Origin of the sequence: Sphingomonas sp. (assembly GCF_035944535.1) — a bacterium.
In the GTDB taxonomy this organism is placed as follows: domain Bacteria; phylum Pseudomonadota; class Alphaproteobacteria; order Sphingomonadales; family Sphingomonadaceae; genus Sphingomonas_B.
Genome location: NZ_DASZBC010000002.1, coordinates 219,459 through 263,987, shown reverse-complemented (window position 1 = coordinate 263,987; position 44,529 = coordinate 219,459). Strand labels below are relative to the sequence as shown.

General features: G+C 66.3%; 44 protein-coding genes, 2 tRNA genes and 1 rRNA gene (1 of these 47 cut by a window edge). 28 read left to right on the top strand and 19 right to left on the bottom strand.

Features of this window, described 5'->3' with window-relative positions:
- The 3 genes from rrf to VGT77_RS01870 form a co-directional block, all read left to right on the top strand.
- A 5S ribosomal RNA gene (gene rrf, locus VGT77_RS01880) occupies nt 1-109 on the top strand; the annotation flags it as partial.
- Nucleotides 110-174: 65 nt separating this feature from the next.
- Nucleotides 175-251: transfer RNA gene (locus tag VGT77_RS01875), tRNA-Met, on the top strand.
- 177 nt (nt 252-428) lie between these two features.
- The gene (locus VGT77_RS01870) at nt 429-1,289 is read left to right on the top strand and encodes an SMP-30/gluconolactonase/LRE family protein (RefSeq protein WP_327458992.1); all 861 of its coding nucleotides are present in this window, start codon (nt 429-431) and stop codon (nt 1,287-1,289) included.
- A gap of 179 nt (nt 1,290-1,468) precedes the next feature.
- On the opposite strand, the gene VGT77_RS01865 is transcribed toward VGT77_RS01870, so the two are convergent.
- Nucleotides 1,469-1,630: a hypothetical protein gene (locus VGT77_RS01865; RefSeq protein WP_327458990.1), complete on the bottom strand. Its 162-nt coding sequence runs from the start codon at nt 1,628-1,630 to the stop codon at nt 1,469-1,471.
- Between the two features lie 147 nt (nt 1,631-1,777).
- Here VGT77_RS01865 and VGT77_RS01860 point away from each other — a divergent pair, with 147 nt between their 5' ends.
- Nucleotides 1,778-2,083, top strand: coding sequence for a glycine zipper 2TM domain-containing protein (locus VGT77_RS01860; protein ID WP_327458988.1), 306 nt, complete (start codon nt 1,778-1,780; stop codon nt 2,081-2,083).
- 130 nt (nt 2,084-2,213) lie between these two features.
- Here the strand turns inward: VGT77_RS01860 and VGT77_RS01855 are convergent, their stop codons facing one another.
- Nucleotides 2,214-2,510: a DNA primase gene (locus tag VGT77_RS01855; RefSeq protein ID WP_327458986.1), complete on the bottom strand. Its 297-nt coding sequence runs from the start codon at nt 2,508-2,510 to the stop codon at nt 2,214-2,216.
- Between the two features lie 54 nt (nt 2,511-2,564).
- Nucleotides 2,565-3,782 carry a multidrug effflux MFS transporter gene (locus tag VGT77_RS01850; protein ID WP_327458984.1) on the bottom strand — a complete coding sequence of 406 codons (1,218 nt, stop codon included), beginning with the start codon at nt 3,780-3,782 and terminating at the stop codon, nt 2,565-2,567.
- 114 nt (nt 3,783-3,896) lie between these two features.
- Here VGT77_RS01850 and VGT77_RS01845 point away from each other — a divergent pair, with 114 nt between their 5' ends.
- From VGT77_RS01845 to VGT77_RS01830, 4 genes are all read left to right on the top strand, one after another.
- The gene (locus tag VGT77_RS01845) at nt 3,897-4,865 is read left to right on the top strand and encodes an isopenicillin N synthase family dioxygenase (RefSeq protein ID WP_327458982.1); all 969 of its coding nucleotides are present in this window, start codon (nt 3,897-3,899) and stop codon (nt 4,863-4,865) included.
- Between the two features lie 44 nt (nt 4,866-4,909).
- Nucleotides 4,910-4,983, top strand: a tRNA-Gln gene (locus VGT77_RS01840).
- Between the two features lie 140 nt (nt 4,984-5,123).
- Entirely contained in the window at nt 5,124-6,287 is a 1,164-nt protein-coding gene (locus VGT77_RS01835; protein WP_327458980.1) for an OmpA family protein, read from the top strand.
- A 57-nt stretch (nt 6,288-6,344) separates the two neighbouring features.
- A complete protein-coding gene (locus tag VGT77_RS01830; RefSeq protein ID WP_327458978.1) occupies nt 6,345-6,713 on the top strand; it encodes a hypothetical protein in 369 nt (122 codons plus the stop codon).
- A gap of 6 nt (nt 6,714-6,719) precedes the next feature.
- Here VGT77_RS01830 and VGT77_RS01825 read toward each other — a convergent pair whose 3' ends face one another.
- Complete coding sequence (locus VGT77_RS01825; protein ID WP_327458977.1) at nt 6,720-7,409, bottom strand: hypothetical protein; 690 nt, start codon at nt 7,407-7,409, stop codon at nt 6,720-6,722.
- A 77-nt stretch (nt 7,410-7,486) separates the two neighbouring features.
- Nucleotides 7,487-8,677, bottom strand: coding sequence for a toxic anion resistance protein (locus tag VGT77_RS01820; RefSeq protein WP_327458975.1), 1,191 nt, complete (start codon nt 8,675-8,677; stop codon nt 7,487-7,489).
- A gap of 118 nt (nt 8,678-8,795) precedes the next feature.
- Here VGT77_RS01820 and VGT77_RS01815 point away from each other — a divergent pair, with 118 nt between their 5' ends.
- From VGT77_RS01815 to VGT77_RS01805, 3 genes are all read left to right on the top strand, one after another.
- The gene (locus VGT77_RS01815; protein ID WP_327458973.1) at nt 8,796-9,410 is read left to right on the top strand and encodes a hypothetical protein; all 615 of its coding nucleotides are present in this window, start codon (nt 8,796-8,798) and stop codon (nt 9,408-9,410) included.
- A gap of 231 nt (nt 9,411-9,641) precedes the next feature.
- On the top strand, nt 9,642-9,944 hold the full coding sequence (locus VGT77_RS01810) for a hypothetical protein (protein ID WP_327458971.1): 303 nt from the start codon (nt 9,642-9,644) through the stop codon (nt 9,942-9,944).
- A 29-nt stretch (nt 9,945-9,973) separates the two neighbouring features.
- Entirely contained in the window at nt 9,974-10,564 is a 591-nt protein-coding gene (locus VGT77_RS01805; RefSeq protein WP_327458969.1) for a hypothetical protein, read from the top strand.
- A gap of 3 nt (nt 10,565-10,567) precedes the next feature.
- On the opposite strand, the gene VGT77_RS01800 is transcribed toward VGT77_RS01805, so the two are convergent.
- Together VGT77_RS01800 and VGT77_RS01795 are read right to left on the bottom strand one after the other, a co-directional pair.
- Nucleotides 10,568-10,921 (bottom strand): hypothetical protein, encoded by a 354-nt coding sequence (locus VGT77_RS01800; RefSeq protein ID WP_327458967.1) that lies wholly within the window; start codon nt 10,919-10,921, stop codon nt 10,568-10,570.
- Nucleotides 10,922-10,958: 37 nt separating this feature from the next.
- A complete protein-coding gene (locus VGT77_RS01795; RefSeq protein WP_327458965.1) occupies nt 10,959-11,162 on the bottom strand; it encodes a hypothetical protein in 204 nt (67 codons plus the stop codon).
- A gap of 191 nt (nt 11,163-11,353) precedes the next feature.
- Between VGT77_RS01795 and VGT77_RS01790 the strand changes: the two genes are divergently transcribed.
- Both VGT77_RS01790 and VGT77_RS01785 read left to right on the top strand, forming a co-directional pair.
- Nucleotides 11,354-12,214, top strand: coding sequence for a DMT family transporter (locus VGT77_RS01790; protein WP_327458963.1), 861 nt, complete (start codon nt 11,354-11,356; stop codon nt 12,212-12,214).
- A gap of 8 nt (nt 12,215-12,222) precedes the next feature.
- Nucleotides 12,223-13,011, top strand: a complete 789-nt coding sequence (locus VGT77_RS01785) for an agmatinase family protein (RefSeq protein WP_327458961.1) — start codon at nt 12,223-12,225, stop codon at nt 13,009-13,011.
- Here VGT77_RS01785 and VGT77_RS01780 read toward each other — a convergent pair.
- From VGT77_RS01780 to VGT77_RS01770, 3 genes are all read right to left on the bottom strand, one after another.
- Nucleotides 13,008-13,979, bottom strand: coding sequence for a Gfo/Idh/MocA family oxidoreductase (locus tag VGT77_RS01780; RefSeq protein ID WP_327458959.1), 972 nt, complete (start codon nt 13,977-13,979; stop codon nt 13,008-13,010). The genes VGT77_RS01785 and VGT77_RS01780 overlap by 4 nt on opposite strands.
- Nucleotides 13,979-14,932 (bottom strand): MDR/zinc-dependent alcohol dehydrogenase-like family protein, encoded by a 954-nt coding sequence (locus tag VGT77_RS01775; RefSeq protein ID WP_327458958.1) that lies wholly within the window; start codon nt 14,930-14,932, stop codon nt 13,979-13,981. Before VGT77_RS01775 ends, VGT77_RS01780 begins: the two co-directional genes overlap by 1 nt.
- An 85-nt stretch (nt 14,933-15,017) precedes the next feature.
- Nucleotides 15,018-18,017 (bottom strand): PAS domain-containing protein, encoded by a 3,000-nt coding sequence (locus VGT77_RS01770; protein WP_327458956.1) that lies wholly within the window; start codon nt 18,015-18,017, stop codon nt 15,018-15,020.
- 45 nt (nt 18,018-18,062) lie between these two features.
- Here VGT77_RS01770 and polA point away from each other — a divergent pair, with 45 nt between their 5' ends.
- From polA to VGT77_RS01755, 3 genes are all read left to right on the top strand, one after another.
- Nucleotides 18,063-20,807, top strand: a complete 2,745-nt coding sequence (gene polA, locus VGT77_RS01765; RefSeq protein WP_327458954.1) for a DNA polymerase I — start codon at nt 18,063-18,065, stop codon at nt 20,805-20,807.
- Nucleotides 20,808-20,956: 149 nt separating this feature from the next.
- Complete coding sequence (locus tag VGT77_RS01760; RefSeq protein WP_327458952.1) at nt 20,957-22,243, top strand: cation:proton antiporter; 1,287 nt, start codon at nt 20,957-20,959, stop codon at nt 22,241-22,243.
- Nucleotides 22,244-22,252: 9 nt separating this feature from the next.
- Nucleotides 22,253-23,776, top strand: a complete 1,524-nt coding sequence (locus VGT77_RS01755; protein ID WP_327458950.1) for a lipopolysaccharide biosynthesis protein — start codon at nt 22,253-22,255, stop codon at nt 23,774-23,776.
- A 78-nt stretch (nt 23,777-23,854) separates the two neighbouring features.
- On the opposite strand, the gene purH is transcribed toward VGT77_RS01755, so the two are convergent.
- The 4 genes from purH to VGT77_RS01735 form a co-directional block, all read right to left on the bottom strand.
- Nucleotides 23,855-25,426: a bifunctional phosphoribosylaminoimidazolecarboxamide formyltransferase/IMP cyclohydrolase gene (gene purH, locus VGT77_RS01750; RefSeq protein WP_327459016.1), complete on the bottom strand. Its 1,572-nt coding sequence runs from the start codon at nt 25,424-25,426 to the stop codon at nt 23,855-23,857.
- Nucleotides 25,427-25,574: 148 nt separating this feature from the next.
- Complete coding sequence (locus VGT77_RS01745) at nt 25,575-27,302, bottom strand: heparinase II/III family protein (RefSeq protein ID WP_327458949.1); 1,728 nt, start codon at nt 27,300-27,302, stop codon at nt 25,575-25,577.
- Entirely contained in the window at nt 27,302-27,961 is a 660-nt protein-coding gene (gene rpe / locus VGT77_RS01740; protein ID WP_327458947.1) for a ribulose-phosphate 3-epimerase, read from the bottom strand. Before rpe ends, VGT77_RS01745 begins: the two co-directional genes overlap by 1 nt.
- Before the next feature lie 64 nt (nt 27,962-28,025).
- Complete coding sequence (locus VGT77_RS01735; RefSeq protein WP_327458945.1) at nt 28,026-29,279, bottom strand: RsmB/NOP family class I SAM-dependent RNA methyltransferase; 1,254 nt, start codon at nt 29,277-29,279, stop codon at nt 28,026-28,028.
- A 55-nt stretch (nt 29,280-29,334) separates the two neighbouring features.
- On the opposite strand from VGT77_RS01735, the gene VGT77_RS01730 reads away from it, so the two are divergent.
- Nucleotides 29,335-29,493, top strand: coding sequence for a DUF1674 domain-containing protein (locus VGT77_RS01730; RefSeq protein ID WP_327458943.1), 159 nt, complete (start codon nt 29,335-29,337; stop codon nt 29,491-29,493).
- Nucleotides 29,494-29,585: 92 nt separating this feature from the next.
- Here VGT77_RS01730 and VGT77_RS01725 read toward each other — a convergent pair whose 3' ends face one another.
- Entirely contained in the window at nt 29,586-30,557 is a 972-nt protein-coding gene (locus VGT77_RS01725; RefSeq protein ID WP_327458941.1) for an NAD(P)H-dependent glycerol-3-phosphate dehydrogenase, read from the bottom strand.
- Nucleotides 30,554-31,636 (bottom strand): tRNA (adenosine(37)-N6)-threonylcarbamoyltransferase complex transferase subunit TsaD, encoded by a 1,083-nt coding sequence (gene tsaD / locus VGT77_RS01720; RefSeq protein ID WP_327458939.1) that lies wholly within the window; start codon nt 31,634-31,636, stop codon nt 30,554-30,556. The genes VGT77_RS01725 and tsaD overlap by 4 nt, the downstream gene beginning before the upstream one ends.
- A 47-nt stretch (nt 31,637-31,683) precedes the next feature.
- Here tsaD and hemC point away from each other — a divergent pair, with 47 nt between their 5' ends.
- The 5 genes from hemC (at nt 31,684) to VGT77_RS01695 (ending at nt 35,372) form a co-directional block, all read left to right on the top strand.
- Nucleotides 31,684-32,592, top strand: coding sequence for a hydroxymethylbilane synthase (hemC, locus tag VGT77_RS01715; protein ID WP_327458937.1), 909 nt, complete (start codon nt 31,684-31,686; stop codon nt 32,590-32,592).
- The gene (locus tag VGT77_RS01710) at nt 32,589-33,242 is read left to right on the top strand and encodes a uroporphyrinogen-III synthase (RefSeq protein WP_327458935.1); all 654 of its coding nucleotides are present in this window, start codon (nt 32,589-32,591) and stop codon (nt 33,240-33,242) included. The genes hemC and VGT77_RS01710 overlap by 4 nt, the downstream gene beginning before the upstream one ends.
- Nucleotides 33,243-33,252: 10 nt before the next feature.
- On the top strand, nt 33,253-34,128 hold the full coding sequence (locus tag VGT77_RS01705; protein WP_327458933.1) for a hypothetical protein: 876 nt from the start codon (nt 33,253-33,255) through the stop codon (nt 34,126-34,128).
- Between the two features lie 10 nt (nt 34,129-34,138).
- Complete coding sequence (gene queE, locus VGT77_RS01700; protein WP_327458931.1) at nt 34,139-34,771, top strand: 7-carboxy-7-deazaguanine synthase; 633 nt, start codon at nt 34,139-34,141, stop codon at nt 34,769-34,771.
- Between the two features lie 301 nt (nt 34,772-35,072).
- Nucleotides 35,073-35,372 (top strand): GIY-YIG nuclease family protein, encoded by a 300-nt coding sequence (locus VGT77_RS01695; protein ID WP_327458929.1) that lies wholly within the window; start codon nt 35,073-35,075, stop codon nt 35,370-35,372.
- A 107-nt stretch (nt 35,373-35,479) separates the two neighbouring features.
- Here VGT77_RS01695 and VGT77_RS01690 read toward each other — a convergent pair whose 3' ends face one another.
- Both VGT77_RS01690 and VGT77_RS01685 read right to left on the bottom strand, forming a co-directional pair.
- Nucleotides 35,480-36,265, bottom strand: a complete 786-nt coding sequence (locus VGT77_RS01690; RefSeq protein WP_327458927.1) for a crotonase/enoyl-CoA hydratase family protein — start codon at nt 36,263-36,265, stop codon at nt 35,480-35,482.
- Nucleotides 36,266-36,358: 93 nt separating this feature from the next.
- Entirely contained in the window at nt 36,359-37,891 is a 1,533-nt protein-coding gene (locus VGT77_RS01685; protein ID WP_327458925.1) for an acyl-CoA synthetase, read from the bottom strand.
- A 50-nt stretch (nt 37,892-37,941) separates the two neighbouring features.
- On the opposite strand from VGT77_RS01685, the gene VGT77_RS01680 reads away from it, so the two are divergent.
- Together VGT77_RS01680 and VGT77_RS01675 are read left to right on the top strand one after the other, a co-directional pair.
- Nucleotides 37,942-38,373: a PaaI family thioesterase gene (locus VGT77_RS01680; protein WP_327458924.1), complete on the top strand. Its 432-nt coding sequence runs from the start codon at nt 37,942-37,944 to the stop codon at nt 38,371-38,373.
- A complete protein-coding gene (locus VGT77_RS01675) occupies nt 38,370-38,753 on the top strand; it encodes a PaaI family thioesterase (RefSeq protein ID WP_327458922.1) in 384 nt (127 codons plus the stop codon). Before VGT77_RS01680 ends, VGT77_RS01675 begins: the two co-directional genes overlap by 4 nt.
- 64 nt (nt 38,754-38,817) lie before the next feature.
- Here VGT77_RS01675 and VGT77_RS01670 read toward each other — a convergent pair whose 3' ends face one another.
- Nucleotides 38,818-39,606 carry an SDR family oxidoreductase gene (locus tag VGT77_RS01670; protein WP_327458920.1) on the bottom strand — a complete coding sequence of 263 codons (789 nt, stop codon included), beginning with the start codon at nt 39,604-39,606 and terminating at the stop codon, nt 38,818-38,820.
- 93 nt (nt 39,607-39,699) lie between these two features.
- Between VGT77_RS01670 and VGT77_RS01665 the strand changes: the two genes are divergently transcribed.
- From VGT77_RS01665 to VGT77_RS01650, 4 genes are all read left to right on the top strand, one after another.
- Nucleotides 39,700-41,028, top strand: a complete 1,329-nt coding sequence (locus VGT77_RS01665) for an MFS transporter (RefSeq protein WP_327458918.1) — start codon at nt 39,700-39,702, stop codon at nt 41,026-41,028.
- A 10-nt stretch (nt 41,029-41,038) separates the two neighbouring features.
- Nucleotides 41,039-41,875: an SDR family NAD(P)-dependent oxidoreductase gene (locus tag VGT77_RS01660; protein WP_327458916.1), complete on the top strand. Its 837-nt coding sequence runs from the start codon at nt 41,039-41,041 to the stop codon at nt 41,873-41,875.
- Between the two features lie 70 nt (nt 41,876-41,945).
- Entirely contained in the window at nt 41,946-43,379 is a 1,434-nt protein-coding gene (locus tag VGT77_RS01655) for an MFS transporter (protein WP_327458914.1), read from the top strand.
- A gap of 68 nt (nt 43,380-43,447) precedes the next feature.
- Nucleotides 43,448-44,529, top strand: partial view of an acyl-CoA dehydrogenase family protein gene (locus VGT77_RS01650; protein ID WP_327458912.1) — the 5' portion only. The gene runs 196 nt beyond the window's last position; the window shows 1,082 of its 1,278 coding nt (coding positions 1-1,082); it begins with the start codon at nt 43,448-43,450; the stop codon falls past the right edge of the window.

Here is a 44,529-nt window from a genome sequence, read left to right as displayed (position 1 = left end):
GGCCATAGCGTCTGTGACCCACCCGATCCCATCCCGAACTCGGACGTGAAACCAGACAGCGCCAATGGTACTACTGCCTAAGCAGTGGAAGAGTAGGTCGCCGCCAGGCTTTGAAGCCAGCACAAACAAAACCCATTCACATGTCAGCGGGCCTCGCGCCCGCGACGGTCTCGGCGCGGGGTGGAGCAGCCCGGTAGCTCGTCAGGCTCATAACCTGAAGGTCGTAGGTTCAAATCCTACCCCCGCAACCACCGCCGTAGAACTGGCGGAGACCGTCGCTCAAGATCAAGAGAGCGGACCACCCTGAAAAGAGCGTGCCCAGAGCCACGGTTGTCGCGCGAAACGACGTGCTATGCTGCAAGGAGTGGAGCGTTATCGAGGCTGGCGCCGACCGTCGGCGTTCCACGGCATAGCCATTGAGGTGACGGGTGACTGATTGTCGCATCATCGAGCGCGGGGACACCCGGGATATCCTCGGCGAAGGATTGCTATGGTCCGCGAGAGAAGGCGCGGTCTATTGGACCGACATCCTGGCTCCTGCTCTCAACCGGCTGGTGCTGGCGACAGGCGAGGTCACTCGCTGGCCCATGCCGGAGATGATCGGCTGGGTCATAGAGCGGCGGCACCGGCCAGGCTTTATCGCGGGGTTCAAAAGCGGGTTCGCCGAGCTGACGCTCGATCCGGTCGAGGTCAGGCACATCGACTGCCCCGAACCTCATGAGCCTGGGAACAGGCTCAACGACGCCAAGGCAGATCGCTGGGGACGCATCTGGGCCGGCACCATGCCGATTGCGGCCGACCGGCCGTCGGGAGGACTTTACCGCCTCGATCCCGATCACCGCATCCATACCGCCGACACCGGATACACGGTCGCGAACGGCCCCGCGATCAGCCCGGACGATCGCTGGCTCTACCACACCGATACGGCTGCCGGCCTGATCTATCGCTTCCCGCTGTCCGAAGAGGGCCTTGGAGCCCGCGAAGAGTTCATCCGCTTCGAGAATGACTGGGGTTCGCCCGATGGCATGACCGTGGACGCTGCAGGAGGGCTGTGGGTGGCCCATTGGGGCGGCTCACGGGTGACGCGGTTCACGCCCGAAGGCGAAATCGACAGGGCTATCCGACTTCCTGCGTCACAGATCACCAATGTCTGCTTTGCGGGTGCCGGACACGACCGGATGTTTGTAACCTCCGCCGCGCTCGACAGGCTCGACGAGCCGTTCGCCGGCGCCTTGTTCGAAGTCGATGCCGGCGTGCGCGGCCTCGCGCCAGAGCAGTTTGCAGGCTAAAGGGATGGGGTTGGCCGTTGCATCTACGGCGGGAGGAAAGCAGACCGGGCCGCCGCAAAACGCTATTGGCAGTGCGATTGCCCGATGGGTAGACCCGCCTGAGTTTTCCTTACGCCACCCCGCCCATTCTGCTCAAGCGGCGCAGCTGATTTCCTGTGCCGCAATCCGCTTCGTCTGCCTCAGGCGAGCTCGTCTTCGCGCACCCGGCCGCTCAATCGCGCCGCGGCGCCTTCCCAATCGCCGCGGCGCACGGCGCGGCGGCGCGCGATTAGCGTGATGAGACACAGTGCGCCGGCCGCCTGCATCAGGCTCATCGGATCGGGAAGGGGAAGAGTGAACATTCGGCGCTCCTTGCGGCTTTCCTGCCACAGCAGGGTAAAGCGCGGCTTAGCGGCGAGGGTTAACGCTTGTTGTTTTCTGTTCATGAAACCGGGTCCGAACAGGGCGCGTTTCAGGCCGGGATCGCAACGAACCGAAAGGATGTTCCCGTGCGCAAGATCATGTTCGCGCTCAGCGCCGCGGCACTGGCCGTGCCCGCCGCCACCATTCCGACCGACAGCGCCGAAGCGCAATACCGCACCTGGCGCGGTAAGGACGGCCGGACCTACTGCAAGCGCCCCAATGGCACCACGGGCCTGATCGTCGGTGGCGCAGTCGGCGCGCTCGCCGGCCGTGCGATCGACGGCGGCAACAACCGCACGCTTGGCACTGTTGCCGGCGCGGCCGCCGGCGCCTTGCTCGGGCGCGAGGTGCAGCGGAGCAGCGCCCGCCAGCGTTGCGTGCGCTACCGCTAAGTCACCGGATCACGCGTCGCCGTCGGGACCGTCCTCGGTCTCGGCGGCGTCGTCAGTGTCGGCGTCTCGGCCTGCACCCGCCGGCCCCTGATCGCCATAACCCGGAGCAGTCGGCGCCGGGCTCTTCTCCTCAGATCTCGTCGTTGAGGTCATCGCCAAGCTCCGCGTCCACATCGCCGTCGAGCATATCGTCGCCGAGATCTTCAGGCGACAGGATCGTCATCCCCAGCGCATCCACTTCTTCGGGCAATATTTCGGACGGGCGGTCATCCTCGACGAAATCCTCGCCGCGGTCGCGCGCCATGTCGGTCAGCAACAGCCCGTCGGTCGGGCCTCCGCCTTCATATTCGTGCAGCTCGGCACGCTGGGATTCGTCCAGCCCTTCAAGATCGCCGTCGGTCGCTCTCGGTTCAACCCGCCCTTCCATCGCATCCTCCATTCAACTGATGGGGAAACGGTTGCCGGGGATCGTCGGTTCCTGTCAGCGTCGGCCGAACAGGCGGCCGCGCTCCGCAAAAGCGACGGCTAGGACCGCGCCCAGGCCGCACAGGGTGAAGCCGGTATAGAGCGGAACCGTGGTGCCATCGAAGGCATAGCCGATCACGGTGCCGATCATCGTGCCGACCACCGTCTGCAGAAAGGCCTGAACGCTGGACGCGGTACCGGCCAGATGCCCCATCTCCTCCATGGCAATCGCCCCGAAATTGGCGCCTGCCAGGCTGAAGCAGCACATCATCGCTGCCTGGAGGACAACGAAGCTGGCCAGTGTCTCCCAGCCCACCAGCGCCACGCCGAGATGCAGGCCGGCAATCGCGACATAGGCTATGATCGCGCGGTGCGAGACGGCGCGGGTGCCGAGCCGCACGACCATGCGCGAGTTGAACAGGGAGGCGATCGCCATCGGCCCCGCCATTGCCGCAAAGACGAGACCGAACAGATGAGCGGCGCGAAACTCGACCTCTAGGATTTGCTGAATCGACAGGAGAAAGCCCATCAATCCGCCCTGGAGCAGTGTGGAGGCCGCTGTGTAGCCGATGGACAGGCGGTGGGTGAGCACGAAGCGAAAGCTTTCCGCGATTCGCCGGAAGCTGAGCGGCAGCCGCTTGGCAGGATCGAGCGTTTCCGGAAGCCTGGTGCCCGCCCAGATGAGCAGCAACAGGCCCGCGGCGGCCAGCATGCCGAAAATCCAGCGCCATGGCGCCATCCAGAGGATCAGCTGGCCAAGATTGGGCGCCAGTATCGGCACCACCATGAACACGATGGAGATGAGGCTCATCGTCCGCGCCATCTGGTCACCCGAGACCCGATCGCGCACGATGGAGGTGGTAAGAACGCGCGAAGAGGCGGTCGCCAGGCCGGCCGCGATCCGAGCGGCGATCAGCAATGTGTAGGTGGGGGATAGCGCGGCGAGCAGGTTCAGCGCCACGCCGATGCCAAGGCTCGTCAGCAGCACGGGGCGGCGTCCAAACCGGTCGGCCAGAGGTCCGTGGATCAACTGCCCGGCACCGAAGCCGAGCATGAAGGCGGCAATGACCCATTGCCAATCGCTCGAGCGAGCGACGCCGAGATCGGTGCCGATCGCCGGCAGGGCAGGCAGCATCGCATCGATCGACAGCGCTGTCATCGCCATCAGCCCGGCCATCAGCGCGACGAACTCGCGAAAGCCGAGCTTTGGCTTCGATGTCAGGGGAGCATGCACCGGGGCCAAATGGCGCTCCGCTTGGTCCGACGAAAGGGCCGGACACGCCTTTTTCTGGAACGTCAGCGAAAACACGGGCTTGGGCGGCCCGCCCGCCTGATCTAGAGCGGGGACATGCTCGACACTCCAACTCCCACGCTCGACGCCCTTTCGCTCGAGATGCAATCCGGCGATCCCGATAGCTTCGCGCAGGCTTTCGGCACGTCCTTCCAGCGCTATGGCTTTGGCGTCATCAAGGACCATGGCATCGATGCCGCGCTGATCGACCGTGCCTGGTCGCTGACCAAGGCCTTTTTCGACCTCCCCGTGGAGGTGAAGAAGAAATATCACCTTGCCGGCAAGGCGGGTGCACGCGGCTACACGCCGTTCGGTATCGAGACTGCCAAGGGCGCGACCGAGAACGACCTAAAGGAGTTCTGGCATGTCGGTCGCGAGCTGCCGGAAGGGCATCCTTATAGCGACGTCATGCCGCCCAATCTATGGCCGGCGGAAGTGCCGGACTTCCGCGAGACCTTCCTTGCACTCTATGCCGAGTTCGACCGGGTCGGCGCGAAGCTCCTGTCGGCGATTGCACGCTATCTGAAGCTGGAGCCCGACTGGTTCGTCGGTCCGGTCCGCGACGGCAACAGCGTGATGCGGCTGCTCCATTACCCGCCGGTCTCTCCCGAAGCGCCGGGCGTGCGTGCGGGCGCGCATGAAGACATCAACCTGATCACCTTGTTGCTGGGCGCCGAAGAGGCGGGGCTGCAGTTGCTGGACCGCGACGGGCGCTGGCTTGCTGTGTCGCCGCCTGAAGGCGCGCTGGTCGTCAATGTCGGCGATATGCTGCAGCGGCTCACCAACCACGTGCTGCCGTCGACCACCCACCGCGTGGTCAACCCGCCGCCCGAACGCCGCGGCCTTTCGCGCTATTCGATGCCCTTCTTCCTGCATCCCGCGCCCGATTTCGTTATCGAGACGCTGCCCGGCTGCATCGGCGCGGACAATCCGAACCGCTATCCCGAGCCGCTGTCGAGCCAGGAATATCTGAACCGAAGGCTGCGCACATTGGGCCTGCTGAACGACGGCGGCCCCGCCGGCTAAATTTGACAGGGCGATCCCGAAAACCTAGATCGCCCGCCTCTCGGTGCCCCGTCGTCTAAAGGTAAGACTACGGACTCTGACTCCGTCAATCGAGGTTCGAATCCTCGCGGGGCATCCAGCCTTATCATTGCCGACCGCAAGCCAGCAGCGTATCTGGTCAGGCATGGGGGGCGATATCAAACACGTCTGAAGTGCCATCTGGCAGTCATTTTCTGCTTGGCAACGGTCGGGCCTGCAAATGCCCGCATCATCGGTGGAATGATCACCTTCGTGTCGGGTCCCATCGGCGCTTCTTATCGGCCCGGACGGTTGGTAACTCAAGATCAAGTCTTTCGGCTGGGGCCGACTGACAAGATAACCTTCCTGACCGACAACGGCACGCGTCACATTGTTGGACCCCGAGTGTTCCGACTGAGCGATCCGAGCATGCGCGCCAAGGACACTGTTCCGGACCCTAGACCGACAGGGAGTCAGATGGTGCCTGCCGCGGTCACCGGAGCCGATCGTAGCCAAGAGATTATCTGCGAACTCACAGGCGATTGCGATGCACCCGTCATGGTTGCCGAAGCTGATCTGGTAGATCTGGCTACAGCAGGCTTCAGCTTCACACGACCCGGAGCGCCTCAGCCTTCTCGAACCGGGCGACCTGCCGCTGTTGCTTCGCGCTCACGAGCCGCAGCAGCAAGCCCATCATTGCGGCGCCCCGACAAAGCTATTCAGCGCATAGCTTCTGAGATGCGTGTCACATTTGCGCTCGGCTCGGCCGAAATCATTCCGAGCAGCCGTAACGAGATTCAAGCTTTCGTGAAGGCGCTCCAATCACTGTCGCTGATCGGCAAACGCTTCCGTGTCGAAGGACATACTGACGGTACCGGCAGTCCTGAAGCCAACAAGCGCCTCTCGCAAGCTCGCGCCGAAGCGGTTGCGGCGATGCTGAAGGCCGAGGGTGTTTCGGCCGACCGCATCGAGGTTAAGGGCTATGGCTCCGATAACTCGCTTCCTGGGGTGCCCGCCAACGACCCTGAAAATAGGCGCGTGGAGCTTGTGCCGGTCGATCCACCGCCAGCAAGAATGAGTCAGCTGAACGAGGGCGACCTGGGGGCTTCCGGTCCGTTCTGCGATGCCGGAACCGGCACCGTGTGGTTGCGCTATGACAGCTCTTCAGCCCTCAACCTGCGCTTGAGGGACGGAAGCGGCGAGGTGAGTCATGTTCTGGCGCCGGGAAGCGGTGTCTTCTCCTGGAAGGTTCAGCCCAGAGCTGACGGAACAGGCGAGGTGATCGTCTCGGATGCGAACGGCATGCGGCCGCCGCTAAAGGTGTTCTCGATGAGCTCGTCCGTCCAGAACATGGCAGAACTGATGGCGCAGATGAAAAAGCTCGGCTGCAAAGTGGGCGAATTTGGAGACGTCCCGACCCCGTGAGGCGGCTTCCCTTGTGCTGACGCAAAGCTATGCTCTTGCGGTTAAATGGGGGAGCATATGGCGACGGCGTTTTTTTCGGCATTGGCCAAGGTGCCATGGGCGCAGGTGATCGAGCTGGCGCCGGGGCTGGTCGACAAGGCGCAAAAGCTAGCGCGGGATGTGCGCGGCGGCAGCACGACCCTGCTCATTCCGGCGCAGCCCGACCCGCTGGTTTCCCTCAAATCGGAAGTGTCGCGGCTGACGGAAGAATCCTCCGATCTGCGCCGCGATCTGGGCGGGGCGAGCGAGCTGCTGACCGACCTCGCTCGCACCAACCAGCTGCTCGTTGCCAAGCTGACCCAGTGGCAGCAATGGTTTTGGGGACTGGCGGCGGCGAGCGGCGTTTCGCTGCTGATCGCCGTGGCGGCAATCGCCCGGACCTTCTAGCTTGAGTCAGGCGCCTTCGGGGTCGCCCCTGTACTTCAGCTCCAGATATTTGCCCTGGGTGGCGAGTTGGTCGAGGTGGCCGCTGGCGAGCTGCTCGGTCATGCGGCCGAGTTCGCTTTCAACCAGGCGCAGGCCGTCGAGCAGCTGTGAATCGGGGCCCTGGCGGCGGAGCTGTTGCGGCACGCGTTGATAGCCGCGGACAAGCTCAGGCAGTTCCTCGCCGATAAGGCGGCGGACTTCGGCCGCGGCGGGCTCGCGCTCGTCGAGATGCTGCACGCAGGGCGCCAGGCCTTCCAAGCGGACGCCGATCTGGTCGATCAGCCGGTTGGCGGGCGCGGGCAGCGCCAAGCGCTGGCTTTCGAGCCATTGCTCGGTGCGGGCGGGCAGTGCCTTCAGCGGCACTTGCGGCAGTTCTTCGGCCTTGGCGGCGGGTTCGGCGGTGAACAGAATGACGCCCACCCAGGCGAGCATGACGGCCAGGGCGACCGCCATCACGCCGCTCGCGCCGATCGGGCTGATCATGCCCCAGACGATCGCTCCGACCAGGATCGCGAGCGTCGCAAAGAACATGCGCCGCATCATGCGCACCGCACGGGCGCGGCGCCTTTCGCGCCGCCGGCGGGCAGCGGCGCGGCCCTCGGGCGAGGCGCGGCGCATCAGCTCTTCGGCCTTCGAAATGATCAGGTCGGAGTCCATAAGCCCAGTCTTACCCGTTCGCTTCGAGCGAAGTCGAGAAGCGCATCTCGACTTCGCTCGATACGAACGGCGTGGATTCAGGCATCCAAAGGCTGGAGCGGCGAGCTTTGGCCCTGCTCGGCACCTTCTGCCCGCGCGATATAGCCGCGCGATTTCTCCACCTCGGTGGAGAGCGCGTTGACCGTGGTCTTCATCGAGGCGAGCGCCTTCACCTTGAACGTGTCGATCGAGTCCATCGTGTCATAGACATTCTGGAAGGCGCGGCTGAGCACCTCCAGCGGGATGGTCGAGGACGCCGCCTGCTCGTGAATCTGCGCCGTCTGCGTCTTCAGCAGCTTGCCGGTCGAATCGATGATGTTGGCGGTGGTCGTGTTCAGCGCGGTGATCTGCTCCAGCACCAGTTTCTGGTTGGTCAGCGCCTGCGCGACAGTCACCGCGGTGCGCAGCGCCGAAACTGTGGTTGTGGAGGCGCGATCGACGCCCTTGATCAGCTCGACATTATTCTTCTTGACCAGGTCGAGGGCGAGATAGCCCTGCACCGTCACGGCCATCTGGGTCAGCAAATCCTGGGTGCGCTGGCGGACATAGAAGAGCGCCGTTTCCCGGATCGCCTTGGCCTTGGCGGGGTCGGTCGCGTCCAGCTCGTTGGCCTTTTCCTCCAGCCGCGCATCGAGCTGCTTCGACATATGGATCATCTGCTCGAGCCGGCCCATTGCGGCCCAAAGCTTCTGCCGCTCGACCGTGATCGCGGCATTGTCCATCAGCAGCTCGTCCTTCCCCTTGGCGAGACGGCTGAGGATCGCGGCGATATGGCCTTGCGCAGAGCTGTAGCTGTCGAAATAATTGCGCAGCTTGTTGCCGAACGGGATGATGCCGAACAGCTTGCGCTTGGTGAACAGGTCGCCGCGGCTGGACGGATCGAGATCCTCGATCGTGCGGCGCAGCTCGGCCAGGTCGGAACCCACGCCGGATTCCTGATCCATCGCGCGCACCGGGCGGTCGAGGAAGCGGTTGCTCTCTCCGGCCGCCGCGCGGATCTCGCGCTGGCCCAGGGCAGTGATCGAGTCCACGCGCTTGCCGAACTCGGGTGAGTTCACGTCCTGCGCGATCAGCTCGTCGACGAAGCTGTCGACGCGCTTTTCGAGCTCCGTCTTCTGCTTTTCCTCGAGCGGGACGAGACCAGCCGCCTTTTCCGGAGCGACGACGGGGACGGGGTCTGGCGGCGTGAGGACGAGGCCGCTCTCTTCAACCGTGGCTGTACTTGCCATGTGCTTCTTCTCCTGCCCCTTGCGCGCTTGAGATTAGAGGCGCGGGGCCGGGGTTCAAGCGGCATTCGCGGGAAGCGCCTCTTGCCAAGGTGGCGCGGACAGGGGATCGGAACGGCCGATGAAGGTTTTTGCAGCAGCGATGCGCGCCCTGCTCCTCCTGTTCCTCTTGGCTTTGCTGGTGGCGCCCGGCCATGCGCAGGCACCGCCCACGGTGGCGGACTACCGCGCCTGGCTGGCGCAGCCGGCGCGGCGGGCGCAGGTCGCCTCGTTCGAGAGCTTTCTGCGGCGCTTCGGCGTGCTCGGCGTGATCCCGACCCAGCAACTGCTGCGTACGGCGAGCGCCTGGCGCGCCTGCGGCGTGCCGTTCGAGGTGCCGCCGCCCGGCCAATGGGGGCGGATCATACCCAGCCTCCGCTTCATCCGCGACGAAGTGAAGCCGCGCATCGGTCCGGTCGAGGCGGTCTCCGGCTATCGCAACCCCCGCCTCAACCGCTGCGCCGCGGGCGCGCCGCGCAGCGCGCATGTCGGCTTCTGGGGGCTGGATCTGGTGCCGAAGAGCAACATCTCGCAGCAGCAGCTCTTCGCCCGGCTCTGCGCATTGCACGCCAGCCCGATCGGCCGCTCGGCGCGCTTCGGCCTCGGCTTCTATGGTGGGCTGCGCTTCCACGTCGACACCAAGTCGCACCGCCTCTGGGGCAGCAACAACCGTAGCGGCACCTCGCCCTGTTTGTGACCTCACATCTTCTCCGAAACGGAGTCATCTCGCGTTGGTCTGAGCTCCAGCCCTGATATCCTGCCGCTGACGATAGGGGGTGACATGCGGCGGCTACTGCTCACGGCTCTGACGTTGCTCGTGCTGAGCTCGGAAGCGCATGCGCAACCGACCTGCTTTGCAGGCCAGCCCTGGCGCGCTTGAGCGGACGCCGATCCCCAGCGGCTTTACATCAACGGCGATGAAGAGAGCATGCTTCTGGAATATATCGGTCCGATCGCGGAGGACGAGAACGGCAGGCCTGTGCCACCCGAGACCGTGTCATTCTTCAAGCGGATCGCTGTGCCGCCGGGCCGCTATCGCCTGCTCGGCAACGTGAGTGCCGGCAACAGCAATGATGGCTGGCAGCTGCTTGTCGAGACCGGGCAAGCCGGGCGTTCACCGCTCGTGTTCGGAACCGTTCCTCCACATTCCGATCGAAAGTTGAATGACATCGTCGTTGTCCGGACCGGAATGGTTCCGAGCGTGAAGCTGCGCGCCGTCACGCACAACTAGAGCTGGGCGATCGTGTCGCGGGTGCGGCTGTGCAGAAACTGATCTTCATCGCCTGGCTGTGGGGACCGGCAGCCGCACTGGCGCAGGTGCCAAGCGCCGCCGACTACCAGTCATGGCTGGCGATCCATGGGGCCGAAGTGGCCGAGTTCGATGCCTTTCTCGTGCAGCAGTCGGCCGCGCAGATTCTCCCCACGGAGCAGGTCCTGCGGACGGCGACGAGCTGGCGGACGTGCACGCCGAAAACGCCGTTTGAGGTTCCGCCGAAGGCATATTGGCCCCGGGCGGTCGCCACATTGCGGGTGATACGCGATGAGGTTGTTCCTCGGATTGGCCAGGTCGAAGCGGTTTCAGGCTACCGCAATGACATACTGAACCCTTGTGTGAGCAAAGCGAAGCAGAGCGCCCATCGTGGCTTTTGGGGCTTCGACTTGATCCCCCTGACGAGCATCAAGAAGACGCAGGTAGAGCGCCGGCTTTGCGATCTTCACCGAACGAAAGGCGAGCAGCTGCAGCTTGGCCTCGGCTTCTACACCGGTGAGCGCTTTCACGTGGACACCAAGGGCTTTCGCCGCTGGGGTGCAAACGGCAAATCTGCGACGTCGCCCTGCACCAAATACTGACGCTCAGCGGGTTTCCGTCTTGGGCGGTGGGTTGCCCTTTTCGGCGCCGTGCGGGACGGCTTGCCTGGAGGGCGGAGTAGCGCCGGGCGCCGGAGCCGCGCCGGCGGCATTGGTCGCTTGGGCCTCGCCGGCCTTTTCCACCGCTTGCTGGACCGAGGAGCCGGGCTGGCCGGGCGCGCCAGAGGTGCCATTGTCGCGCATCGCGTCCGCCTGCTGCTCGAGCACTTCGGCGGCTTCGGGCGTGCTCTGCTCGGCTGCGTTTTCGAGTTGGTCGGCTTGGGCATCCGCCTGGTCGGACGCGCCTCCCGAACATGCGGCGAGCGACAGGGCGGCGGCGAGGGCGAGGGCGTGTTTCATGCCCTTTGAACGCCGTTGGACGCGGCGGGTTGCTTTTTTAGAGAAAGGTCTCGCCGCCGATCGTGCGATAGGCGACGAAACCGGTCAGCAGCAGCGACAGGGTCAGGGAGAAGGCCATCAGGCACCAGCCGAACATCGTCAGGATGCGCGGATTGGCACGCTCAGCGCGCGTGTTGTTGCTGATGCTGGCGAGCACGAAGCTGGCGAGCACGCCGTAGGTGAAAGCTGCGAATTCGAACATCTGGGATCCGTCCCCCCGGACTGAAGCGCCTTTCGCTTTGACGAAGCCCCGCAGCGCCCGCAAGCGCCCGGAGTCGCCAAATGCGACGAGTCGAGTTGATCTAGGGAACTAAAGTAAATCTTGTCTTGCAATCAGTTACGGTGGCGTAATCAGCTGGTGCCCGCTATCCCAGCCCGGATGGTGGTGCGTCCATGAGTCCCGAACTGCTGGCGGTGCTGCTGGGCCTGTTCTCGGCAGTGACGCTGGCCTCGGCAAATCTCGCGGTGAAGATGGGCGCCGACATTCTGGTCGGCCGCGCCGTCCTGTCCTGCTCGGCCGCGCTGCTGATCGCGCCCGCGGCGCTGTTCGTGCCGCTGCCCGACCGGCCGACATTGGAGGCACTGGCGCTCGCCGTCCCTGCCCACTTCTTCTACCAGATGTGCCTGGTACAGGCGATGAGCCGGGGTGAGCTGTCGCTGGTGTTCCCGGTGATGCGGGGCCTAGCCCCGTTACTAACGGCTGTAACGGCCTGGCTGCTGCTCGGCCAGAAGCTCAGCGGTGTCGAATGGCTGGCGCTCGCCGTCGCGACGGGCGCGATCATCGCCTTTGCGCTCCCACCCAAGGGGTCGGCGCTTCGAGACCATCCGGACGCGGCCGCGCTCGGCTGGGCGGTGCTGACGGCCGTCGGCGTGTCGCTCTACAATGCGACGGACGCGCGGGGCGTCCGAATTGCCCCCGATCCGCTGACCTTCATCGTCTGGCTGTTCCTGGTCGACTGGATCTGCGTGACGGGCGCGGCGCTGCTGCTCCGGCGCGGGCAGCTGATCGCGGCGGTGCTGCCGCAATGGCGCAGCGCAGTCACTGCCGGTGCCCTGTCGATCCTTTCCTTCGGCGCTTCGCTCTACGCCATGTCGCTGATCGATGCCGCGAAGGTGTCCGCCTTGCGCGAGACATCGGTGGTCGTGGCGGCGATCTTGGGGGCGGTGTTCCTGAAGGAAGGTTTCGGGCTGCGCCGGATCGGGGCTGCTGCAGTGCTGGCGATCGCACTCGCCGCGCTCCAGTTCGCCGGCTAGGGAGAGCCATGCCCAAAGTGCGACTGATCGGCTTGCCGACCGACACCAACTCCAGCTTTCTGCGCGGCCCGGCCAAGGCGCCTGCCGCGATCCGCGCCGCGCTCTTTTCCGACATGGGCAATCTGGCGACTGAGCGCGGACCGGAGCTGGTCGGCGACATTCCGATCGAAGATGCCGGCGACCTGCCGCTGGACGAAACGCCTGCAGATGATGAGCGCATCGAAACCGCCGTCGCGCAGGCCTGCCGCGAGGGCGCCGTGCCGATCCTGCTGGGCGGCGACCATGCGGTGACCTATCCGGTGCTGCGCGGCATTGCCGCGGTGCATGGGCCGGTCAACATCCTCCACTTCGACGCGCATCCGGACCTGTATGACGAGCTTGGCGGCAATCGCCGCTCCCACGCCTCGCCTTTCGCCCGGATTATGGAAGAGGGGCTCGCCACGCGGCTGGTTCAGGTCGGCATCCGGACGCTGAACCTGCACCAGCGCGAACAGGCGACGCGGTTCGGCGTCGAGATCGTGCCGATGCGCGACTTCAGCCCCGCGTCAGTTCCGATCCCGCCCCGCCCGCTCTATATCTCGATCGACCTGGACGGGCTCGACCCGGCTTATGCGCCGGGCGTGTCGCACCACGAGCCGGGTGGGCTCAGCGTGCGCCAGTTGCTCGATGTGCTAGCTCGGGTGCAAGGTCCGATCGTCGGTGGTGATGTGGTCGAACTCAATCCCGATCGCGACATCAACGGCATGACCGCGGGCGTCGCCGCCAAGCTGGTCAAGGAGCTGTGCGGCCTCGCCTAGCGGCCATAGATTCGGTCGAGCACGTCGGCGACATCGACGAAGCGCTCCGCCTCCGGCGAGTAGCGTTGCCCCGCGGCCAGACGTGTCGCCCAATCGGCAGCCGCTCGCCCGCCCCAATCGTCGGGCGGCTCTGAAAGCGTCTCGGCCGACGTGCCGCGATAGCGTTCCGCGACGAAGTCGAAGAAGGACCCGTTCACATTGCGCAACGCCGCGCCCTGCCCTTCGCCGTAGAAGCTCGCGCCTATGATCGCGTCGCGTCCGGCGGGCAGGTTCCAGGAACAGGCGAGGCTGATCACCCGCCCGTCACCTAGGGTGATCGTCGCCACCGCGTAGTCCTCGCACTGGCTAGCGCCGAGCGGCTGACCCTTGGCGAGCAGCCGGGCCTGTACCTCCGCCACTTGCGGGAAATCCAGCGCCCAGAGCGCCAGATCGACCAGATGCACACCCAAGTCGATGACGCAGCCGCCGCCGGACTGGGCGGGATCGAAGAACCAGCTTTTCCCCGGCCCATAGGCATTGTGGAAGACGAGATCGATGGCGCTCACCCGGCCCAGTTCGCCGGCCCGGATCAGCTCGCGGATGCGAGGCATGCCTTCGGTGTGGCGGTAGGATAGGTCGAGCCCGAGCAGCCGGTCGGCCCTGCGCGCTGCCTCGACGACAGTGCGGACCTCGCCGGCGGTACGGCCGAGCGGCTTTTGACAAAAGACGGCGACGCCCGCTTCGAGCGCGCGGATCGATTGGTCGGCATGAAGCGCGCTAGGCGTGGCGATGACGACTCCGTCGATGCCAAGTTCGAGCAGTTCGTCCAGGCCGCCCACGCGGGTCGCGGCCGGCGCGAGTTGCGCAGCCTCGGCGGCCATGTCGTCGGATGGGTCGGCATAGGCGGCGGCTTCGATCGCGCCCGTCTCGATCATCGCGGCCATGCGGTGCCGGCCGATCCATCCCGTGCCCAGAAACCCGACCCGCATCAAAAGGTCACCAGCGCCTTGATGAAGTTGCCGGGCCGGTCGCGGGTGGCGTCCAGCGCCTCGCCGAGCCGGTCGAGCGGGTAGCGATGCGTGTAAAGGCTCGATGGGTCCAGCTTGCCCGCAGCGACCGCGTTTACCGCCTCGCGGATGCCGGCAATATAGGCTTGCGGATCGCGCTCATGCGCGTTGATCACGTCGATGCCGCGCCAGTTCCACAGCCACATGTTCACTTGGCGTGGCCCGTCCTGGTGATAGCCGGCGACGATCAGCTTGCCGCGTTCGCCGGTAAGTTCGGCGGCAAGGTCGAGCGGCCATTGCTTGCCGACCGCTTCGATCACACGCTCGCAGAAGCGGCCGCCGGTCAGGTCCTTCACCCGCTCGATGATACGGTTGTGATCGTCCATCGGCACGGTTACCGCCGCGCCCATGTCGCGCGCGACCTGAAGCGACTCCTCGCGGCGGGAAATGGCGATGACGCGCGCGCCCGCGTCAGTGGCAAGGCGCGTGAGCAAAGCGCCGAGAAAGCCGATGCCGACAATCGCGACCGTGTGGCCCTCCCGTATGTCGGCACGGCGGAAGATGTTGAACGCGCAGCCGAGCGGCTCGCCCGGAAACGGCGCCTGCGCGAGTTCGGGCGGCAGCTTCACCACCGCGTCCGCATCTGCGACGTCATATTCGGCATAGGATTTGTACGAGAGCGCTGCCACCCGGTCGCCCAGGTGCAGGCCGCTCACGCCATCGCCGATCGCGTCGATGATCCCCCAGCCTTCATGGCCGAGATCGCCGGCCTTGGTTGGAAACTCCATCCATTCAGGGCCTGACCAAGGCGTCAGGTTGGAGGCGCAGACCCCGCAGCCTTCGAGCCGGACACGCACCTGGTTGGGGCCAGGCTCCGGCAGCGGCACATGGTCGATCTCGATCCGCCCCGGTCCGGTCAGGACCGCGGCGCGCATGGTCGGTGGCGACAAGAAAAACTCCCGCTTGATCTTCTACCAGGCAGAAGCATCGGCGGGCGAATACGTTCCGTAGCCGATATGGTCAGGCGTTCTCATGAACCAAGGCCGCGAGCGCTGAGCCCAGCTCGTCGCGGCTGAACGGCTTGGCCAGACGCGGCATGTTGCCGGCCTGGTCCGCCGAGCCGAGGAATCCGGTGATCAGCAGAACCGGAAGGCTCGGCGCCATAGCCTTGACCTCGCGCGCCAGCTGTATGCCGTCCATGCCGGGCATCATGAAGTCGGTGATCAGCGCGTCGTAACGGCCGGCGGCGAGCCGCTCCAGGGCCGCGCGGCCGCTTGCCGCCTCGTCCACCTGATGACCCAGATCGCGAAGCATCTCGGCAGTGCCGGAGCGGACCAGCTCCTCATCGTCGACCAGCAACAGGTTGAGCGGCCGGGCAAGCTGCGGCGGCGCACTCTGATGCTTCACCTTGGGCCTGGGCGCGACGGTGGCGGCCGGCAGCCAGAGATCGATGCGCGTGCCCCGGCCGGGAGCGCTGTCGATGAACAGCGCGCCGCCAAGCTGTCCGGCCAACCCGTGGACCATCGAGAGGCCAAGGCCGGTGCCGCGCTCCTTCGGCTTGGTCGAGAAAAACGGCTCGATCGCCAGCCGCATCGTCTCAGCGTCCATGCCGATTCCAGTGTCCTCCACCGACATTCGGACATAGTCGCCCGGGGCCAAGCCCTCAGGGTCTCGGGCAGACCCGATGCGGATGGTCAGCGTTCCGCCATCCGGCATAGCGTCGCGCGCATTCACGCACAGGTTCAGGATCGCAAGTTCCAGTTGATTGGGATCGGCGGAGGCGGCCGGCAGGTCCGCCGCCGCTTCGACGAGCAGGCCCACCCCGCGGCCGATCGAGCTCGCAATCAGGTCGCTCATTCCGGCGATCAGAGCAGCGACGTCGACCGGCTCCGGCTGAAGCGGTTGGCGGCGCGCGAAGCTCAGCAGCCGCTGCACCAGCACGCGCGCGCGATCGGCCGATTGCAGCGCGCCCTCGATCAGCTTGGCGGTGCGCGCATCTTCGCCGGCGAAGCGATGCCGCAGCAGGTCGAGCGCGCCGGTAATCGGGGTGAGCAGATTGTTGAAGTCGTGGGCAATGCCGCCGGTCAGCTGGCCGATCGTCTCCAGCTTCTGCGCCTGGTGAAGCTGGGCAAGCGCCGTCTCGCGCTCGGCAACAGCAACGGCGATGTCCTGCGCGAGCGTGCGGTTGGTCTCGCGCAACGCATTCTCTGCACGGATGCGCTCGATTGCTTCCCAGGTGCGCGCGGCGACCTCTTCGACCAGCTGCACTTCGGCGTCGCTCCAATCCCGGGGCTCGGCGGAATGGAGGAACAGCACGGCGCCGATCACGCCGCTGCGCATCATCGGCACATGAATGGCCGCCGATGCGCCAGTCCTCGCCTTGATATGATCGGCATGGTCGCGCGTCCGCGGATCGCTCGCCGCATCGGCCAGGCGGAAGGTGCGGCCATGGGCGAGGTCTCGAACGGATGCGCCGCGCAGCGGTCCCCGCTCCGGCCCGATTTCCAGCGTCATCGAGTCCGGGCGCTGCCTGGTCGTGTAGCCGGACAGCACCGTCGCTTCCATGCGCTCGGCGTTAATCTGGACAAAGCCGGCCGTATCGACGTCCAGCTCACGTGCCAGCATCTCGGCCACATCGCTGGTTGCCGCCTGCACGTCCTGCGCGCCGCGCAGCCGGTCGGATACGCGCAGCAGGAAAGCCTGCCGCAGTTCCGCCTCCTTGCGCTCGGTGATGTCGATGACGACGCCGATAGACCTCCGCCGGTCGGCGGGGCCGATGAACTGACCGAAAGTGTTCAGCCACCGGACCTTTCTCGTGCCCTGGTCGATCACCCGATGTTCGAGTTGCCAGGGGCCGCCCCGCTGGGCGGCGTCATTGTGTGCGGCCGTTACGGCCTCCCGGTCTTCCGGATGAAGGCATTGGGCCCACATCTCGACGCTTGCGCGTCCGCTCGAGTTCGGAGGAAGCCCAAGCATTGCGAAGGCTGTCTCCGACCAGACCCCCTCGCCGGTCGTCATGTCGAGATCGTAGCTGCCAAGGCCGGTGCCGGCGATGGCGAGCCGCATCCGTTCTTCGCTCTGCCGCAGCGCCGCTTCCGCCCGGGCGCGGTCGACCGCGTCCGCGGTACGCTGGGCGGTAATTCGGGCGATTGTCAGGTCATGCTCGGACCAGCGCCGCGGCCGGTCATGGTGGATGCCGAGAATGGCGATCAGCTTGCCGTCGCGCACCAGCGGCAGGTCGATCCCGGATCGCGCGCCGAACCGCTCCGCCGCTTCCTCGAGACGGGGAAGTGACGCAAGCAGCTCTATGTCTTCGGTGACGATCGGCTGCCCCGACCGGAACCAGTCGACGATGGCTGGGCCGAAGTCCGCCAGACGATAGCGCCCGGCGCGGCTGGGCATCCGGCCCGCCGACCAGTCAGCCCAGATCTCGACCCAGCTCTCCGTCTCGTCGACCTCGCCGAACCCGGTCTGCCCGACTTCCAGGAAGCGCCCGAGATGCTCGCAGGCCGCACGCATCGCATCGCGGGCGTCGCTCGCCTGGCGCAGTGCGTCGGACAATCCGGCCATGTAGCGGCTGCGCAGCTCGCCCAGCTTGCGGTCGGTGATGTCGGTCTGCGCCGACACCATCCTTACCGGCCTTCCGTCGGCGTCACCGACAACCTGACCGCGATTGTAGAGCCAGCGGACTTCGCCGGTGTCGGGGCGGACAATGCGATACTCGCGCGCGAACTCACACGGTCGCGCCATGTCTTCTCGTGCCCAGGCCTGCACTTGGTCACGGTCTTCCGGGTGCACGCGTTCGAGCCAATGGTCGCTGAATATGCCTGTCAGCGGACTGTCCGGCGGCAATCCATGAAGTTCAAGGTATTCCGGCGACCGGAAGATTTGCCCGGTCCGCATGTCCCAGTCGAAGCTGCCGATGTGCGCCGCCGCCTGGATCAGCCGCAGCCGCTCCTCGCTTTCCCGAAGCGCAGCGGATAGGTCGCTCGGTTCAGGACTGCTCTCAGCGCCGCTCACCTGTCCAGCCTAGCCTAGCCCGCACGGCCCCGCTATCCCCCGCCCATGCCCCATCTCTATCTCGTCGACGGGTCCGGCTATATCTTTCGCGCCTATCACCGGCTGCCGCCGCTAACGAACCGGCATGGCGAGCCGGTCGGCGCCGTCTATGGCTATACGACCATGCTGTGGAAGCTCGCCGACGAGCTGAACAAGGCCGAAGGTCCCACGCATATGGCCGTGATCTTCGACGCCTCGGCCAAGTCGTTCCGCAACGACATGTACACCGAATACAAGGCGCACCGTCCTCCTCCGCCCGAGGATCTGAAACCGCAATTCCCGATGATCCGGGATGCGACCCGCGCCTTTTCGCTGCCCTGCCTGGAAGAGGAGGGGGTGGAGGCGGACGATCTGATCGCCTCTTACACTAAGGCCGCGCTGGCGCAGGGCTGGCAGGTGACGATCGTCAGTTCGGACAAGGATTTGATGCAGCTGATCGAGCCGGGCCTCGATCTCTACGACACGATGAACAATCGCCGGCTTGGGCCTGAGCATGTGGTCGAGAAATTCGGCGTGCCGCCCAGCCAGCTCGGCGAAGTGCTCGCGCTGATGGGCGACAGCGTCGACAATGTGCCGGGCGTGCCGGGGGTCGGCCCGAAGACCGCGTCCAAGCTGATCCTGGAGCATGGCGATCTGGAAGCGGTGCTCGCGGCGGCGCCGTCGATGAAGCCGGGCAAGTTGCGCGACAATCTGATCGAGCATGCCGAAGCGGCGCGGCTGTCGCGCGAGCTAGTGAAGCTCAAGTGCGACGTGCCGCTGGTCCATCCGCTCGAGGAGATGGAGCTGCAGGGCATTCCGGAAGCGCCGCTCCGCGCCTTTCTGGAACATCACGGCTTCCGCACGCTGCTGAACCGGCTCGCCAGCGTGACCGACGCCACGCCTGATGCGCCCACATCCGTCGAACTGCCGCCCGACCCGCCCTGCAATCACGATGGTTATGAGACGGTCCTGTCGCTGGAGGACCTGGACCGCTGGATCGATGCGGCGCGTGCGCAGGGCTTCGTCGCGGTGGACACTGAGACGGACAGCAAGGATCAAGTCCACGCCGGGCTGGTCGGCGTCAGCCTTGCGCTTGAGCCGAACAAGGCCTGTTATATTCCGCTCGGCCATGGCGGCGGCGATCTGCTGGGCGGCGACTTTCCGGACCAGGTTCCGTTCGATGCGGCCATCGCGCGGCTGAAGGCGCTCTTGGAAGATCCGGCGGTCCTGAAGATCGGCCACAACATCAAGTTCGACCTGTGTGTGCTCGCCCGCCACGGCATCCACATCGCGCCGTTCGACGACACTATCGTGATCAGCTTCGATCTGGATGCCGGTCTGCACGGACATGGCATGGACGAACTCGCGGCCACGCACCTCAACCATAGCTGCATCGCCTTCAAGGACGTGGTCGGCAGCGGCAAAGCGCAGCTCAAGTTCAACCAGGTCGGGCTGAAGGAAGCGACCCGCTACGCGGCCGAGGATGCCGACGTCACGCTGCGGCTGTGGCGGCGATTGAAGCCCCGTCTATCGGCAGAGCAGGCGACGACCGTGTACGAACTCGTCGACCGTCCGCTCATTCCGGTGATCACCGCGATGGAGCGGGCCGGCATCAAGGTCGACCGCCAGGTGCTCTCGCGCCTATCAGGCGACTTCGCCCAGCAGATCGCGGGGATCGAGGCGGACATTTTCGCGATCGTCGGCCAGCCCTTCACCATCGGCAGCCCCAAGCAGCTGGGCGACATTCTCTTCGAGCAAATGGGCCTGAAGGGCGGGCGCAAGGGCAAGTCAGGCGTCTATTCGACCGACGTTAATGAGCTGGAGCGCCTGGCGGCGGATGGCGTCGAGATCGCCCGCCGCGTGCTCGACTGGCGGCAGCTGACCAAGCTCAAATCCACTTACACCGACGCACTGCAGCAAGAAATCAGTCCCGACGACGGCCGCGTCCACACCTGTTATTCGCTGACAGGCGCGCAGACCGGCCGGCTGTCGTCGACCGAGCCCAATCTGCAGAACATCCCGATCCGTACCGAGACCGGGCGCCAGATCCGCGATGCCTTCGTGGCGGAGCCGGGCAACGTCATCCTCTCCGCCGATTATAGCCAAATCGAGCTGCGCATCGCCGCGCACATGGCCGATGTGCCGCAGCTGCGCGACGCCTTCGCCGCCGGCGAGGACATCCACGCGATGACGGCAACGGAGCTGTTCGGCGAAGTGAACCGCGACACGCGCGGGCGCGCCAAGACGATAAACTTCGCGATCCTTTACGGCATCTCGCGCTGGGGGCTTGCGGGCCGGCTCGGCACGACGGCCGACGAAGCCCAGGCCATGATCGATCGCTATTTCGAGCGCTTTCCGGGCATTAACCGCTACATCGCCGAGACGCTCGAGAGCGTGCGCGAGAAGGGATACACGACGACGCTGTTCGGCCGGAAGACGCACTTTCCGCGTATCAAGTCGAAGGTGATGCACGAGCGGCAGGGCGCCGAGCGAGCCGCGATCAACGCGCCGATCCAAGGCACCAGCGCCGACATCATAAAGCGCGCGATGGTGCGGATGGGGCCGGCGCTTGAGAAGGCGGGACTGCGACACGTCCGCATGCTGCTGCAGGTGCATGACGAACTGGTGTTCGAAGCGCCGGAAGACGATGTGGAGGCCGCCCGCACGGTGATCCATGACGTCATGGCATCGGCCGCCGAGCCGCTGATTAAGCTCTCCGTGCCGCTCGGCGTGGAAGTGGGGCACGGCCCCAGCTGGGGCGCGGCGCACTGATCGGCCGGTAGAGTCGCTCGTCCTGAGCGGAGCGCGAAGCGCGTAGTCGAGGGGCGGGGTTCGGACCAGGCGCCCTTCGACTACGGCCTCCGGCCTTCGCTCAGGACGAGCGATTAGGCTGTTGCTGGTTTCCACGCGTTGCACCCCAGATGCCCGACGCCGCAGCTTTCGACATCGTCCGCTTCTACATACCGATCCTGCTTGGGTTGGGCGGGCTCATTCTGCTCGTCGCCTGGCTGCCGCTGGTGGTCCGGAAGCTGCCTCTCTCCCTGCCGATCTTGTGCGTCGGCATCGGCATGGCCGTGTTCAGCTGGACGATCTTCGCCGACTATGCGCCGCATCCGGCCAAGACGCCGGTGCTCGTCGAAAAGGCGGCCGAGCTGATCGTCATCGTCTCGCTGATGGGCGCCGGGTTGAAGATCGAGCGGCCGTTCGGCTGGCAGAGCTGGAGCCTGACCTGGCGGCTGATTGCCATCGCCATGCCGCTCACCATTATCGCGCTGACGGTTGCCGGCCAGACCGTGCTCGGGCTCGGGCTGGCGACCGCCCTGGTGCTCGCCGCTTCACTGGCGCCGACCGATCCCGTGCTCGCGTCCGATATCCAGATCGAACATCCGCGGAGCAATCAGGATGACGAAACACGCTTCGCGCTGACGTCCGAGGCAGGCCTGAACGACGCCGCAGCCTTCCCGTTCGTCCATCTGGCGATCGCGCTCAGCGTGGCAGGGCTGAGTTCGGCGACCCTGTCTGACTGGGCGATCGACTCGCTGCTCGTGAAGGTGGCGGTCGGCACCGTGAGCGGCCTCGCTCTCGGCTGGGCATTCGGCTGGATCATCTATCAATTTCCCCGCGGAACCAGGCTCTCTCGCACCGGCGACGGCTTCGTCGCTCTGGGCGCGACGCTCAGCATCTACGCCCTGACGGAGCTGCTGCACGGGTATGGCTTCCTCGCCGTCTTCCTGGCCGGGCTGATGCTGCGGCGGTCCGCGCGGGGGCATGATTACAACGACCGCATGCACGACTTCGCTGACGAGGTGGAGCGGCTGTTGATGATGGCGCTGCTCGTCTTTTTCGGGGGCATGCTGGTGGCGGGCGGGTTGCTGGCCAATCTAGGCTGGCGCGAAGTTGCGTTCGCGGCGCTCACCATCTTTATTGTGCGCCCGCTCGTCGGCTGGATCAGCCTGGCAGGGAGCGGGCGTTCCGGGCTGGAGCGCTTCGTCATTTCATTTTTCGGCATCCGCGGATTGGGCTCGGTTTATTACCTCGCCTATGCGATCAACCATGGCCGCTTCGAGCAGGAAGTATCGCTGTGGAGCACTTTGGGCCTGGTGATCCTGGTCTCCATTCTGCTGCATGGCGTCACGGTCACGCCCTTCATGCGCCGCCTGGACGAAGCGACCGAAGGCGAGGTGGAAAAGCGGGATGCACCCGCCTAAGACGTGAAAATGGGGGAGCCATCCGCCGCCAGCGACAGCGATATCGCCAGCCTTGCGAAGGGCGGCCGCACCAATGTTTTCGGCTTCCTGCTGCGGCTGCTCGCCCGGCTGCCTTTTCTCTTTATTGCCGGACGCCTTTACGGCCCGGAAGCGCTCGGCCGCTTCGCCTATGCGATCCTGATCATAGAGTTCGCCGCGCAGCTGGCGACACTTGGCCTCAAGCGCGGCCTGGCGCAGCAGCTCTCGTCGGCCGAGCGGCCTCATGTTTGCGTAATATGGGATGGGTTGCTGGTCGCCGGCTTCGCTTCCGCCATCGCGGCCGGCTTCCTGATCGCGGTCCCCCAGGTCATGTTCCCGAACAGCGAACTGAATGGGCTCGATCGGCTGCTGCCGCTGACGATCTTCGCGCTGGCCTGGTCGGATGTAGCACTAGCGGCGCTCGCCTATCGCCGCGACGTCGCGGCGACGGTTCGGGCACGAGCGGTTGTCGAGCCATGGACGATCAGCATCGCGGCGGGCGCACTCTATTTCTATTCGGCGCGGGACGGGCTGATCCTTGCCTATGTGCTGTCGCTGATCGCGGCGTTGATCGCGTCGATCTGGCCGCTGCTGAAGAGCTATGGCCTGCCGCGTGGCTGGTCGCCTCAGCCGATCGGGCTGTTCCGGATTGCGCAGAGCAACGCGCCGCTTGCCGCGGCCGACGCGATCGAATGGGCGACGCGTAACGTCGATCGCGCCATTCTGGGGCTGTTCTTTCCGCCGGCCGTGGTCGGCATTTATTGGGTGGCGCAGCAGATCGTCACCTTGCCGCAAAAGCTGAAAACCAGCTTCGACCCGATCCTCGGGCCCGTCCTCACCCAAAGTCTCGCCGACGGCGACAAGGCGGCCGTCGCGGCGCAAGTGAGGCAGGTCGGCTTCTGGATCATCGCCGCGCAAGCCGGGATCGCGCTGGCTCTCACCATCCCGGGCGAAGCGATTATGGGATTGGCCGGTCCTCAATTCGTCGCCGGCACGGGGGCGCTCGCCTTCCTGATGATCGCCGAAGTGGTGGCGGCCACCGCCGTCGTGTCGGAATCGGCACTGGTCTATATCGCCCGGCACCGGAACATGATGATCTCGCTCGCAACCATCCTGCTCCAGATCATGCTGAGCTTTGTGCTGATCATCGGCATGCGGCGAGCAGGGCTGCCCGAGCATGTGCAGGCGGTCGGCCCGGCGATGGCGCTGCCGATCGCGCTCGGCTTTGCGGCGGTCGTGAAGGCCCGGCTGTTGTCGCGGCTGCTGGGCGCGCCCGTGTCGCCATGGCGCTGGGCCCTGGTCTGGGCGGCGGCCGTGGCCACCATCGTCGGCTTCGTCGCGACCAGCATCCCCGAATGGAGCGAGCTGCTGATCGGCATGCCTGCCATCCTGATCGCCTATGGCTGGGTAATCTGGCAGCGGGGCTTCACCGCGGAGGATCGGGTGCTGTTCAAGCGGAACAGGGGCGAGGAACCGGCCTATCCCGCACCGGGGGAGACGCCGCAGGCGCGGTAGGCCGGAGCCCTTCTCCGTTCGCTTCGAGCGAAGTCGAGAAGCGTATCCCGACTTCGCTCGAAGCGAACGGGAAAGAGATCAGTGCCGGAAGTGGCGCATGCCGGTGAAGACCATCGCCAGCCCGGCTTCGTCAGCCGCGGCGATGACTTCCTCGTCACGGATCGAACCGCCGGGCTGGATGACGGCGGTGGCGCCGGCCTCCACCGCGGCCAGCAGACCGTCCGCGAAGGGAAAGAAGGCGTCGGACGCGACGGCTGAGCCGATCGTGCGCGGCTCCGCCCAACCGGCCTTTTCGGCGGCATCCTTCGCTTTCCAGGCGGCGATCCGGGCTGACTCCAGCCGGTTCATCTGTCCCGCGCCGATCCCCGCCGTCGCGCCGTCCTTCGCATAGACGATGGCGTTGGACTTGACGTGCTTGGCGACGGTCCAAGCGAACAGGCAGTCGGCGAGCTCCTGTTCCGACGGCTGGCGCCTGGTGACGACCTTTAGGTCCTCGCGGCCGACAGCGCCATTGTCGCGGGACTGGAGCAGCATGCCGCCTGCGATCGATTTCATCAGCAGTCCCGGCCGCCGCGGATCGGCGAACTCGCCGCACAGCAGCAGCCGAAGGTTCTTCTTGCGCGCGAACACCGCGCGCGCAGCCTCGTCCGCATCCGGCGCGACCACGACTTCGGTGAAGATCTCGGCGATCGCCTCGGCCGTCGCTTCGTCGAGCGGGCGATTGCACGCGATGATTCCGCCGAATGCCGACACCGTGTCGGAGGCGAAAGCCGCCTTGTAGGCATCGAGCAAACTGTCGGCACTGGCGACGCCGCAGGGATTGGCGTGTTTGACGATAACGACCGTCGGCGGGCCATCCTTGAACTCGGCGACCAGTTCGAGCGCTGCGTCCGCGTCGTTGAAGTTGTTGTAGCTGAGTTCCTTGCCCTGAACCTGCTCCGCCTGCGCGACGCCTCGCGTGGCTGGTCCGGCCGGCACATAGAGCGCGGCCTTCTGGTGCGGGTTCTCGCCGTAGCGCAGCTCCTGCGCCAGGCGGACGGGAATCGTGACGGTCTCGGGAAAGAGCTGCTGCTGGTCGGCGAAGGCGAACCAGGAAGCGATCGTCGCATCATATTGCGCGGTCAGCGCGAAGGCTTTGGCGGCGAGCTTCTTGCGTTCCTCCAGCGTGGTCGTGCCCTTGGCGACCATTGCATAATCGGCAGGATCGGTGACGATCGCGACCGAAGCGTGGTTCTTCGCCGCCGAGCGGACCATCGAGGGTCCGCCGATATCGATATTCTCGATTACCTCGTCTCGCTCGGCGCCTCGCGTAACCGTCTGCGCAAACGGGTAGAGGTTCACGACCACCAGGTCGATCGCGGCGATGCCATGCGCGGCCATCGCCGCCACATGTTCTTCATTGTCTCGAAGGGCGAGCAGGCCGCCATGGACCTTCGGGTGCAGCGTCTTCACCCGGCCGTCCATCATCTCGGGGAAACCGGTCAGGTCGGAGATGTCGCGGACCGTGAGATCCGCGTCGCGCAGCGCCTTGGCCGTGCCGCCGGTCGAGACCAGTTCGACGCCCTTGTCCGCCAGCGCCCGCCCGAGTTCGGCGAGCCCGGTCTTGTCCGAGACGGAAAGGAGCGCGCGCTTGATCTGGATGTCGGTCATGGCGGCGCCCTTAACGGCTCCACTCCAGATCGTCATCCCGAACTTGTTTCGGGATAAGGGTGGAGCAGCGAGAGGTCGGTCAGGAACTCGCCTGGCCTCCGTCAACGCACGGCTTATCCCGGAACGAGTTCGGGATGACGGAGGTGAATCAACCAGCCCGCTTGAACAGCCAGGCGACGCTCGCGCCGCCGGCAGGGGACTCGCCGGAAACGACCAGCTGCTGCGTCTGGCGCGGCCGGCCGGCGCTATCGACCCAGAGGCTCTCCTCCACCGTCAGCGCGGCGCCCTTGCAGCGGAACTGCCAGAGGGGGCCGCCGTCGATACGCAGCAGTGCGCCCAGACTGTCGGCGGTCAGCGTCACCTCGACTTCGGGAGCCAAGTGGAAGCGGATTGCGAAGCTGGGCGTTGCCTTGCGCCGGCCGGCGGGCAGCAGCATGTCCTCGCCGGTCAGCTGGCGCCCGTCGACGCTGAGCGCCAGTTGGCGCCGGTGGAGCAGGCCGAAGCGGCGGACGTAACCGTCATGGCTCGCCTCAATGCGGCTGCCGCCTTCCAGCTCCTGCCGGTCGATCGCCACTTCGGCAACGCCGCGGCCGAGGCTGCCGTCTGCCAGGATCGCCGTCGAGTTGGCGTCGTTGACGATCAGTGTCGAATGCGCCGCGGTCGCCCGCAGCGCCTGCGCCAGGGCGGCGGGAAGATAGGCGCCTTCATGCCGCGCTCCGCCGCAGCTGACGACCAGCCGGTGCGGACCGTCCGACATCTCGAAGGCGAGGGTCGAGGCGCAGCCGCCCTTTGCCAGGCGGGAAGCTGGTGGCGGCGCGGCATCGACCGTCACCACTGTGCCCCCGCCAGCCAGCCGCTGATAGCCCCAGTCGCGCGCCTGCCGAAGCGGCCGTGCGCGCACCTGCGACGCTTCGACGACCGCTGCGATGCGCATCTGGTCGACGGGCAAGCCGCCCTGCCAACTAGCAAGCCCGCCATCGCCATGGGTCACGCCGTGGAGAGCTGGCACTGCCCGCGCGAGCGTCACCTCGATCGCCGGCAGCGGCTCTTCGCGGCGGGACTCATAGGCGGCGCGGAGCAGGCTCAGCAGGCCGATCGCATCCAGCAGGGTCGCGGGCGACCGGCACGCAATGCCACCATCTTCGGTGAAGACCGTACCCAAAGCCCGCGTCAGCCCCGCCTCGGCATAGGCGCGGCGTGGGTCGCCGCCTGGGATCAGCAGGCCGGCAGCGATCAGCCCGCACCAGGCGGCGAGCTTGCCGACGCCGTCCGGCGCCTTGTCGGCGGCGCGGTCGAGGTGCCGAGCGCCCCGCGCTAGGGTGTTCAGTACCGCCGAGCGATAGACCAGGTCACGGCTCGACAGGATCAAAGGCGCATGCGCAGTCCAGAACAGGATGCGCCGACCCCACAGGTCGGCCCGCCAGGCAAGGCCTTCGACCTTTTCCGCATGTGCCGACAGCCAGCGGCTCATAATCGCTTCGGCGACCGGCGCGCCCTGCTGGCGGGTGGCAGCGGTCGACAGGTCGCGCAGCCAGGCGAAGCTGTGCAGATAGTCGAGCAGCCCCGGCGATCCCTGAAGGGTGCGGAAATCGAGTTCCCTGATCGCGATCTTCTCGCCGCGGAACGGGATAACGCCCCGCAGTAGAAGTTCGCCGGCTTTCAGATCGCCGATCACCGGATCGTCCGGCGCCGCCAGTAGCTTCAGCGGGAATCGGCCGCGCAGCCGCAGCTTGTGCAGCGGAGTGCGCCAGGTCAGGCGCTGCAGGCTTTCCGCGAGCCGCTGGGAGAGCGAGATGCCGCGGTCATGATCGACCCGGATGAGCCGCTTGCCCGGTTCGATGCCATCAACGGGGTCGATCGGCTCGTGCTTGGTCATCAGCCTCTCAATGCGCGAATATTGTCGGCATAGGCGGCGGCGCCGCCCTTGAAGGTCGCGGTGCCGGCGACGAGGACATCGGCGCCGGCGGCGATCGCGCGGGGAGCGGTTTGGCGGTCGATTCCGCCGTCCACTTCCAGGTCGATCGGCTTGCCCAGCTTGTCGATCTGCTTGCGGATAGCCTCGATCTTGCGAAGCTGGCTGTCGATGAAGCTCTGGCCGCCAAAGCCAGGATTGACGCTCATCACCAGGACGAGGTCGATCTCTTCCAGCACATAATCGAGCATCTTGGCAGGCGTCGCGGGGTTGAGCGACACGCCGGCGCGCTTGCCGAGCGACTTGATGCGCTGGATGGTCCGGTGCAGGTGCGGCCCTGCCTCCGGATGGACGGTGATCGTGTCGGCGCCCGCTTCGGCGAACGCATCGAGGTAGGCGTCCACCGGCGAGATCATCAAATGCACGTCGAACGGCTTGGCCGTGTGCGGCCGCAGCGCCCTTACGACCATCGGACCGATCGTAATGTTGGGCACGAAATGGCCGTCCATCACGTCGACATGGATCCAGTCCGCGCCCGCTTCGTCGACCGCACGCACTTCCTCGCCCAGCCGTGCAAAGTCGGCAGAAAGGATCGAGGGCGCAATGCGGACGGAATTTGGCATTGACACAAGACCTAGTGGGTGCGGGCAGCTCCGTGAAGCGCGGCCGCCCGCTTATCCACAACGGCTAAGCGCGTTTGAACCGCGCGATGAAAAAACCATCGAGCGCGCCCTTGTCCGCGAGCAGCGTCGGCAGGGTGCGGACATGGCCGCCGGGTGCGGGAACCACCCCATTAGGCAGCTCGTCAGGTGCGATCGGATCGAGGGTCAGGCCGGTGGCGTGCGCCAGCTGCGCCTCGCCTTCCTCGGGCTCGAGCGAGCAGGTGGCGTAAACCAGAGTGCCCCCCGGCTGCAGCCAATCGGCGGCGCGCCTCAGCATCGCACCTTGCAGGTCCGCCATCTCAGCGATCTGCCGCGCCTTGACCCGATGCAGCACGTCGGGGTGGCGCCGGAAGATGCCGGTCGCGCTGCAGGGAGCGTCGAGCAGGATCGTGTCGACCGGCGCCTCGGGCGACCAGGACATCACATCGGCCTCGACGATCTCGGCAGCGAGACGAGTGCGCTCAAGATTCTCGCGCAGCTTCAGGAGGCGAGGGGCGGAGTTGTCGACCGCCGTCACCTGCCAGCCTGCCGCGGCAAGCTGCAGCGTCTTGCCGCCCGGCGCGGCGCACAGGTCTAGGACGCGGCGGCCTCCGCCGGCGCCGAGCAGCCGCGCGGGAATGGATGCCGCGAGATCCTGCACCCACCATTGCCCCTCCGCAAAGCCCGTCAGGTCGGTGATCCCGCTCTGCGCGGGAATGCGGGCGTGTCTTGGCGCCAGATGCCGCCCCTCGAAACGGCGGGCGGCCTGATCGTCGGCAAAGCTCAGGTCGAGTGGCGGCGGCGCGGCCATGGCGGCGCGCGCCGCATCGACCATCTCGCGGCCCCAATTCCCCAGCCACCGCTCCTCGACCGCGCGCGGCAGGGTGGGCGTCGAGGGGAGGGCGACCGTGCGCCGCATCAGCGCGCCGAACACGCCATGCACCAGCCGCCGCGGCCCGCCATCGACCAGCGGCAGCACGGTGCTGATCGCCGCATGCCCCGGCGTGCCAAGCGCCAGCGCCTGCACCAGCGCGATGCGGAGTGCGAAACGCGCCTTGGAGTCCGGCGGCAGACGCTGCTGCGTCGCCGAGTCGATCAGGGCATCCAGGTCGGGCAGCCGCCGCAGAGTCTCGGCGGCGATTGCGTGGGCCAGCCCGCGATCCGCGCCACTTACGTCACGCGCCGCGCCGTCCAGCGCGGCTTCGAGCGGCAGGCCGCGCCGCAGCACCGAGTCGAGCAGGCGCAGCGCGGCGCGGCGGGCATCCACGCCGACTTGTGATTGTGGCTGAGCTGGCTTCATGCTTGTCCGGGCGCGCTCCTGCGCCCATCTACGGTCCAGCACAAGGAGCGTTCCGATGGGCCAGCGCCCGCCGCATGTGAAGCCGCCGGCCTATCTTTCCAAGAATCCGCCGGTGCCGAAGCCCGAGCAGGCGAAGCGCGATGCCGATCCGCTTGGCCTCGATCCGACTCGCTATGGCGATTGGGAGCTGAAGGGGATCGCCGTCGACTTTTGAACTGAGTCGCTCGTCCCGAGCGGAGCGGAGCGAAATCGAGGGGCGCGGGTTCGGGAGTAGCGCCCCTCGACTACGCTCGGGACGAGCGAGTGTCATTCGTCTTTGAGCGGTCGAGACAGCAGCCGATCGATTGCGTGCTCGACGTCTGATTCCCCGGTCAGCAGCGCGCACACGGCATCCACGACCGGCATGTCGACGCCGGCCTCGCGGGCCGCCTGCTGCAGCACCGGGGCAGTGAACGCTCCTTCGGCGACCGTGCGCCGGTCGCCAAGCAGCTCGGCTGTGCTCCGCCCCTCGCCGATGCCCTTACCGAGGGAGAAATTGCGGGAACTGGTCGACGAACAGGTGAGGACGAGATCGCCCAAACCCGATAGCCCGGCCAAAGTCTCTGGCCGGGCGCCCCGGGCGAGGCCGAAGCGCGTCATCTCGGCAAAGCCGCGGCTGATCAGGGCGGCGCGGGCATTCTGGCCAAGGCCGCGGCCCTCCACAATGCCGCAGGCGATTGCCAGCACATTCTTGACCGCACCGCCAATCTCCGCGCCGATCACGTCTCGCGAAACATAGGGTCGGAAAGAGGGGCGGGCGATTACGCCCGCGATCCTTCGGCCGAGCGTGTCATCCACGCAGGCGAGAGTGACGGCAGTGGGCAGCCCGGCCGCGACTTCGTGCGCGAAGGTCGGGCCCGACAATACCGCTATGGCTGCTCGCGGCTGCACGGTCGCGGCCACCTCCGACATCAGCAGGCGCGTGCCTGCTTCGATTCCCTTGGCACAGAGGATGAGCGGCGCTTCCGTCGCGGGCAGGTCCCCGAGCACGGCGCGCATGTGCTGGGCTGGCGTGACGACCAGCACCATCGTGCAACGCGCGAGCTCCGCCAGATCGGACGTGGCGCGAATGGCAGGCGCAAGCGGCACGCCGGGCAGGAAAGCGGTATTCTCATGCACGCTGTTGATTGCCGCAATCACCTCGGGCTCGCGCGCCCACAGCAGCACACCCCCCCCAGCGGACGCGACCTGCGCCAGCGCCGTGCCCCAGGCGCCGCCGCCGATAACGCCGATCGTCACGCCTTCACTCCCGCACCGCGCGCGGGCGCGGCAGCCGGGTCGAGCGGCCAGCGCGCGCGCGCAGGAGTGTCCAGCTGATCGGTCAGACCGGCGGCGAAGCGCTCCGCACCCGCCCAGGCGATCATCGCCGCATTGTCGGTGCACAGCCAAAGCGGCGGTGCGACGAAAGGCAGGTCGTGTTCGGCGGCAAGCGCTTGCAGCGCCGACCGGATCGCGCCGTTTGCAGCAACTCCGCCAGCGACGACCAGGGCACTCATGCTCCGTTCGCTTCGAGCGCAGTCGAGAAGCGTATCCCGACTTCGCTCGATACGAACGGATTTGATAGCCTTATCCGTCCGATTCACGAGGCAATCGACGACCGCCTGTTGGAAGGACGCCGAAATGTCCGCCGCCGACCAGCGCTCCGCGTCCCGCGCCCGGGCCACCGCGCTCTTCAACCCGGCGAAGGAGAAATGCGGGTCCGCCGTGCCGACTAGCGGCCGCGGCAGCGGCACGGCGCGCGGGTCGCCGCCGCGCGCGGCGCGTTCGACGGCCGGACCGCCGGGAAAGCCGAGGCCGAGCAACTTGGCCGTCTTGTCGAAGGCCTCGCCCGCCGCGTCGTCGATGGTCGTGGCAAGGCGGCGATAGCGGCCCACGCCTTCCACCAGCAGCAGTTGGCAATGACCGCCCGACACCAGCAGCAACAGATAGGGAAAGGCCAGGTCCGGCTCCGCCAAACGCGGGCTCAGGGCATGGCCCTCAAGGTGATTGACGGCGACCAGCGGCTTGTTCGCCGCAAGGGCCAGCGCCTTGGCGGTGACCAGGCCGACCATCACGCCGCCGATCAGCCCCGGGCCCGCGGTCGCGGCAATCGCATCGACATCGTTCAAGCGCTTGCCGGCATCTGCCAATGCCGCCTCCACCAGCGGCGTCAGCGCTTCGACATGCGCGCGCGCCGCGATCTCGGGCACGACGCCGCCATAGGGCGTGTGCTCCGCCTCCTGTCCGGCGAGCCGGTGCGCCAGTATCTCGCGCCCGCTCGTGACCAGCGCCGCTGCGGTTTCGTCGCAACTGGATTCGATGCCGAGGATCAGGGCCATTCGCGCCCCCTACTATCTCCAGCTCCACCTGTCTAAAGCCTCGGGGCATGCAACGGACTCTCCGCCTCGGTACGCGCGGCTCGCCCCTGGCTCTTACTCAAGCGAACATGGTCAAGGCGGCGCTCCAGGCGGCGCATGGCTGGCCGGACGAGGCGATCGAGATCGTCACGGTCAAGACCAGCGGCGACCGCATCCAGGATCGGCCTCTCTCCGAGGTCGGCGGCAAGGCGCTCTGGACCAAGGAACTCGACCTGGCTCTGAACGAGCGGCGCATCGACTTCGCCGTCCACTCGATGAAGGATGTCGAGACGATCCGCCCGGACGAGATCGTCATCGCCGCGATGCTGCCCCGCGCGGACGTGCGCGACCGGCTGATCGGGGCCGAGTCGATCGGCGCCATCCGCCAGGGCGGTCGCCTCGGCACCAGTTCGCCTCGCCGCAGCGCGCAGCTCCGGCGGCTTCGTCCCGACCTGGAAGTGGTGCTGTTCCGCGGCAATGTCGAAACCCGCCTCGCCAAGCTGGCGGCGGGCGAGGCGGATGCGACGCTGCTCGCCGCGGCCGGGCTCGACCGACTGGGCAAGCAAGTCGGAGTTGCAGTCGAGACCTACGAGATGCTGCCGGCACCGGCGCAGGGCGCGGTCGGCATCGAGGCGCGCCGGGACGATGACGAAGTGCGGAGCTGGCTCGCCGCCATCGACGATGCACCGACAACCCTGTGCGTCCGCGCCGAACGCGCCTTGCTCGCCAGGCTAGGGGCAGACTGCCGATCTCCGATCGCGGCGCTGGCCGTCCCTGCCCGTGGCGGCATGCTGCTGCGCGCGCAGATCCTGTCGCCCGACGGGAGCGAAGCCGAGGAGGGCGAAGTGGTGATCGGCGATCCGTCGGAAGCCGCCGACCTCGCGGTGGCGCTGTTGGAGCGCGCATCACCAACGCTGCGCGCTCACTTTCAGGGATGACCCGACCGCTCCTGGTGCTGCGGCCGGAGCCCGGCGCAGCCGCAACGGCAGCGCGGGTGCGGGCACTCGGGCTGGTGCCGATCGTCGCGCCGCTCTTCAGGATCGTCCCGCTCGCATGGGAGATGCCCGAGCGCCCGTGCGACGCGATCCTGATGACCAGTGCCAACGCCGCTCGTGCCCTTGACGAGAAGGTCGACCGCAGGGCTCCCGTGTACGCCGTCGGGGCTGCCACCGCGGCGGCGGCGCGTGAGGCGGGATTCACGACAGTGACCGTGGGGCGCGGCGATGTGGCGCAGGCAGTGAAGCGTGCGGCAGCCGACGGCATCGGCTCGCTCCTCCACCTGACCGGAACCGACCGCACCGGCTTCGATCCTGACGGCGTTCGGGTCGAAGTTCGGGCCATCTATGCTGCGGAGGCCATCCCGCCCAGGCCTGCCTTCGGCGATGCGCTCGAGCAAGGCGCGGTAGCGCTGCTTCACTCGGCCCGTGCGGCGCGGCGCTTTCGCGAGTTGGCGGGACCGGCCCACAGGATCGCGGCGATCAGCCCCGCGGTGCGCGCCGCTGCCGGCGGGGGCTGGGAGGCGGCGGTCGCCGCGGATCGTCCGACAGATGACGCGCTGCTGGCGGCGGCGGCGCGGCTGTGCCAATGAGGCGGGCAGGATGAGCACCAGTTACGATACGCTCCAGCCGCGAACGACGCGCAGCCGCGGTCCGCTGGTCATCGGCGCCATCGCCTTTATCGCGGGCCTGCTGCTTGCCGGATGGATATTGTCGCGCTGGGACGCCGGGCGGGAATGGCTGTTTGGCGCGCGGCAGGAAGCGCCTCAATCGGTGGCGACGGCCACCCCGGCCGCACCGGCACCCGAGCCGCTGATCCCGAGCGAGTCGATGGTCGCGGTCGATCCGAGCACTGCCGCTGCGCTCGGCCAGCGCGTGGGTGAGATCGAGGCGCGTATCGACCGGGTGGCGGAGCGCGCCAATGCCGCAGGCGACAATGCCGCCCGCGCCGAAGGGCTGCTGATCGCCTTCGCCGCCCGCCGGGCGATCGATCGCGGGCTCGGCCTCGGCTATATCGAAGGGCAGTTGCGCGAGCGGTTCGGAGCCACCCAGCCCCAGGCCGTGTCCACGATCATCGCCGCCTCGCGCGAGCCGATCACGCTCGACGAGCTGCAAATGGGGTTGGACGATCTCGCCCCAAGTCTTGCCAGCGGTACTGCGGACGAGGGCTGGTGGCCGTCGCTGCGCGGCGAGCTGATCAGTCTGATCGTGGTGCGCAAGGTCGGCCAGCCTTCGCCCGTGCCTACCGAGCGGCTGCGGCATGCGCGCCGGCTGCTTGCGGGCGGGCAGGTCGAAAAGGCATTGGTCGAAGTCGCGCGCTTGCCCGGCCGAGCCAGGGCGCAGAACTGGATGGCGGCGGCGCGGCGCTACATCGTCGCCCGTCGGGCGCTCGATGTGATCGAAACGGCGGCGATCCTGACGCCCCGCGCGCCCGCGAACCCAACGCCGCTGCTGCCGGACCCGCCGCCGGCGATGTGAGCGCGGGCCGATGGCCTATTCCGTCAAGGAGATTTTCTACACGCTTCAAGGCGAAGGACGGCAGGCCGGCCGCGCCGCGGTCTTCTGCCGCTTTGCCGGCTGCAATCTCTGGTCGGGCCGGGAGCAGGACCGGGCGAGTGCAGCCTGCACCTTCTGCGATACCGATTTCGTCGGCACGGACGGAACCGGAGGCGGCAAGTTCGGCGATGCGGCCGCGCTCGCAACCGCGGTCGAACAGGAATGGCGTGGCGGACCGGATCGCCGGCTGGCGGTGCTGACCGGTGGCGAGCCTCTGCTTCAGGTCAATGCGAAGCTGATCGAGGCGTTGCATGCGCGCGGGTTCGAGATTGCGGTCGAGACGAACGGCACGATCGCGCCTCCCGACGGGATCGACTGGCTGTGCGTCAGCCCCAAGGGCGCGGCGCCGCTGGCGGTTACCGCCGGTAACGAGCTGAAGCTGGTCTTTCCCCAACCCGATGCCATGCCGGACCGCTTCGAACGGCTCGCCTTCGATCATTTCCTGCTGCAGCCGATGGACGGACCTGATCTCGCGGCCAACACGGAGGCCGCGATTGCTTACTGCATGGCACACCCGAAATGGCAGCTGTCCGTCCAGACGCACAAGATGATCGGCATCCGCTGACCGGAGCGTGGGTCAGGGCGCTTCATTTCGCGCGATCCGCACATTCCGCACATTCCGCACATGTTGCACGTGCATCATGCACTTTTCGGCTTGATCTGAACGATTCAAAGAGTGGCCGCGGGCAAACATTGCGGCCGTCGCCAGCGTATCAAGCGTGGTAGCGAATAGGACAGACTTTTCGCGAGCCTAACCACATACTCTGCGAACGTCTGCTGAGGGTGGTTGGCGGACATCAGAACTCGTAATCTACCCGTCACCCCGGGCTTGACCCGGGGTCCCGCTTCTTCCTTCTTGGTGAGGCATGAATGAGGAACGACGCGGCGGATGGGTGTATATCATGGCCGACCGTTATCGCGGCGCGATGTATGTCGGTGTCACCTCTGACCTCGCCACTCGGATTCACCAGCACCGCAACGATGAGGGCTCGGACTTCTGCCGTCGTTACGAACTTCACCGTTTGGTCTGGGCCGAAGGTGCGCCTGAAATCAGCGACTGCATCGCGCATGAGAAGCGAGTGAAGCGATGGCGACGGGAGTGGAAGTTCGCGCTGATCGAACGCGGCAATCCTGAATGGCTCGACCTTTCCGACCGGATGCTCTGATGCTCATCGAAGGAAAGAAAAACAAGCGGGACCCCGGCTCAAGGCCGGGGTGACGAGGAATAATCTGCAATTCATGCCAACGTCCGAAATGGGTCGAAAGCGGCCACTCAGTCGGAAAAGCTCGGCGCCCGCTTTTCGATGTTCGCGCGCACGGCTTCGACCTGGTTCGGCGTCCGGATCACGGCCGCCTGCTCGACGCTTTCGGCCATCAGCAGCGCCTCGGCATCATGCGCGTAGGCGTTATAGAGCCGCTTCGCGCCGCGGATCGCGTCCGGGTTCTTGCCCGCAATCTCGCGGGCGAGCGCCATGGCTTCGGCGTGCGGATCCTCGGCCAGGCGCGTGGCGAAGCCGTAGCGCAGCGCTTCCTCGCCGGAGAATTCGCGGTGGGTGTAGGTAAGTTCGCGCAGCAGATCGTCGCGGATCAGGGTGCGCCACAGCGCGATGCCGCCCATGTCGGGCACCAGCCCCCATTTCGTTTCCATGATCGACATCCGCGCTTGCGGGTGGACGATGCGGATGTCCGCGCCCGACATGATCTGGAAGCCGCCGCCGAACGCAATGCCATGTACCGCCGCGATCACCGGCACTGGCAGTTCGCGCCAGCCCCAGGCAACGTGCTGGAAGATGTTCGCGATTCCGTGCGTGCGGTCAGTCAGCGTCTTGCCCGCGCTCGCCCCGCCCGAGGCCATGCTCGTCATGTCGAGGCCGGCGGAAAAGGCGCGGCCCTCGCCTGACAGGACGACGGCGCGCAGGCCCTTGGTCTCCCGCAACTCGGCAAGCGCCCATTCGATGCCGTCGAACATCGCCGGATCGAGTGCGTTCAGCTTGTCCGCGCGGTTCAGGCGGACGTCGGCGACGCCTGCGCCAAATGTGATTGTGACACGATCGTTCATAGCATCTCAGTCATTGCGAGGAGCGGAGCGACGAAGCAATCCATTCGTGACGCGCCGAGCTGGATTGCTTCGCTTCGCTCGCAACGACGTGACCTAGACGATCCGGCTTTCCTTGCCCCAATAGCGGTCGCGGATCAGCCGCTTGTACAGCTTGCCGGTCGCGTGACGCGGCAGTTCCTCGACGAAATCAAACCGGCGCGGCGTCTTCACGCCCGACAGGCTCTGCCGGCAAAAGGCGGTGAGCTCGTCGGCTAGCGCTGCTCCGGTCTCGACGCCGGGCACGGGCTGGATGACGGCCACCACCTGCTCGCCCATTTCGTCGTGCGGCGCCCCGACCACCGCCACGTCAGCCACGGCAGGGTGGGTGACGAGGTGATTCTCGATTTCCTGCGGGTAGATGTTCACGCCGCCCGAGATGATCATGAAGCTTTTGCGGTCGGTCAGGAACAGATAGCCGTCCTCATCGACCCAGCCGACATCGCCAAGCGTCGACCAGCCATGCTTGTTGCGCGACTCGGCCGTCTTTGCAGGGTCGTTATGATATTCGAAGGATCTCGGCGGGTTGAAGAAGACCATGCCCTCGGTGCGCGGCGGCACTTCATTGCCCTCTTCGTCGCAGATGTGGAGCGTCGCTTCGCCGATCGCCCGCCCGACCGAGCCGGGCCGCTGCAGCCATTCGGAGGCCTTGATTGCGGTGAAGCCATTGCCTTCGGTGCCGGCGTAATATTCGTCGATCACCAGCCCCCACCAGTCGATCATCGCCTGCTTGACCGGAACCGGGCAGGGCGCGGCAGCGTGGATGGCGCTCTTCATCGAGGAAACATCGTATCGGCTCCGCACGTCGTCGGGCAGCTTCAGCATGCGCACGAAATGCGTGGGCACGAACTGGCCGGCATTGCAGCGATAGCGTTCGATGTTCGCCAGCGCCGCTTCGGGCTCGAAATGGTGCATCAGCACCACCGTGCCGCCGAGGATGTGAACGCACATCGTCCAGCCGAGCGGGGCGGCATGATAGAGCGGGGCCGTCGACAGATAGACGGTGTCGGGTCCCAGCCCGAAAAACATGTTGGCGAGCACCGCCAGCGGCACGACATGGTCGACCGCCGGGTCTTCGGGCGGCGGCCGCAGCACGCCCTTGGGCCGCCCGGTCGTGCCGCTAGAATAGAGCATGGCGGAACCGGCGCATTCGTCCACGATGGGGGTTGCCGGCTGAGCATCGAGTGTGGGTTCGACCGGCTCATAGCCGCCGATCGGACCACCATGGCTGTAGCGCGTGACCTCCGCCGTGATCGCTTCGGCGACCTTGGCGAGCGACGCGCCGGCGACCAGCAGCTTCGCACCGCTATCCGCAAGAATATAGTCGATCTCGGGCGCGGTGAGCTTGGACGAGACGCAGACGAAGAGCAGGCCGCTGCGCTGCGCGCCCCAGACCAGCGCGAAATAATCGGGCGTGTTCTCGAGGAAGAAGGCCAGCTTGTCGCCCGGCCTCAAGCCTTGCGCACGATAAAGCTGCGCCGCTTGGTTGGACCGCGCGTTCAGCTCGGCATAGCTGATCGCCTGTCCCGTTTCGGCGACGATGATCGCCGGCTTATCGGGTGTCGCCTCGGCGTGGCGATAGGGGTGCATCCGCTCTCCTTTTGTTGCGGAAAGGAATACGCGACTCTAAGCCGCCTGCAATGCCCGTGAACGCCGCTTTCGATCCCGAACGTTTTGTCTCGACCTTGGCAAGCCGAGCCCATGGTGGGCTGATCGGCCTGCGTTATGTCACACACGGCGAGGACTGGGCCGAGCTCGCCATCGACTATGACGAGAAGCTAGTCGGCGACGAAGCCAGTGGCGTGCTGGCTTCAGGTCCGATCCTTGCACTGATGGACATGGCGACGAGCATGTCGATCTGGATCAAGCAGAATCGCTTCCGCGCCCAGGCGACGCTCGATCTGCGGGTCGACTATATCCGGCCGGCGACGCCCGGAAAGGCAGTGATCGGGCGCGGCGAATGCTACGGCATCACGCGTAGCGTCGCTTTCATCCGCGGCCAGGCGCATCACGGCGATCCGAACGATCCGGTCGCCCATGTGGCGGGCACCTATATGTTCACCGACCTATGAAGCTGCCCCCCTATGCCGAGCTGCTCGGCCTGACCGTTGCCGGTGAGGAGGACGGATCGCCGATCCTCACCATGCCGTGGAGCGCAGGTGTGATGGGCCGGCCCGGCTTCCTGCATGGTGGCGCGATCGGCGGCTTGCTGGAAATGGCGGCCTTCGCCGCGCTCCATGCGCGCTACGAGGATGGCGATCGGCCGCGGATCAAGCCGATCACCGTCACTGTCGACTATATGCGCGGCGGTCGCGAGGCGGAGACCTTCGCCATCGGCCGCATCACCCGGCTGGGTACGCGCGTCGCCAATCTCGAGGCGGTGGCCTGGCAGGACGACCGCGCCAAGCCGATCGCACTGGCGCGGATGAACGTGCTGCTGAGTCGACCTTAGCAGCCGTTCGCTTCGAGCGAAGTCGAGAAGCGTGTCTCGACAGCGCTCGGCACGGACGGAAAAATCAGGCGTCGATGCTCACTCCGACTTTGGCGCTGACCAGGCCGCCATCCACCGTCAGCGTTTCGCCGACGACATAGTCGCCCGCGCGACTCGCCAGATAAACGGCGGCGGCGGCGAGATCCTCCGGCCGCCCGATCCGCTTGGCCGGGATCGACCTGGCGACTTCCTCGCCATGGTCCCGCGCGGCGCGGTTCATTTTCGACGGATAGGCGCCGGGCGCGATCGAAGTCACGTTGATGTGATCCTCGATCAGCCGCGCCGCCATGCGCTTCGTCAGGTAGATGAGGCCCGATTTGGACGCGTGATAGCTATAGGTCTCCCACGGGTTCAGCCGTTGCCCGTCAATCGAGGTGATGTTGATGACTTTGCCCGGCTGCTCGGCCGAAGCGGCCGCCTTCAGCATCGGGTAGAGCGCCTGGGTGAGGAAAAAGGGCGATTTCAGGTTCAGGTCCATGACCTTGTCCCAGCCCTTTTCCGGAAACTGCTCGAACGGCTCGCCCCAGGCGGCGCCCGCATTGTTCACGAGAATGTCGAGCTTCTGCTCATGTTCGGCCAGCTGCGCGGCGAGCGCCTTACAGCCGGCAACCGTCGAGAGGTCCTGCGGCAGCGCCACGCAGTTCGGGCCCAGCTCCTCGGCGGTCTGCATGCAGTCCTCGACCGTCCGAGCGCAGATATAGACTTTCGCACCTTGCGCGATGAACGCTTCCGAGATCCAGCGGCCGATGAAGCGCGACCCCCCGGTCACCAATGCGACGCGGCCGTCCAGGCGAAACAGTTGCTCGATGTTCATGGCTCTCTCCCGTTGTTCGTCGCTCTTCGGGTTGACCTTACGTGCCCGTCAAGTCCAGCTTGGGCCGAAGAGAAGAAAATAGGGAGAGGTCGATTGGACACGCAGGACACTGCGGAAAGGGCGCTCAAACGCCGATCGCTGACGCTCTTCCTCCTGACGGTCGCTTATTTCTTCAGCTATATGGACCGGCAGATCCTGGCCATCCTGCAAGAGGATATCCGCAAGGAATTGCTGCTCTCCGACACGCAGTTGGGGCTGCTCGCCGGCTTCGCCTTCGCCATCTTCTACGCAACGCTGGGTCTGCCGGTCGCGCGATGGGCGGATCGGGGCAACCGCGTCACGATCATTACGATCGCCCTTGCGCTGTGGAGCGCTATGACGGCGGTTTGCGGCCTGGCGCAGAACTTCGTCCAGCTGCTGCTCGCCCGGATCGGTGTCGGAGTTGGCGAGGCGGGTTCAAGCCCGCCGAGCCACTCGATGATCGCCGACCTCTATCCGCCGGAGAAGCGCGCGGGAGCGATGGGCATCTACTCGCTGGGTGTGGTGCTGGGCGCGGCAGGCGGGACGATGATCGGCGGCACGCTCGCCCATTTTTTCGGCTGGCGTTACGCGATGTTCGCCGTCGGCATCCCCGGCATTCTGCTTGCCGTCATCATCAAGCTATTCGTGGCCGAGCCGCCGCGCGGCATGTCGGACCCGGAACATGCCGCCAAGCCACAAGGCGAGATGCCAAAGTTCGGCGAAGGCTTTCGGTCGCTGTTCGCCAACCGTGCCGCGGTGCACCTGGTGATGGGCGTCACCATCACGTCGCTGATCGGCTATGGCCAGACGGCGTTCGGGCCCAGCTTCATCATCCGCAACATGGGGTTGGACAAGCTCCAGATCGCATCCATCGTGGCCCCTGTTGGAGCCGTATGCGGAACCGTCTCGGCCGTGCTTGGCGGATGGCTGGCGAACAAGGCGGCGGAGCGCTGGGGCTTGCACGCGCAGAGCTGGCTGGTGCTGGTTATGAAGGGTATCGGCCTTCCCCTGTCTTTCCTGTTCTTCCTGTCCTCCGACCCTTGGGTGGGCATTCCGATTTACTGGGTCTCACTGCTTCTGGTGAACTCCTATCTCGGCCCCACATTCGCGCTGATCCAGGGGCTCGCGCCGTTGCGCATGCGGGCGCTCTGGGCGGCGGTGACCCTGCTCGTCATCAATTTGATCGGGCTGGGCGCCGGGCCGACGCTGATCGGCGTGATCAGCGACGCGCTTAAACCCTCGCTCGGCGATGCCGAAGCGCTGCGCTGGGCGATGCTGACCTTCGCCGCGGCGACCCCCTGGGCGCTGTTCCACTATTGGCGCGCCGGCGTGTGGCTGAAGCGGCGTGCCGTAGCGTCCTTGGATGGGTCGAGCGGCGGTCCTATGCTCGCCAAATCATAAGGAGAGTGGGATGCGATTCAGCGGCAAGATCGCGGTCGTGACGGGCGCTGCCTCGGGGATCGGGCGGGCGTCGGCGCTGCGCTTTGCCGAGGAAGGGGCAACCGTGCTCGCCGCCGACATCGACGCGGGCGGCGGCGAAGAGCTTGCCAACACGTCGAACGGCCGCATCCGCTTCCAGCGCACCGACGTGACGCGCGAGGAGGAGATCGTCGCGCTGCTGGAGCAGGCGCAAAGCCTTGGCGGGCCGGACATCCTGTTCAACAATGCGGGCGCCGGCGGGCTGCGGGCGAAGATCGACGAGATCGATGCCGATGGCTGGGACCGCACCATGGACCTGCTGCTCAAGTCGGTCGCGCTCGGCATCCGCCACGCCGCACCGCTGATGGCGAAAAAGGGTGGCGGCGCGATCGTCAACACGGCATCGGTGGCGGCGCTGGCGTCCGGCGCGGCGCCGACTGCCTATTCGGTGGCGAAAGCAGGCGTGCTGCACCTGACCAAGCTCGCGGCCGCCGATCTCGCGAAGAGCAACATCCGGGTGAACGCGGTGCTGCCGGGCTTCATCATGACCAACATCTTTGCGTCGGCAGTGGGGCTGGAGGGCGCCGCGCGCGAGCAGGCCAATGCGCTGATCCGCGGTGTCGGCCAACAGGCGCAGCCGATCCGGCGTCCGGGCCGACCGGATGATATCGCCGCCGCCGTCGCTTTCCTGGCCAGCGAGGATGCGAGCTTCATCACCGGCACGCACATACTGGTCGATGGCGGCCTCTCGGTCGGCCCGCGACATAGCTGGGATCCCGATACGCCCGGCTTGTTCGAGGCACTGGCTGCATTGGCGCCGGCAGCATGAGGCGTGTGCCACTCTTCCCTGTGCTCCGGCCTTCGCCGGAGCACAGGAGTGATCTGATCGGGGCGGTTTCATGAGCGACCAGCACGTCCCGCTGCGCACCAAGATGGCTTATGGCGTGGGCGCGGTCGCCTACGGCATCAAGGACAATGGCTATTCGACCTTCCTGCTGCTCTTCTACAATCAGGTGGTCGGGCTGCCCGCCGGCATCGTCAGCACCGTCATCGCGCTCGCCTTGATCTTCGACGCGATGATCGACCCGGTGATCGGCAGCCTGTCGGACCGGACCCACACCAAATGGGGGCGGCGCCATCCCTGGCTCTATGCCTCCGCCCTGCCGATCGCGCTGACCTGGATGATGCTGTGGTTTCCGCCGGCGACCGCTCAGGCCGGCGTGCTCGGCTGGCTGTTGCTGGCGGCGGTGCTGACGCGCGCCGCCATCGCCACCAACGAAGTGCCGTCGCTCGCCATGGCGCCGGAAATGACCGCCGACTATCACGAGCGGACCCTGGTCCTGCGCTACCGTTACCTGTTCGGCTGGGCCGGGGGGCTCGCCATGCTGTTCCTGGCCTATGGCGTGTTTCTCGCGCCGCCTTTGGGCGCGCTGAGCGGACCCGGGGCGCTGACCGGCTTCCAGCTTTATGGCATATTCGGTGCCGTCGTGATGGGCGTCACGGTTCTGATCTCGGCGATCGGCACGCATCGCCGCATGGCGCACCCGCCCGCCAAACGGGTGCAGACGCATGGGCTTGGCGAAACGCTGCGCGCAGCCCGCGAGACGCTGTCGAACCGCGCCTTTCTGATCCTGATGGCATCAGGCATCCTCGCCTACACTAACCAGGGCATCGGCTTTGCCATCTCCAACTATAACTTGAATTTCGTCTGGCAGTTCAGCTCGCCCCAACTGCTTCTTTATGCGGGTGCGCTGTTCCTCGGCGTAGTGCTGACGTTCCTGCTGGTCAGCCCGATCGGCCATGCACTCGGCAAAAAGCGCGCGCTGGCGCTGCTGACCATCCTGCACGCCCTTTTCGTCACCTCCACATATATCCTGCGGCTGCTCGACCTGTTTCCGGAACCCGGCTCGCCTGCCCTGCTGCCGACCTTCCTGACTATCAACACTTTGGGCGTCGCGTTCGGCGTCGGCGCGATGATTCTGGGTGCTTCCATGATGTCGGACGTGGTCGAGGACTCCGAGGAGCGCACCGGCCGGCGCGAGGAAGGATTGTTCTTTGCCGGCGCCCTGTTCATGCAGAAATGCGCGGGCGGGCTCGGCATCCTGCTCGCCGGCTGGATTCTGTCGCTCGCCGAGTTCCCGGCCAAGGCCGTCAAGGGCAGCGTGCCGGTCGAGGTGATCGACCGCTATACGCTCATCTTCGTCATCATCACTTTGGTGATTGCCGGCCTGTCCGCGCTCATTTCGCTCCGCTTTCCGTTCGGTCAGGAAGAGCATGAGGCGCGGTTGGCCAAGCTTGCCGTAGCGGCAGCCGGGGACGGCGGAAAATCGTGAGTTTTTGGGACTGGAAAGGCCCCGCGGAAGCTGCCTAGAAGGCCGCCCAACAGGACCGGGAGAATGCGATGAACTTCGACTTGACCGAGCGCCAGACCTATTGGCGGGACCGGGTCCGCGAGCATATCGAACGCCATGTCCGGCCCCGCGACGCCGAGTGCAAGGAACAGCACCGCGAAGGCGAGCGCTGGAAGGTCATCCCGGTCATCGAAGAGGAAAAGGCGCGGGCCAAGGCCGCCGGCATCTGGAACCTGTTCATGCCGCCTTCTTCCGGCCGTGTGCCGGTCGATGACAGCTTCGAGTTCGAAGGGCCGGGCCTCACCAACCTCGAATATGCGCTCTGCGCCGAGGAAATGGGGCGGATCGGCTGGGCATCCGAAGTCTTCAACTGCTCCGCGCCCGACACCGGGAACATGGAAGTGTTCCACCGCTACGGAACACGCGAGCAGAAGGAGCAGTGGCTGCGGCCCCTGATGAACGGCGAGATCCGATCCGCCTTCCTGATGACGGAACCGCAGGTGGCCTCGTCCGACGCGACCAATATCGAGACACGGATCGAGCGTGACGGCGACCATTATGTGCTGAACGGGCGCAAATGGTGGTCGTCCGGCGCCGGCGATCCGCGCTGCAAGATCGCAATCGTAATGGGCAAGACGGACTTCAGCGCCGCGCGCCACGCCCAGCAGTCGATGATCCTGATGCCCTTGGACGCGCCGGGCGTCACGATCCTCCGGCACCTGCCGGTGTTCGGTTATGACGACGCCCCGCACGGCCATATGGAAATCGAACTGAAGGACGTGCGCGTGCCGGTCGAGAACATGCTGCTGGGCGAGGGGCGCGGCTTCGAGATCGCGCAGGGCCGCTTGGGCCCCGGCCGCATCCATCATTGCATGCGCACCATCGGCGCGGCCGAGGAAGCACTCAAGAAGATGTGCGAGCGGCTTCTCTCTCGCGTCGCGTTCGGCAAGGTGATTGCAGAGCACAGCGTCTGGGAACAGCGTGTCGCGGAAGCACGGATCAACATCGAGATGAACCGGCTGCTCTGTCTCAAGGCGGCGGATATGATGGACAAGGCGGGCAACAAGGCCGCCCAGGCCGAGATTGCGATGATCAAGGTTGCCGCGCCCAACATGGCGCTCAAGATCATCGA

Bases quoted from the DNA above. Each gene is read 5' to 3' on its own strand.
- VGT77_RS01775 (WP_327458958.1), bottom strand. From the start codon at position 14,932: ATGCGCGCCGCGGTCCTGACCGGACCGGGGCGGATCGAGATCGACCAT.
- VGT77_RS01760 (WP_327458952.1), top strand. From the start codon at position 20,957: ATGCCCGACGCCGCAGCTTTCGACATCGTCCGCTTCTACATACCGATC.
- VGT77_RS01685 (WP_327458925.1), bottom strand. From the start codon at position 37,891: ATGCACCCCTATCGCCACGCCGAGGCGACACCCGATAAGCCGGCGATC.
- VGT77_RS01785 (WP_327458961.1), top strand. From the start codon at position 12,223: ATGCCCAAAGTGCGACTGATCGGCTTGCCGACCGACACCAACTCCAGC.
- VGT77_RS01810 (WP_327458971.1), top strand. From the start codon at position 9,642: ATGCTTCTGGAATATATCGGTCCGATCGCGGAGGACGAGAACGGCAGG.
- VGT77_RS01755 (WP_327458950.1), top strand. From the start codon at position 22,253: ATGGGGGAGCCATCCGCCGCCAGCGACAGCGATATCGCCAGCCTTGCG.
- polA (WP_327458954.1), top strand. From the start codon at position 18,063: ATGCCCCATCTCTATCTCGTCGACGGGTCCGGCTATATCTTTCGCGCC.
- purH (WP_327459016.1), bottom strand. From the start codon at position 25,426: ATGACCGACATCCAGATCAAGCGCGCGCTCCTTTCCGTCTCGGACAAG.
- VGT77_RS01735 (WP_327458945.1), bottom strand. From the start codon at position 29,279: ATGAAGCCAGCTCAGCCACAATCACAAGTCGGCGTGGATGCCCGCCGC.
- VGT77_RS01660 (WP_327458916.1), top strand. From the start codon at position 41,039: ATGCGATTCAGCGGCAAGATCGCGGTCGTGACGGGCGCTGCCTCGGGG.
- VGT77_RS01865 (WP_327458990.1), bottom strand. From the start codon at position 1,630: ATGTTCACTCTTCCCCTTCCCGATCCGATGAGCCTGATGCAGGCGGCC.
- VGT77_RS01710 (WP_327458935.1), top strand. From the start codon at position 32,589: ATGACCCGACCGCTCCTGGTGCTGCGGCCGGAGCCCGGCGCAGCCGCA.
- tsaD (WP_327458939.1), bottom strand. From the start codon at position 31,636: ATGGCCCTGATCCTCGGCATCGAATCCAGTTGCGACGAAACCGCAGCG.
- VGT77_RS01690 (WP_327458927.1), bottom strand. From the start codon at position 36,265: ATGAACGATCGTGTCACAATCACATTTGGCGCAGGCGTCGCCGACGTC.
- VGT77_RS01825 (WP_327458977.1), bottom strand. From the start codon at position 7,409: ATGGACTCCGACCTGATCATTTCGAAGGCCGAAGAGCTGATGCGCCGC.
- VGT77_RS01815 (WP_327458973.1), top strand. From the start codon at position 8,796: ATGAAGGTTTTTGCAGCAGCGATGCGCGCCCTGCTCCTCCTGTTCCTC.
- VGT77_RS01705 (WP_327458933.1), top strand. From the start codon at position 33,253: ATGAGCACCAGTTACGATACGCTCCAGCCGCGAACGACGCGCAGCCGC.
- VGT77_RS01800 (WP_327458967.1), bottom strand. From the start codon at position 10,921: ATGAAACACGCCCTCGCCCTCGCCGCCGCCCTGTCGCTCGCCGCATGT.
- VGT77_RS01745 (WP_327458949.1), bottom strand. From the start codon at position 27,302: ATGACCAAGCACGAGCCGATCGACCCCGTTGATGGCATCGAACCGGGC.
- VGT77_RS01845 (WP_327458982.1), top strand. From the start codon at position 3,897: ATGCTCGACACTCCAACTCCCACGCTCGACGCCCTTTCGCTCGAGATG.
- VGT77_RS01655 (WP_327458914.1), top strand. From the start codon at position 41,946: ATGAGCGACCAGCACGTCCCGCTGCGCACCAAGATGGCTTATGGCGTG.
- VGT77_RS01780 (WP_327458959.1), bottom strand. From the start codon at position 13,979: ATGCGGGTCGGGTTTCTGGGCACGGGATGGATCGGCCGGCACCGCATG.
- rpe (WP_327458947.1), bottom strand. From the start codon at position 27,961: ATGCCAAATTCCGTCCGCATTGCGCCCTCGATCCTTTCTGCCGACTTT.
- VGT77_RS01835 (WP_327458980.1), top strand. From the start codon at position 5,124: ATGATCACCTTCGTGTCGGGTCCCATCGGCGCTTCTTATCGGCCCGGA.
- VGT77_RS01695 (WP_327458929.1), top strand. From the start codon at position 35,073: ATGAATGAGGAACGACGCGGCGGATGGGTGTATATCATGGCCGACCGT.
- VGT77_RS01820 (WP_327458975.1), bottom strand. From the start codon at position 8,677: ATGGCAAGTACAGCCACGGTTGAAGAGAGCGGCCTCGTCCTCACGCCG.
- VGT77_RS01855 (WP_327458986.1), bottom strand. From the start codon at position 2,510: ATGGAAGGGCGGGTTGAACCGAGAGCGACCGACGGCGATCTTGAAGGG.
- hemC (WP_327458937.1), top strand. From the start codon at position 31,684: ATGCAACGGACTCTCCGCCTCGGTACGCGCGGCTCGCCCCTGGCTCTT.
- VGT77_RS01680 (WP_327458924.1), top strand. From the start codon at position 37,942: ATGCCCGTGAACGCCGCTTTCGATCCCGAACGTTTTGTCTCGACCTTG.
- VGT77_RS01830 (WP_327458978.1), top strand. From the start codon at position 6,345: ATGGCGACGGCGTTTTTTTCGGCATTGGCCAAGGTGCCATGGGCGCAG.
- VGT77_RS01670 (WP_327458920.1), bottom strand. From the start codon at position 39,606: ATGAACATCGAGCAACTGTTTCGCCTGGACGGCCGCGTCGCATTGGTG.
- VGT77_RS01730 (WP_327458943.1), top strand. From the start codon at position 29,335: ATGGGCCAGCGCCCGCCGCATGTGAAGCCGCCGGCCTATCTTTCCAAG.
- queE (WP_327458931.1), top strand. From the start codon at position 34,139: ATGGCCTATTCCGTCAAGGAGATTTTCTACACGCTTCAAGGCGAAGGA.
- VGT77_RS01795 (WP_327458965.1), bottom strand. From the start codon at position 11,162: ATGTTCGAATTCGCAGCTTTCACCTACGGCGTGCTCGCCAGCTTCGTG.
- VGT77_RS01675 (WP_327458922.1), top strand. From the start codon at position 38,370: ATGAAGCTGCCCCCCTATGCCGAGCTGCTCGGCCTGACCGTTGCCGGT.
- VGT77_RS01790 (WP_327458963.1), top strand. From the start codon at position 11,354: ATGAGTCCCGAACTGCTGGCGGTGCTGCTGGGCCTGTTCTCGGCAGTG.